The sequence below is a fragment of the Bacillus xiamenensis genome, assembly GCF_000300535.1.
In the GTDB taxonomy this organism is placed as follows: domain Bacteria; phylum Bacillota; class Bacilli; order Bacillales; family Bacillaceae; genus Bacillus; species Bacillus xiamenensis.
Genome location: NZ_AMSH01000014.1, coordinates 1 through 57,671 on the forward strand (window position 1 = coordinate 1; position 57,671 = coordinate 57,671).

A 57,671-nucleotide genomic window follows, 5' to 3' on the forward strand; every position below is an offset into this window, starting at 1 on the left:
GGACTGACAAAGAATGCGAGGGTTTGTCTACACGCTGAGCATCCTCCAATGATGGAGGATGCTTTCTTTCATCTGTTTAAGCAGGCAGACTTGCCATGACACTGTTATAAAGCTTAATAAATAAGTACAGAATACCGATCAAAAATGTGGCCCAAAACAGCAGAATAAACATCATAAATCCAATTAAATTCAGCATGGATAGCGATTGATAAATGCGTACCACAACCCAGATAAAATAAATAAGACTTGCTAAAACAAAGAGTCCCACCAGCAAAATGAGCTGCTGCGTCAATAGAAATGCAAGTAAGCTGGCAAACAAATAAACAACCGATGCGATTCTAATTTTCTTTAAGTTTTCCCCTTCAGGGTCCTTTGCAAAAAAGAGCAGCGCCAACTCTAACACTGTATCCGCAATGAGTTTTAAAGCAGATAAAACCATAAAATAAACAAGTGCAAATGCGGCAAATAAAGCAAGACGGATGCCCTGTTCTGAAAAGAATTCCAGCATTCCTTTTAAGACCCCTGCTTGCGTCAAGAAATCAGTCGTGATGCCTACTGTGAAAATCGAAAAAGCAGAGCTGAATAGTAAAATCGAAATTAGCGGAAAATATCCAGTCAAATATGTATTTTTCATAAATAAATCCTTTCTCATAAGCTCCTATTTATTATGGCTCACTTAAAACGGATTGACAAGATGCTTTCCAAGTAAACTGGAATTAACATCAAATTTGTGATTTTTGCACGTACATTCCTTCACAAACTTACATTTTCCCGTTAAAGTATTACTATTACGAAAAAATTGCGCGTTAGGGGTATACTCGTGAAAAAAACTTTAAGACTGCAAACACGGCTGACGATCTTTGTCTGTATTGTTGTCCTCATCTCCCTCTGTATCACATTCTTTACGATATGGTCGGAAACAGCCAAAAATATCCACCAGCAGGAGCGTGACATTGCCCTCTCCACCGCCAAGATGGTCGCAGAGGCGCCGATCACAGCGAAATCACTAGAAGACGATCATTCATATTCAGCACTGCGTAAATATACAACCAATGTTCAGCGTATCACCAAAACCGAATTCGTTGTCGTTATGGATATGAACGGTATCCGCAAAACACATCCGAATCCGCAAAAGATTGGGAAGCGCTTTGCTGGTGGTGATGAAAAGCCAGCATTACATGGGAAAGAACATATTAGTACGGCATCTGGAACACTTGGCAGGTCCATGCGTGCTTTTGTTCCTGTTTATAACAAAGACGGCAAACAGCTCGGGGCTGTGGCAGTAGGGATTACGTTAAAGGAAATTGATTTGATTATTCATCAAAACTTGATCCCGCTCTACTTCGTCACATCACTTAGCCTTCTATCTGGCATTATCGGTGCACTCATTGTTGCACGAAAAGTGAAGAAGATTATGTTTGGACTTGAGCCAGACGAAATTGCGACATTATTAAAAGAACGAAGCGCCATGCTAGAATCAACAAAAGAAGGAATTCTTGCCGTCGATCAGCATGGTAAAATCAAGCTGGCCAATGCAGAAGCCAAACGGCTCTTTCATAATATGGGCATTATGGTTGATCCTAGAGAACAGGATGTTCAGGCTCTTCTTCCTTCAAGCGGCTTAAAACAAGTGATTGAAACACGTAAACCGCTGCTTGATCGTGATGTCAGAATGAACGGACTGGAGCTCGTCTTTAACGAGGTACCAATCACGGTAAAAGGAGAAATTGTTGGGGCAATTGCAACCTTCCGTGACAAAACAGAAGTCAAACACCTAGCTGAGCAGCTGAGCGGGGTGAAAATGTACGCCAATGCCCTTCGTGCCCAGTCCCATGAATTCATGAACAAGCTGCATGTCATTTTAGGATTGGTACAGCTGAAGAATTATGATGACCTTGGCACCTATATCAAAGATATTGCGATTTATCAACAGACAGAAACAAATGAAATCATCAACCATGTGAAAAACTCGGTCTTAGCAGGCTTTTTACTAGGGAAACAAAGCTACATTCGCGAACAAGGTGCTACTTTAGAAGTCATTTGCAGCACCCAGGTCCCTAACTCAGAGGACCCATCTGTGACGCACGATCTTATTACCGTCATTGGGAACTTGTTAAACAACGCACTCGATGCCGTTTCTCATACAAAGAACAAAAACATCTCGATCTCATTCAGATATGTCCAGGAGCAGCTTCATATTGAAATCACAGATACAGGCGTTGGTCTGACAAAGGAAGAACAGGAAATGATGTTTGAGCAAGGCTTCTCAACAAAAGGAGAAGACAGAGGATTCGGCCTCTACTTTGTTGACCAAAGTATCAAAAAATTGAACGGACATTTGATTGTTACGAGTGAAAAAGGAGAAGGAACGACTTTTAGTCTCCGCATTCCGTATAAACAAAAGGAGGATTCACATGATTAATGTGTTGATCGTAGAAGATGATCCAATGGTTGGGGAGCTGAATAAACGCTACCTGACCCAAATAGATGGTTTTGAATTAAAGGGGATTGCCACCTCGTTTCAGCAGGCACTAGAATGTTTGAAGACAGACATCATTCACCTTGTCCTTCTTGATATTTATATGCCTGGACAAAATGGGCTCGCCCTATTATCAGAAATTCGTCAGCAAAATCATTCCGTTGATGTCATCGTCATATCTGCTGCCAATGAAGTCGATGTGGTGCAGCAAACCATGCGTAACGGCGCTGTTGATTATTTAATCAAACCTTTTGAATTCGAACGGTTCCAGTCAGCACTGGCAGAGTATAAACGAAAACATGCCCTGTATCAAACGATGAACAGCATCTCGCAAAATGATTTAGATGCGAAGATCTTTCATAAAAAAGCAGAAGCCGAAAAGGTTCTTCTGCCAAAAGGCCTGACCAAGAGCACACTCAAACTCATCTGGACAAGCATTCAATCATTCGGCCAGCAGGCTTTCACGACCGAAGACCTAGCCAACCATACAGAAATCTCCCAGGTTTCTATTAGAAAATATTTGAAATTCCTTGAGGATATCGAGGTGGTTGATGTGGAGATGGCATACGGGACAATTGGCCGCCCTGTTTTCCAATATAAATTGAATACGAGCAATATGAATTTGATTCAACAATATCTATAATTTGACACATCTGACCTTGACCAAAGGCCAGATGTTTTTTTATGGCATAAGATGTAACAAACCCCTTGATATCAGTGCTTTCACTGTAGTAGAGCACATCACAAAAGCGGCATTATATCATATTTCAGCAGATAAAAAGACATTGAATTAAGCCTTTTAACATTTTTTTAAAAATAAAACAAATTTCTATTTATTTATTCGATCGGAAATGATAAATTATGATTGATTAGTTCAACGAGATATAAGTCTGATGTCTTACATCTTCTCTTCTGTCTCTATCAATTTTAAGAGAAAACAGGATAAATTACCCTTTCCAAAAGGATAAGAGAAGACAAGAGTCGGTCTTTTTTCGCGAGACTTTTCTGAAACTTTTAAATTTTATAGGGGGTTATGTTTTGAAGAAGCGCAAAATTGGACTAGCATTGTCCTTAGTCGTAGCAACAGGAACCATCCTTGGAGCATGCGGCAACTCTGGCTCAAACAGCGGTGAAAGCAAAAAAGATAAAGATCAATTCACTGTTGCAATGGTAACTGATGTCGGTGGTGTCGATGACAAATCGTTTAACCAATCAGCTTGGGAAGGTCTACAAGCATTTGGGAAAGATAACAATTTAACAAAAGGCAAAAACGGCTTTGATTACTTACAATCTAAATCAGACGCTGACTATACAACAAACTTAAACACACTTGCTCGTGAAAAATTCGACTTGATTTACGGCATTGGTTTCTTAATGCAAGATGCGATTACTGAAATTGCAGATCAACGCAAGAAAAACCACTTTGCTATCGTTGATGCAGTCGTGAAAAAAGACAACGTAGCAAGTATTACATTTAACGAAAACGAAGGATCATTCCTTGTAGGTGTTGCAGCGGCTCTTACGACAAAATCGAACAAAATCGGTTTTGTTGGCGGTGTTGACTCTGAATTAATCAGAAAATTCGAAGTTGGTTTCCGTGCAGGCGTTGAAGCAGCTAACCCGAAAGCAAAAGTTGAAGTGAAATATGCTGGTGCATTCGATAAAGCAGACATCGGTAAAGCAACAGCTGAAAGTATGTACAAATCTGGCGTAGATATCATTTATCACGCAGCAGGCGGCACTGGAACAGGTGTCTTCACTGAAGCGAAAAACCTGAAAAAAGCTGATCCTGACCGTAAAGTATGGGTTATCGGTGTTGATAAAGATCAGTATGACGAAGGAAAAGTACCTGGAACAGATCAAAGTGTCACCCTTACTTCTATGATTAAGAAAGTTGACACTGCGGTTCAAGACTTAACAACAAAAGCAAAAGAAGGCAATTTCCCTGGCGGTGAAGTGATCACATACGGTCTGAAAGAAGGCGGCGTTGACATCTCTCCATCTCAGGACAACCTTGACAAAGATGTATTGAAGAAAGTTGAAGAATGGAAACAAAAAATCATCAAGGGAGAAGTCAAAATCCCTGCAACACGTGATGAACTAAAAGATTTTAAAGCTTAATTTGAGCATCGGGATAAGCACGTCTTATCCCCTTGCCTCTCCTTTACCTCCTCTTTATTCGTAAAAGGTGGTAAAAGAAAAGCTGCAGCCTTGTTTTGCAGCTTTTCTTTTGCTAGTTTTTATCTTCATCAGCACCCTAAAAAAGGAGCGGTTAAACCTGTGGATTATGTCATTGAAATGTTGAATATACGCAAAGAATTCCCTGGTATTGTAGCAAACGATAACATCACGCTGCAGCTAAAGAAGGGCGAAATTCATGCGCTGCTTGGTGAAAACGGCGCTGGAAAATCAACGCTCATGAACGTGCTTTTCGGCCTTTATCAGCCTGAAAAAGGTGAAATCAAGGTACACGGAAAACCTGTTACGATCTCAAGCCCAAATGATGCCAGTGATTTAGGCATCGGAATGGTTCATCAGCACTTTATGCTAGTCGATACATTCACTGTTGCTGAAAACATCATTTTAGGAAAAGAGCCAAAGAAGCTTGGAAAGATTGACAAAGAACAAGCCATTCAGCAAGTTCAGGAGCTTTCTGACCGCTATGGGCTGAAAATAGACCCTTCCGCAAAAGTATCTGACATCTCGGTCGGTATGCAGCAGCGAGCAGAAATCTTAAAAACACTTTACCGCGGCGCTGACATCTTAATCTTCGATGAACCAACAGCCGTCTTAACACCTCAAGAAATAAAAGAACTCATACAGATTATGAAAAACTTAATTCATGAAGGCAAATCCATTATTTTAATTACCCACAAGTTGAAAGAAATTATGGATTCCTGTCATCGCGTCACCATTATCCGAAAAGGACAAGGCATTCGTACACTTGATGTGGAAAGCACAAACAAAGACGAGCTTGCCAGCTTAATGGTCGGCCGGGAAGTCTCATTTAAGACAGACAAAAAAGCAGCCTCCCCTGCTGAAGAAGTACTGCAAATTCAAGACCTCACTGTCAAAGACGCCCGAGGAATTGAAGCAGTTAAACAGCTGAACCTATCCGTGAGGGCTGGCGAGATTGTCGGAATTGCTGGTGTCGACGGAAATGGTCAATCTGAATTGATTGAAGCCATTACAGGTCTGAAAAAAACGGAATCTGGCACGATCTTGCTAAACGGGAAACCCATTCAAAATCTCCCGCCACGCAAGGTGACCGAATCTGGAATTGGACATATTCCACAGGATCGTCATAAGCATGGACTTGTGCTTGATTTTTCAATTGGAGAAAATATTTCCTTACAAACGTATTATCAGCGCCCTTATTCAAAGTTTGGTTTGCTGAATATGAAAAACATTTATCAAAAAGCAAAACGAATCATGACTGAATATGACGTGCGGACACCTAGTGAATATACAGAAGCACGTGCGCTATCAGGCGGTAACCAGCAAAAAGCCATTATTGGCCGTGAAGTTGACCGCAATCCGGATTTATTAATTGCCGCTCAGCCGACACGCGGTCTCGATGTTGGGGCAATTGAATTTGTTCATAAGCGTCTCATTGAACAAAGAGATGCGGGCAAAGCCGTTCTGCTCATCTCCTTTGAGCTTGATGAAATTATCAATGTCAGTGATAAGATCGCTGTCATTTTTGAAGGCAGCATTATTGCCATTGTTGATCCAAAAGATACAACAGAGCAAGAACTTGGTCTATTGATGGCTGGAAGTACGCAACAGGAAGTGGGGAAAGAAGCAAATGTCTAATCGCTTAACAAATCTGCTGATTCCGCTTATAGCCATTGTACTTGGTCTTTTCGTTGGGGCCATTATCATGCTGGCAAGCGGTTATAGTGTCATCGAAGGCTATAGCGCCCTTTGGAATGGCGTCTTCGGTGAAACATATTATATGGGAGAAACCATCAGACAAGTCACACCTTATATTTTATCGGGACTTGCTGTTGCCTTTGCATTTCGGACAGGTCTCTTTAATATCGGAGTAGAAGGTCAATTGCTCATTGGCTGGATTGCATCTGTATGGATCGGAACAACCGTCCATGCACCTATGTATATCCATCTTCCTCTTGCACTGATCACAGCCGCTGCTGCTGGTGCATTATGGGGCTTTATTCCTGGATTTTTAAAAGCTCGTTTTTATGTTCATGAAGTGATTGTCACCATTATGATGAACTATATTGCCCTTCATGTGACAAACTATTTGATCTCAAATGTCTTAACAAGCAATAAAGATAAAACGGAAAAAATTGATGCAACAGCTTCGCTTCGCTCTGGATTTTTTGAGCAGATCACCGATTTCTCTAGAATGCATAATGGAATTTTTATTGCCATTATTGCGGCCGTTGTGATGTGGGTCATTATTCAGAAAACCTCTAAAGGGTTTGAATTGCGAGCTGTTGGTATGAACCAGCACGCCTCCCATTATGCCGGGATGAACGTTCGCCGCAATATCATTTACGCAATGCTGATTTCTGGTGCCTTTGCAGGTCTTGCAGGCGCTATGGAGGGGCTTGGAACCTTTGAATATGCCTCTATTAAAGGCTCGTTCACTGGCGTCGGCTTTGATGGAATCGCCGTTGCCTTATTAGGCGGAAACACGGCCATTGGTGTCGTTCTTGCTGCCTTATTGCTTGGTGGATTGAAGGTCGGTGCTTTAAATATGCCGCTTGAATCTGGCGTACCGACTGAGGTCGTTGATATTGTCATTGCGATCATTATTCTTTTCGTCGCCTCAAGCTATGTTATCCGTCTTGTGATTCAACAAATGAAGAAAAAGGGGGGAAAATAAGTGGGATTTCTGCAAATTCTTGAAATCATCGTCCCAGCTACACTTGTTTATGCTGCACCACTTATTTTAACCGCTCTTGGAGGCGTCTTTTCAGAAAGATCAGGTGTAGTCAATATCGGTCTTGAAGGGTTGATGGTCGTCGGAGCATTTTCTAGTATTATCTTTAACTTATTTTTTGCTGATACGTTTGGTGCCTTGACCCCGTGGCTTGGTCTTCTTGTCGGAATGGCCATTGGCGGGTTGTTCTCACTCATTCACGCTGTTGCCACCATTACGTTTCGAGCAGATCAAACGGTCAGTGGTGTAGCGATTAACATGCTTGCCCTCGGCGCTACACTGTTTGTTGTGAAGCTGATTTATGGTAAAGCACAGACAGATAAAATTACAGAGCCTTTCTATAAAGGAGATATTCCCCTTTTAAGTGATATTCCAATCATTGGTGATATTTTCTTTAAAGATGTGTATTATACGTCGATACTCGCATTAGCTCTTGCAGTTGTCGCTTGGTTTGTCTTATTTAAAATGCCATTTGGCTTGCGCCTTCGTGCAGTTGGGGAGCACCCAATGGCTGCTGATACAATGGGAATCAACGTGTACCGGATGCGCTATATCGGCGTCTTCATTAGTGGACTGTTTGGCGGTCTTGGCGGAGCTGTATATGCGTCAACCATCGCTCTTGATTTCTCTCACGCCACCATTACTGGTCAAGGCTTCATTGCTTTAGCTGCGCTTGTATTCGGTAAATGGCATCCATTTGGCGCAATGGGCGCTGCATTATTCTTTGGATTTGCACAAAGTTTAAGCATCATCGGCTCTCTCTTGCCGCTGTTTCAAGATATACCGAATGTGTATATGCTCATTGCACCATATGTGCTTACAATTTTGGCCCTCACTGGGTTCATCGGACGTGCAGATGCACCAAAAGCACTTGGTACGCCTTATTTAAAAGGAAAACGATAAATACAATGTATGTTCAATCCCCTGAAGGACAAACTATCCTCAGGGGATTTTTGTATGATAAAAACGAAAAATCCCTCCATTTATTTTACTTTTATTACACTTAATTTAGTTTAATAAATAGAAGAGTGACATTGAATCTTCTACAATTGAGTCAAATAGCATTTGGGGGTGTTTATGTGGCTAATGCACAACAATTGAAATCGATTACAAATGATTCTGACAATAATAAAAGCGTTTTCCAAAAGATTCTGTCTTGGAAAATTGGTGTTATTGATCTTCCTGTGTATTTAGTACTTGCAGCGATTATTTTAACTGCCGCTTATTTCAATAAAATTCCAGCAAATATGCTTGGTGGTTTCGCTGTTATTATGATTTTGGGGATTTTCCTTGGGGATATAGGACAACGTATTCCAATCTTAAAAGATATTGGTGGACCGGCGATTCTTTCTTTATTCGTACCATCGTTCCTGGTCTTTTTTCATGTTCTGAATCCGAATTCGTTGGAAGCGGTTACGTCTCTGATGAAAACGTCGAACTTCCTTTACTTCTATATTTCTGCTCTTGTAGTAGGTAGTATTCTTGGGATGCAAAGAACTGTTTTAGTACAAGGCCTTATTCGTATGTTTGTTCCTCTTGTTGCAGGTACAATTACAGCTGTAGCTGCCGGAATTCTTGTTGGTCTTTTAGTTGGTTACACACCGCATCATTCTTTCTTCTATATTATTGTACCGATTATTGCCGGTGGTGTTGGTGAAGGGATATTGCCATTATCTATTGCTTATTCACAAATTCTTGGTGTATCAGCAGAGTCATTAATTTCTCAATTAATTCCTGCTGCTGTCATTGGGAACGTGATTGCCATCATCTGTGCTGGTGCAATGAAAAAGCTTGGTGAAAAACGTCCTGAACTAAACGGAAATGGACGACTTGTTAAATCGAAAGAAGCAAACGACATTTTCGAACAGCCTGAAATGGATACGAAAGTTGATTTCGGTTTAATGGGTGCAGGTGTACTCGTTGCTTGTACAACCTTCATCTTTGGTGGTTTGTTAGAAAGCTTTATTCATATTCCTGGGCCAATCTTAATGATTGTTCTTGCAGCATTAATCAAATACTTAAACGTGATGCCTCAGCATCTGCAAAATGGTTCACAGCAGTTCTACAAGTTTGTATCGAAAAGCTTTACTTGGCCGCTTATGGTTGGTTTAGGGATTCTCTACATTCCACTTGATGATGTAGCAACTGTTATCTCAATTCCTTTCATTTGTGTATGTATCGCAGTTGTTCTAGGAATGGTTGGTTCTGGTTACTTTGTTGGTAAATTAATGAACATGTATCCAGTAGAATCTGCGATTGTGACTGGCTGCCACAGTGGACTCGGCGGTACTGGTGACGTTGCGATTCTTTCAGCTTCTGGAAGAATGGGTCTTATGCCGTTCGCTCAAGTATCTACACGTCTTGGCGGCGCAGCAACTGTTATTTGCGCAACGATCTTACTCAGAATGTTTACTTAATCCATACAACCACTAAAAAGCATGAGCCCTCATAAAGGGGCCATGCTTTTTTTATATTTCTTTTCTCCTATAAGACCTTATTCATCAGCTAATACAATTCGTAAATATTCACGGGGCTGAAAAGGATATTGTTTGGTCTCTTGGTAGGTCATATGAATGAGGTGCTCAGAAAATAGCGGCCATTCACTCCCAGCCTGCCACCTTTTTTGATCATTTCGTTCTATGAAGAATGCTCCTCCTAAAATCGTGCAGAATATACTTAAGCTGATGCCCGCTTTTAGTTTCATGTAATCAGCTCCTTTAAGAAAAGCATGTACGAAATACAAAACAATATACAATGAGTTTTATTTTTGATAAAATTATTTTATGGTCAAAAGAACTTAAAATGAATTCAATTTGCCGTAAATCAGTTCAAACCAATGCGCTATAGCTGTGTTTACGCTATAATTTTAATTACCAGTTCTTTAGAACGTGAATTTACATTGATCAAAGGAGGTTTATTTTCTTGCAGCTTATTCACTTCGCCATCCTATCGCCTTTTTTGCTTGCGTTTGTTGTGCCTTTTCTTTTTAAATATGTAAAGCGTATACATACGGGATGGTTTGTTCTTATCCTGCCAATTCTATTATTTATCTATTTTGTCCAGATGATCACGATGACATCAAATGAACGAACGTTGTTCTCACAGGCCGAATGGATTCCTTCCCTTGGAATGAATTTCACTGTATATGTAGACGGCCTTAGTTTGTTATTTACGTTATTGATTACAGGAATTGGCGCACTTGTCGTCTTATACAGTATTTTCTACTTATCAAAGGAAAAAGAACAACTTGGCTCTTTTTATACGTATTTATTGATGTTTATGACCGCTATGCTTGGTGTGGTTCTTTCAGACAACATGGTCGTTCTTTACTTGTTTTGGGAGCTAACGAGCATCTCTTCCTTTCTCTTAATTGGGTATTGGTATCAGCGGGACCGCTCTCGTTACGGAGCAACCAAATCACTGCTTATTACTGTTTTTGGCGGATTAGCTATGCTCGGCGGCTTCATTCTCATTTATCTCATCACTGATTCATTCAGTATTCGAGAAGCAGTCAATCAGCTTCAGCTCCTGATGGCATCGCCTTATTTTATTCCTGCCATGATCCTGATCTTATTAGGTGCCTTTACGAAATCAGCACAATTCCCATTTTACATTTGGCTGCCTGATGCGATGGAAGCACCAACCCCTGTGAGCAGTTATTTGCATTCTGCCACTATGGTGAAAGCCGGCATTTATCTCGTTGCCCGCTTTAGCCCAATCTTTGCTATATCAGAAGTTTGGTTTTGGACGATTTCAATCGTTGGACTTGTCACATTATTCTGGGGATCATTCCATGCTGTCCGGCAAAACGATTTAAAAGCCATTTTGGCCTTTTCTACCGTTAGTCAGCTCGGCATGATCATGCTCATGCTTGGAGTAGGTGCAGCTGCGATTCATGAAAACAATCCTGCCTTTTTTGGCGCAGCCGTACTTGCTGCTATTTTTCATCTCATTAACCATGCTACCTTTAAAGGCAGTCTCTTTATGGCAGCTGGAATAGTTGATCACGAAACAGGTACACGTGATATTCGTAAATTAGGCGGATTAATGACCATCATGCCTATTACCTTTACGATTATGTTAATTGGTACATTCTCGATGGCCGGACTTCCGCCATTTAATGGTTTCTTAAGTAAAGAACTATTTTTCACAAGTATGATCCGTATCTCTGACATCAGCTTTACCGATGTTTCCACATGGGGTGCTATCTTCCCTGCCATCGCTTGGCTTGCTAGTGTGTTTACGTTCATTTACAGTATGATGCTCCTCTTTAAAACATTCAGAGGTCGTCTAAAGGTCGATCAATTGGAGAAAAAACCGCATGAAGCACCGATTGGTATGCTTATTCCGCCAATGATTCTCGCTGCACTTGTGGTCACTTTCTTCTTTTTCCCTAATATCCTTGCCTATTCTGTCATTGAACCTGCTATTCAAGCAATTATTCCTGAAGCCATTGATACAGGAAGTCGTTTTGCTGTGAAAATTGAAGCTTGGCATGGATTCCAGCCAGAGCTTTATATGACAATAGGTGTTATTGCGCTCGGCACAATCGGTTATTTGACGATGTCAAAGTGGCGTCCGATATACAATATCTTTAAGGAAAAATGGTCATTGAACGCTTTATATGATCGTTCGCTGATAGGAATAGAAAAAGGCTCATATCGCCTGACAAGCGGTTACATGACAGGTTTCCTACGTGACTACCTTGTCTATGTGTTTGGTTTCATGGTGATTCTGCTTGGAAGCGTCATGTTTTACCAGCAAGCCTTCTCATTTCAACCGGATCAAGCTGCACCGATCGGTACGTACGAAGCCATCCTTTCACTTGTGATGGTGGCGGCAACTGTCACTACGGTATTCGCTCGTTCACGCTTAACAGCTATTATTGCTCTAGGTGTCATGGGATACACCCTGTCATTATTCTTCGTGATTTTCAGAGCACCTGATCTTGCGCTGACACAGCTCATTATTGAAACGATTTCTGTTGCACTGTTTTTACTTTGCTTCTATCATTTGCCGAAGCTGAGTCTGAAACAAAAAACACGAAGATTTAAATTAACAAATTTGATCATCTCATTAGGTGTTGGAGTCGTTGTCACCTGTCTTGCTTTCGCTTCAACAAGCCAGCAGTCTCTTGACACAATTTCAACGTACTTCATTGAAAACAGCTACAAACTGGCTGGCGGAGACAATATTGTCAATGTCATTCTTGTCGATTTCAGGGGCTTTGATACACTCTTTGAGATTACAGTGCTGGCCATTGCGGCACTCGGTATTTATGGATTATTGAAGGTAAAAGCACAAGGAAAACGGAAGAGAGGCGTACGGCGATGAGAAAGATTGATACGAATGATATGCTCTTACAAGTCACAACAAAAATCACAGCATTCATCATCTTGCTTTTCTCACTTCACCTCTTTCTTGCAGGACATAACAATCCTGGCGGAGGATTCATTGGCGGTTTGATGAGTGCTGGTGCTGTCGTCCTTCTGCTTTTAGCCTATGATCTTAAAACAGTCAGACGCATTTTACCATTTGACTTTATTTATGTGGCTGGTGCCGGTTTGCTCGTTGCCATCCTAACAGGTATGGGATCTTTTCTGTTCGGAGCACCTTTTCTATCCCATGCATTTGATTATTTCCAACTGCCGTTTCTAGGGAAAACAGAGCTGGCGACAGCTGTACTGTTTGATATCGGTGTGTATTTGGTTGTTGTTGGTGTTACCATGACCATTATTCAAACGATTGGAGAGAAGGAATAATGGAATTTCTAATGTCTATTATCGTCGGAATTATCTTTATGGCGGCGACCTATTTAATGCTTTCAAAAAGCCTTCTGCGGGTCATCGTCGGTACGGCCGTTTTAAGTCACGGCGTCCATTTGCTTTTATTAACAATGGGCGGCTTGAAAAAGGGAGCACCTCCTATTTTGAAAGAGGGGCTCACATCCTATGTAGATCCATTGCCACAAGCATTAATTTTAACAGCCATTGTCATTGCTTTTGGTGTAACATCCTTTTTGCTCGTGATGGCCTTCCGTGCCTTCCAAGAGCTGAGAACAGATGACATGGATCAAATGAGAGGAAATGATCAGCATGAATAATCTCGTGATCCTGCCTATATTAATTCCATTACTAGCCGCTACATTATTAATCTTTATGAATAAAAACATCATGCTGTCGAGAGGCTTTAGTGTCTTTGCATCACTTTCAGCTGTGATGTGTAATATCTATTTGGTGCAAACGATTTTCACAAACGGCATACAAACCCTTTATTTGGGCGGCTGGAAAGCGCCATTTGGCATTGCCCTTGTGGCAGATCAGTTTGCCGCACTTCTCGTGCTGACCGCTTCGCTCGTGGGTCTTGTCACAGTTCTTTTTTCCTTTCAAACGATTGGGAAAGAAAGAGAGCGGCTGTTCTATTATTCTGGCGTACAGTTCTTGTTAGCTGGCGTCAGTGGTGCCTTTTTAACAGGGGATATTTTCAACCTATTTGTCTTCTTTGAATTACTGCTGATGGCGTCTTATATGCTCATTGTGCTGGGGGGATCAAAGCCTCAGCTCCGTGAATCACTGAAATACATCGTGTTTAATATCATTTCATCGGCATTATTTATTGTTGGTGTCGCTTGTTTATATGCAGTCACAGGCACACTGAATATGGCTGATTTAAGTGTAAAAATAGCTGAATCAGGGCAAACGGGGTTAATCACCGTTATTTCTATTCTGTTCCTGATTGTATTTGGCTTAAAAGCTGGGGTCTTCCCGCTTTATTTCTGGCTGCCAGGATCCTATCATGCACCGCCAGCAGCGATTTCGGCTTTGTTTGGCGCACTGCTGACAAAGGTCGGTTTATATGCAATTGCCAGAGTCTTTACGCTCATTTTTATACATGATACAGGTTTTACACATACAATCATGGCTTGGCTTGCCGCACTAACGGTTATATTCGGTGTCATTGGGTCTATCGCCTATGCTGATGTGCAAAAAATCGTAATTTATAACATTGTCACAGCTGTTGGCGTCATTTTGTTTGGAATTGCAGCCAATACACCGGCATCACTCCAAGGTGCCATTTATTATCTCATTCACGATATGGTGATCAAAGGCGCTTTATTTATGCTGGCAGGGGCACTGTTTGTGTATGCTGGTACCAATCACTTAAAAAAAATGGGCGGACTGATTCAATCCCAGCCTCTGCTCGGCTGGATGTTCTTCCTATCAGCTTTATCTCTTGCAGGTATCCCGCCGCTTAGTGGATTTGTTGGCAAGCTAAAAATTGTGGAAGGTGGATTCTCTGCTGGATACATGACGTTTTCTATTCTTGTTTTACTGTCCAGTCTTCTTGTCCTTTATTCTATTATGAGGATTTTCATGCTCGCATTTTGGGGCAAGGAACAGGATATGCCAAGAAGAAAGCCATCCATTAGAGGAATGGTGTACCCTGGAGTACTGCTTGTAGTCTTATCGCTTGCGATTGGATTAGGGACAGAATTCATTGCACCTTATATCAATCAAGCTGCAGAAATGCTTTCAACACCAGAAAAATATATTCAAGCTGTGCTGAAGGAGTAGATGAACATGGCCTTTCAAATATTATTAAATGCTCTCCTCGCCTTTACATGGATGTTTATGAATGATACATACAGAGCTGCTGACTTTGTATCAGGATTTGCATTAGGGATGATCGCCATTTTTATGCTGCGGCGCTTCTTCCCGCAACGTTTTTATGGCTATGCCCTTTATGCGATTTTCAAGCTTGTGATCATTTTTGTCCGGGAGCTGCTTCTTGCCAATTTGAGTGTACTAAAGACGGTGTTATCTCCAAAGCTGCAGATCAAGCCTGGTATCTTCGCCTTTCGTACAGACTTAAAAACAGATTGGGAAATCACCATACTAGCCAATATGATTACATTAACACCCGGTACACTGGTCATTGATATTTCGGATGATCGGTCGATTTTATACATTCATGCCATGGATATTGAAGATGCTGAAAAAGCCATTCACGATATTCGGGTTTCATTTGAAAAAGCGATTCAGGAGGTGAGCGGTAAGTAATGGACCTTCTATTGCAAATTTCACTTGGCATTCTTGCGTTGTCTACTTTGCTTTTTGTTATACGGGTTATCAAAGGACCTTCTATTCCTGATCGCGTTAGTGCGCTTGATGCGATAGGTATCAATTTAATTGGAATGACAGCCATCGTGTCCATTTTACTGAGAACCACTACGTTCTTTGAAATTATTTTACTGCTCGGTATCCTTGCCTTTATCGGCACTGTCGCTTTTTCCAAATTCCTTGAGAAAGGGGAAGTGATTGAAAATGATCGTCATCGCTAAAGCCATCGTCATTTTCTTTATCCTGCTTGGGGCAATCCTTTGTCTGATCGCAGCCATTGGTGTCCTTCGCCTGCCTGATGTTTACACACGTATGCATGCTGCATCAAAAGCTTCGACACTTGGCGTTGTCCTCATTTTAGTTGGTGTGTTCTTTCACGAGTGGTTTCTGACAGGGGTCATCTCCGCAAAAATTTTGCTTGGGATTGTTTTTATCTTCCTTACTGCACCAGTTGGCGCTCATTTAATCGGAAGAGCTGCTTACAATACTGGTGTGAAAATGGATAAACGAAGTGTCCAAGATGATTATGGCGGTTTCCGTAACTTTGTCATTAAGCGAAAAGAAGACTCTTATTTATAAATGAAGAACCAGACATTCAGGTCCTGTTCACTTCATGTTCATGATTAGATGTTCCTAAAAGAATATAAAAAAAGCTTCCGCATCGGGAGCTTTTTTATATGCGATCAATGACAGCAAGTGTACATCTTGACGTACAGATATGACGGTCTCGATCATCTTTTATATCGACTTGGAATACCATTGTACGCCGTCCTACATGTACAGGAACAGCTGTAGCTGTCACCACTCCATCACGTACAGATTTTAAATGATTGGCATTGATCTCAATACCTGAGCAAACCTGCTGAGTTACATCTAAATGAGCAGCAGCCCCCATGCTCGCCACTGTTTCTGCTAGAGCAGCTGACGCGCCTCCGTGCAGTAATCCAAATGGCTGTTTTGTTCGGTGATCGACTGGCATTGTCGCCACGCAGCGTGACTGATTGCATTCCACAATTTCAATACCCAGTGCCTCAAGCAGTGTATTTGATCCACTTACATCCATCAAGGCCCTCTCCCTTCACACGTTTACAGCACACTTTCAGATTTTGCAATTAACACCGCTTCTGTTCGAGATCCTACATTCAGCTTATTAAAGATGGATGTCAAACTGTATTCAATCGAGCGTTTGCTCAAATGAAGCACATCGGCGATCTCTTGGTTTGTGTAGCCTTTTTCCACTTCTCTTAAGATTAAACATTCACGCTCTGTTAACAGCTCATGATCCGTCTGCTGCGCCTGTTCTGGCTTCTCTTGCTGCTGTGAAATTAATTTCTTTAAATAGGATAGCTGAATGACCACTTCTCCTTGCAATGTGCGGTGTATGTATTCAATAATTTTGTCTTTTGTCTCTGTTTTACTTATTGCACCATGCAATCCAGCTCGAATGGCCTCTTCGAAATAATCATCTACTTCATATCCTGTATAAATAATAATTTTCACTTGTTGATTCGTTTCTAGAATTTTTTTCGCAATGTCCATTCCATTGATATCCCCGAGATTTAAATCCATCAAGATCACATCATAGATGGAGAAGTCATGCGTCTTTAAAAAGGCGGCTTCTGCATCAGGACTTAAACAATCGACTGATAGCTGCTGATCTGATTCTAATATGCTTTTTGTCCCTTCCATGACAGCCGGATGATCATCAATGACCAATATCTTCTTCATGTCTTCCTCCCTTTAAATCACTCACTTCCATTTTATATAAAAGACTTGGCAGATGCCAAGTCTTATTCCTTAAGAAATCGTTACAATTCCATTTCAATTTTCACCTTGAGCCCTTTTTCAGGTGCTGTGTGAATTTGAAGCTTCCCATTTAACGCTTTGACTCGCTCCCTTATACCTGAGAGTCCCATGCTCATCGTGTGCTGATCAAGCTGGCTTGCATCAAATCCGACTCCATCGTCCTCATAATGGAGAACAACTTGATCTTTAATACAAATGAGCATCACTAAGACTTGGCTGGCCTTAGAATGCTTCAACGCATTGGATAACAGCTCCTGCACAATCCGGTAAATATTCAGCTGTGAGTCAATATCAATGTCCAGTTCTTTATCAAAGCGGGTCGTATTCAGCCTAATATGAAATGGTGCTTCCTCTTGGATTTGAGAAACCAGCTTCGAAATCGCCTTCACTAACCCTAAATCATAAAGGAGTTGTGGCCGAAGTTCATGGCATGTTTCTCTTGTGGTTTGAATCACCTTAGACATTTGTTCATTCCATGAGATAAGCGAATTTTCAATAGACGTTGTGCATTGTTCATTATGAAAATTGGTTAAAAACATTTCAGACTGTCTTTTCAGCGAAATCAAATCCTGCAGCACAGAATCATGGAGATCCCTCGCTAAATCTGAGCGCTGCTTCTCTTCCATCGCAAACATGATCTTTTTCAGCCAAGCAGGATTGGATTCACGCTGTTTCAAATCTTCAAGATGCTCCATCAATTCTTCAATCTTGACGACATTTTCTAAACTGACACTTGTGTAAAATGCCAATGTTTTCAGCCATGAAATTTCATCGCGGGTCAGCTTCGGTGTCTTTAAATTGGATAAACAGCAAATCACAAACGAGTGACCGCCCCGCTCGCCAATTTTCATCATGAATCCTTTATCCAGTCCGATGATTTTACCAACTTCACCTAAAATATCTTGAAATTGATCCACATAATCTTTCCATAGCTGGCTTTCTTCTATTGATTCATCAATTTCATCAATTTCAACAATTTCTCCATCAGCCTTCACCTCTAGCACAAAGGCTTTATTCACAACGAGCACTTCTAAAATGGTGTATTTCAAATGATACAGTACTTGATGAAGTGATGACGCCTCACGAATAAGCTGTGTAAATTTAAATACACTATCCTGATAATTATGCTTCTCTGAAAAACGTTTCAAACGAAAACGGAAATCTAAAATTTCTTTAAAATAGAAAACAGCCAACATGAGTGTATATGTGATGAATGTGAGCTTCAGTGTGTACTTTAAATCTTCTGGTTTTTGCAGAATATAAAACGTGACAACAACTAAAATGGTCGGTGTAATGGCAATAAATCCATAGTATTTAAGTCTACTAATCAAGAAATCCATATTGTAAAGTTTGTTCGTCATGAATTGATACACGAGTGAAAAAGGAATGAGCAATACAAAAGAAGTTAAGAAAAAGGGATCTACAACATAAATACGAAACAAAACATATGGAATTGCAAATAAAAATATAAACGGACAAAATGCTATGATATTAATCATGACAAAAAACTTTAAAACAGACCCCTGCTCTGTCTCTTTATATTTCTGCATTCCATTAATAATGACTTTGAATGACATGATAATAGAAGCAAAAAAGAATAAAAGATTTAAACTCGGCATGTATCTGGCTATCACCGAATCAATCGGAACAAACAGCTCTATTACTAGATTAGTTATAGGAAGACTATATAAAATATAAATTGTTTTTCGAGTCGTTATATGCAGGTCAAACTCTTTAAAATATTGATAAATGAAATGAATATAAAAGATAAATACACTTGATAAACAAAATGTGATGACATAATGGCTAAATCTATCACCAATACCTGAAGTACCTGCACTAAGATATCCGATACAAATCGTTAATAAAAATAAAACTAAAAGAAATGCTGATTTTCGTTGGACCTCTTTGTTAATACGAATGATAAAGAAGATACAAAATAAACATATTGAATACAGGATGAGAGGAATTATATAGACAAATAAACTTTCTTGACCAATCAATGTCTTATTTTTTAGGGTGATCATTTGGTTGCCTCTTTGAATATCAATTCTTTGCACATTCCTAAGCTCACCATTGATCAAATGATCTTTATTGTTAGCAGGTTCTCCATTGATTTTAAGTATAATATCTCCTTCTTCTAATCCTGATGTGTAGGCTAAAGAAAGATATTCGACTTTGACAACTTCTGCTTGACCATTCTTGTTCTCCGCAACACGTGCTCCATTAAAAATATCAAATACATAAATATATGAAACATAAATCACAAATAAAAAAGACAGAAAAACCAAAAAAGCAGATAGTTTCGTATAAGTTATCTTCATGTATAAAACATCCTTAACTGGAGAACTTTTAGATCATTTTTAAATGAATAGTATCATTTATAGTACCATATATAATCTGCAGACATTTGCCCTTTTTTTATGCCTTGAATGATTGCTTTCATCGTTTCCTCATCTGTGTGAATTAAACTTGCATTCCCTAAGTCCAATTCATTCACAACATTAGGATTTTCCACTAAATATGCAATAACATTTTGAATGTTCAATCATTGCCCTCCTTTGTCATATATGCATATAATTGTTCCTTTTTCGTTTTAGGCAAATCAAGTTGTGCAATTCCTTGCTTCATTTTTAACATCATAATCTCTCTCATCGATACCATGTACTGAGTCAAACCAGCTTCAAGTAACTTTTGCTTCAGTTGAAACGGCTTTTGCTCTGACTCATCCAGCCGGTTAGAAAAGAAGGAAAGAAGCTCTAGACTGACATCGTTAAAATGTCTTTGTAAATAACTAAATGCCAGCGTTTGTTTTTTTTGAAAATCTCCGTTTGTTTTTGAAAATAACGCAAAAAAATCGTTACTGATTTGTTCAGCAACACCATAATAAATCGAATAAGATTCTACAGTGGCATTCATTTTTCTTGTCGCTAAATAAACACCCAGTACGCTAGAAAGAGCTGTTAAAGATCCAGATTTTTTCCTTAAAACCTCTACACACTCTTCTTCTGTTCCATACAAATGACTCAAATCCTCATGCTGCCCTTCCATAGACATTTTGATGAAGTGGAACAGTTTCTCTATTAGTTGAGAATTATTTTCACAAATTGATGTGATGAATTGGATACTCACCGTATACAAATACGTAGAAGCATTGATGGCCACTCCTTGGTTTATGTTCATCCAAGGATACGAATCATTATCCTGATCTTCAACATCATCTAATATATCGGCAGATAAGATGAGAAGTTCAATCCCTGCTGCCAATTCTGTAATCGCTTGCTTGTCTTGTCCGCCAAATGCCTCATAATGCTGGTAAGCCAATTGACCAAAATGACATTCTTTCTTTATATCTGTAAATTCAAGAAGCAGCTTTTGTAAATCATTCTGCCTGACTGCATGTTGAATCAAATCAGACATTTTCTGCTTGATTTTTTTATTCTCTAGATAGTTTAGCATACTCGGTCTTGATCCTCACCCTCTCGCCTCTTATTTTACTAAAAAGAAATAAACAAATGTCCACTGACATCACTATTTAACAATTATATAATAATATATCCTTTTTTTGTATGTATTTGGATAAAAAAAAAGACTTGATGGCCATCAAGTCTTTAAGAAATTTTCACATATTCATATTTGTCGTATTGATCAATGCTTTTGTTAATGTTATGAAGAGAAGCCGTTGTTTCTCTAATTTCGTTTTCGAGTTTCCATAATAGTTGTTTCAGTTCTTCGATTTCATACTTTTCCATCGATTCCACTCTCCTTTTTTGGAAGATCAATGTATTTGTGTATGGTGATTGGGTCATAAGTATTTGATCTGTTACTAACAGTGTAAATGCTATTGAGTATTTTTTCACCGAAAAGTATGCACAAAATGTGTGCGTGATACCGCAAAATTCAATAGGTCTTTCTTCATCATTTTCAGACTTTTCAAATGATACTTTTATCTCAATTTCAAAGGAACTGCGTCATTTTTCCGACAAGAACAGGCACGATTCGGCACGATTCTCACACAACAGAACATACGATCCCTTCTGTTCTCACGGTTTTTCATGTCATAGGTCAGACGACAGGCTCTACTGTAGACACCGCAATTTTTTGGCGACATTCACCGAAATTGACCGCAAAAGTACCTATTTTTATGATGAATGTGCAAAGGTAGAAAGATCATTTTGATTCTTTATTCTGATTTTCTTCATACATTTAGAACAGATATCCGTCCAAATTCACTTCAATGAGAGAAGAGGTGACCATGTGTTTTACTATGTTCCTTATCCCCCTTTGCAGGTTCCCGCAATGAGGAGCGCATACCCACGAACGCCTATGACCTTCCCCCCGGTGGATGCCCACGCGTTTCAAAGAGCTGCAAAAGAATCAACCCGGCTCGTTGCTGATGCATCACTCATTACACAGCAAATTTCCGGATCGCTTTCGTTTGGACAGCGAATCATGGAGGCTGGTGAGCGCGCTGACACCGCAAGTGTGATTCGAATGCTAAGACAAATCGGGGTAAAAAGCAATATCGATATCCGCTTTAGTCCAGAAGGCATTCGCATCTACTTATCCCTAACTTCAAGCAGGCTTTTTCTGCTTTTACAGTGGGGATGACAAAGAAAAGCCGCTCACGTCAGAGCGGCTTTTGTTAAGATTCAAACATTTTATGACACCATTCAATGGCTTCTATATAACAGCCGTAGGCTTCTTGCTTCGGAAGACGTCCTTCTAACATCTCATCATCCCATTCATTTCGTTCAATACGTTTGGCGACGTCTAAAACAAAGGAATAGTCATTTTCATAACCAAGCAGCGCCTCACCCACTTCATCAGAAAGCGGCAGCTCCTTCACAAGTTCAGTAATGTCTGCCCTAACAAGCGTATCAATGAGTGAAAACATGCCTGTCAGCATATAAGAAGCGGGATGCTCTCGTTCGGTTCGATGGGCAATGAGTTCACACGTTTTGGCCCGAATGAACGACATTTTGATGATTTCTTTTTGACTTGAGTTGGCTTGCACATTGAGTTCTTTAAATGAAAGAATAAAGATCCATCGCCGAATCTCGTTAAATCCAAGCAGGATAATTGCCTGCCGAATACTCTTGATTTGATAAAGGCGTCTCATGCCGCCCGAATTCAGCATTTTTAATAATTGATATGAAAGCGAAAGATCACTCTCTATAAAATGCGTCACGGTCTGGATATTCGGTTGTTCCTTGCTCAGCTCATTCAATAGCTGATGGTATGCATGAAAGCTAGTCGACAAGGCTCGTCCCGAAATGACGTGCGGTTCACTAAAGAAATATCCTTGAAACAAATGGAAGCCAGCTTCTAACGCTTCTTCATATTCTTTTCGCGTTTCTACCTTTTCAGCAAGGAAACGAAGTCGATACTTTTTATATGTATGTAAAATGGCTCTTCGTTCTTCACATGTTGTTTTTAGAAAGTCAATTTTTAAAATATCAATGCAATCGAGGAGTTCGTCAAGTAATTTGTCATGAAAATGGGTTCCGTTCAGAAAGAAATCATCGAGTGCAATCGTGTAACCCCATTTTTTTAATTGCTTACATCTCATGATAAGTGCCGGGGTAATCGGCACATTTTCTAATATCTCAATCACAAGCTGATGTGGATCAAAATAAGTGAGCAGATCAGACGAAAGCAAGCTTTCCGTAAAATTAATGTAGCATCGTTTTCCTTCTGTCAGTGTTTCGATGCCAATGTTTAAAAAACTATTAATAATGAGGTCCGTTGTCGCTTGATCACCATCTTCAGCATGATATGTATTGGTTTCACTATCTCTATAAAGAAGCTCATATGATACGACTTGTTCTTTTCTATTAAAAATAGGCTGTCTCGCAACAAACACCCTCAACTGCTCCAGTCCTCCTTTATGCAATGACAAACAAGATGTGCTTTCAGTATACCAAATGATTGCCCCTATGGTTCATTTTGAATCGGTCAAAACAAAAAAAGAGACCACCTGACTGGATGATCTCCTTTTCCGCTGGCATCAGCTTTCATAAAGCTCTTTTTTGATTTTGTTTTTCACATCATGGATAAATTGCATCTTATTATCCCAGCATTTTTGACTCAAATCGACTGGATATTCTTCTGGTTTGCTGATTCGTTTGTATTCCTCCCAGAAGAGTCCGAGACTATCCTGAACATACGCTTGAATCGTTTGAATATCAGGATTATTATATACAAGCTTTCCTTGTTCGAAAATGGGGACGTGAAGGTCCTTCGCCACAAAGTTTGTCACAAATTTGCTGATAAATGTATGGACTGGATGGAACATTTTTAGTTTCTCTGCACTTTGTACATCTTCGTCTTCAAGGGCAATGTAGTCTCCCTCAGAGTGATGATTCAATTGATTAATAATGCGATACACTCGTTTACGGCCTGGTGTTGTGACTTTCTCTGGGTTGGATGAGATTTTGATGGTGTCATTCATTTTGCCGTTTTCTTCAATTGATACGAGCTTATATACGGCACCGAGGGCTGGCTGATCAAATGCAGTAATCAGTTTCGTTCCAACACCCCACACATCAATTTTTGCGCCTTGTGCTTTTAAGTTCATAATGGTATGTTCATCAAGATCGCTTGATGCAATGACTTTTGCGTCATGGAATCCTGCTTCATCCAGCATCGCTCTAGCCTTTTTAGACAAGTATGCAAGATCTCCGCTATCCAGTCTGATCCCAATAAAGTTGATTTTGTCTCCGAATTCCTTCGCTACCTTAATCGCATTTGGAATGCCTGATCTGACAGTATCATATGTATCCACTAAAAAGACACAGTCTGTATGTGTTTCAGCATATTTTCTAAATGCTGTATATTCGTCGCGATATGCTTGTACTAGCGCATGGGCATGTGTTCCAGATACAGGGATATTGAAGCGTTTCCCTGCACGGACATTACTTGTTGCTTGGAATCCGCCGATCAGTGCCGCTCTTGCTCCCCACATGGCAGCATCCATTTCATGCGCACGTCTTGTTCCGAATTCTAATGCTGTCTCATCTTCAATGATGCCTTTAATCCGAGCCGCTTTTGTTGCGATCAGCGTCTGGAAGTTCACAATATTAAGCAGTGCCGTTTCGATTAACTGCGCTTCAACAAGCGTTGCCTCGATGCGCATAATTGGTTCATTCGCAAAGACAATTTCCCCTTCTCGCATTGAATGAAGTGTACCTGTAAAGGTCAACCCGCTTAAGTATTCAATGAAATCGCTTTTATAACCGAGTTCATCTTTTAAATAAGCAAGATCGCTTTCGGTGAAGGAGAAGTCCGATAAATATTCAATCGCTTTTTCTAAACCAGCAAATACAGCAAAGCCATTGTCAAATGGAAGCTTTCTAAAGAAGAGTTCAAACACTGCCTTCTTCTCATGAATGCCGTCTCTCCAATATGTTTCTGCCATGTTAATTTGATAAAGATCTGTATGTAGTGATAAACTGTCGTCAGTAAACCGATGCTCCAACTTCCATTCTCCTTCCCTTACTTAACCACTTTCGCTCCGAGCGTATGCTCAAAGTGAGAAAGTGCCCACTTGTGCCCCGCTTCATTAAAACTTGCCACCGCATTCTCATGAATCACAAGTTCAAAGCCTTTATTGTACGCATCAACAGCTGTATGAAGTACACAAATATCGGTACACACTCCGGCTAAATGAAGTTCAGTGATGCCACGCTCGCGCAGTTTCATTTCTAATTGAGTGCCAGCAAAAGCAGAGTATCTTGTTTTTTCCATATAATAGACATGCTTTACATGTTTTGACGTGTGAAATAGTGAACTTAGTTTTCCGTAAAGTTCAATTCCTTCTGTTCCGCGAATATTATGGGGCGGAAATAACTTAGTCTCAGGATGATAAGGGTCTTGTTCTTCATGATGATCGACGGCAAAGACAACAAAGTGTCCTTCATCAATAAATGTAGAAGTGATCTCTGTGATCTTTGATTCAATTGCCTGTCCAGGCTTTCCGCACGTCAGCTTGCCATCGTCTGCAACAAAATCAACTGTATAATCAATACAAATCAGTGCTTTGCCCATCCGCATCTCTCCCATATACTCTTTTGAATCATTATAGCCTATTCATTTCACTAGGGAAACCTATTCAACAGATTCACGAGAAAAAGCTTTTTGAAACAGCTCATCTTCTATATAGATGCGCTCTTGATTGATCGCGTGCGGCATCTCTATGACAAGACCGAAAGGAGAATGTGACTCGTGATGGTTGACCACTTTAAAAGAACAACCAGCAGCATTTGCCATTTTGACATATGGAGAATAAGAAGCATAAGACAATTCACCATTTAAAAGAACAGTGGCTTCGCGGTTTGCCTTCAATACTTGCTCGACCTCTTGATACGGTTTATTTCTTGATACTTGCCCCTTTGTCAGAGCGAGAAGAGCGCGTTCCCTTAATGACCCGAGAAACATTCTTCGTTCATCGGGTTTTGTTTCAGCATGTCCAAATATTCCTTGCTGCAAATAAAAGTCTACGGATTCTTCTTTCATTGCGGTTTTCACTCCTGACTTCAACATTTACATTTCTGTGACCCAGTGCACAATTTTTTGTGCGATTTCTCGTGCTTCGTTTATTTCTACCCTTTGGTTTAAGGATTGTTCAAGTGTTTGCTCAAGCTGCGCTTTTTCGTCCTCATACGCAATGGACATACTCCATTCAATATCAGGTACAGCGACAAGTGTTTTATATTCTTTTTTATTTTCATGTAAATATACATTGTAGGTCTTTGGTTGTCCGCTTGTGATATGTGCTTTTCTTATTTTCATTTGACTCTTTTTACACCTCTTTTTCTTCTTCCTTTCATATCCATTGTACCATAAAAAAAGACAGCTTCTGAAAAGGAATCCCTTTCAAAGCTGGCTATGCGTTAAAGCTTTTTGGCTGGCTGATCAGGTTTGAATCCCAAACAAATGTGACATTTGGACTGTTGAAGAACTGGACAAAGTCTCCTGCATTATAGGTGCCTGAACCGCCGGCAGAGTGATCAACACTTTTGGGCGAAATGGCAAACACATCACCGAAATGTGCAGAACCATTTCCAATAACACGGTCAATATGAATAGGCCCAACAATTGCTGGCATCTTCCCACCACCTTTACTACCCTCATCATATGCCTAGCGGAACAATACGTGTCTATCCAACATAGAAAGACAGCTGATCTGTCTTATGATCAGCTGTCTTTCTATGCATTAAATGATTGAGGCTGGCCAAACAGTGTAAAGTCCCAAAGCATGGTGGCATTCGGATCACTTGTCAGGGACATATAATCACCTGAATTAAAAGCTCCCGCTCCGCCGGTCGAGTGATCTACAGCCAAAGGGGCAATGGCTAGAACATCACCAAAAGTAGCCGAACCGTTCCCGCCTAAAGCTTCAATATGAATGGGTCCAACAATTGCTGGCATCTTCCTTCTCCTCCCTATCTGCTTATGTGAGTCATCTTATGCACATAGGGGAAAGTTGTGCATCTGTCCTAGACGTTTAAATGCTGCTCTTTTCGAGAACGCTGACGCAGCTGAACCAATCTGACAATATTCAGTGTAATGGCTTTAAGTAGAGCATAAACAGGGACAGCAAAGATCATGCCAAGTATTCCACCAAAGCTGCCTGCACCAATTAATAGCAGGATAATCGTCAATGGATGTGTGTTCAGACGTTTCCCAATCACCAATGGAGAAATCACGTTTCCATCAATTTGCTGAACGACAAGTATCACAATCACTGTTACAACCGCTTTTCCCGGGGAATCCAGAAAGGCAATGAGCACAGCTGGTGCCGCGCCAAGATATGGCCCAAGATACGGAATCACGTTTGTGACCGCAATGATGATGCCGAGAATAAGCGCATACTTTACACCAATCAATAAGTATCCGATAAAACAAGCAACTCCGACAAATAAACATACAACAATCTGCCCCTGTATGTAAGCTGCAAGCGTGTCGTTTAATTCTTTGAAGATTTTCAGTCCTTCCTTGCGGTAAGGCACTGGCAAGAATTGAACGAGCTTGTCCGGAAACTTATGTCCGTCTTTTAGCATATAAAACAAAATGAACGGAACTGTAATCACGGCAAGGGCAATATTTGCAATCACGCCAAACACCGCAGACATACTTGAAGCAATATTTTCCGGTAAATCTTTTAATGTCGAAACGATCGTCTGTTCAAACTTTGAAACTGACACATAATCTTGGTTCATCATCCAAGTAAATGTTTTGGAGTGCGAAAAGTCATTAATAAATTTCTGCAAATCCGTCACATAACCAGGGAAGCTTTTAACAAGTCCACCCACCTGGGTGACAATGACAGGGCCGGCAGCATTGACAATGAATGTGATGAGCCCGATGAACAGGAGATAAATGATCAGAATGGCGAGCGTCCTAGGAATCTTCTTCGATAAGAACCGAACAATTGGATTGAAAATGAAAAAGAGAATGCCTGCCAGTAAGATAGGGACAAACAAGGTTGATGCAAATAAAATGATCGGCTGAAATAAAAACGAAACCTTTGTTGATACATACACAATAAGTAAAACCAGTAGTATTTGGAATGTCCAAAAATGAACTTTAGATTTTAACAAAGATGCTCCTCCTGTTACGTATTGATCTTATTAAAAAACTACTATTCAACCCACCTTCTGTCAACTGCTTCTTGTTTTAGAACCACATTTTTTGAAAAAAAAAGAACAATTGGTATATCATGCACTTTTTCTAGATATACATTCTATAAGCATGAAAAAAGCAGACACCTATGCGTCTGCTTGTTACACTCTTTCACTGTGATCAGGCATCACCGACACGATTTGCTGGATCCGCACATAAAAAACTGATTTTGCCCCCGCCTCAATTACAATATGATCCGGCATGACTTCCTTCAACTTTCCACGTACTGTATCTTTCACTGTTTGAACAATCAATCTCATACCGACTACTTTCTGCAATGTTTGATAAACATATGGATCAACTAATGAAACGAGCTGTGGACTTCCTTGTTGTGCCATCCTACCTGCCCCTTTACTTGTGTATTTACCCACAGCGTATGCAATGACCCATGTGAGTGTCACTCGGCAAACCCACAACATTAATACCATATTTTTACAAATTATATTCTTTTACATTTTTTAGAAGTATAATAGACTGGTGCTGCCAACATCTTAAATCATTTGAAGAGGTGAATGATCTTGAAAAAATTAATCTGTATCGTTGCTGTCATGCTCTTACTATCCTCTGCAAGTTATGCGCACGCAGGCACAATTGGAGATGCACCTGGTACACCAGGGAAGTGGTTTAAAGGAGAAGAGCCGGCTCAAACAGACACGTCAAAACCCCCGCTTGTTTTTGTTCATGGCATCAACAGCTCTTCCTCCACATGGTCTGATAAAAATGATATGGCAAAACAAGCTGTTCTGAATGGATACGAAAGCGCATTCATAGATTTGTATCCAGATCAGGACATGAAAACGAATGGCAAACTATTAGCAGAAAAACTAAAAGAAATCTATGATTTTTTTGGTAGAAAGCTTATTGTGATCGGTCATAGTAAAGGCGGAGTGGATACGCAGGCCGCACTTGTGTATTACAATGCCCATCCATATGTAGATAAGGTCATCACACTCGGCTCCCCTCATTATGGAACGCCGCTTGCGGATTTAGCCTATAGCAAGGGCGGGAGCTGGCTTGCGCAAATCCTTGGACAAAAAAGCGAGGCGCTCTATTCTCTGCAAACCGGTCTTATGGCGGCTTTTCGAAGTGAAACCGACCGGCTGGAGACGTTCCCCAATAAATATGTGACCTATTCTGGTTCAGAATGGGGAACTTTTGGAGGCGTGCTTTATTTAGGCGGCATGTATTTAAAGAGCTTTGGTGCAAACGATGGCGCTGTTACGGTCAGCAGCACAAGGCTCTCGTATGCAAACAATATTCTAACAGGAAAATGGGATCACTTTTCGATCAAAAACGGCACAAGCATGTTCCCCGTATTCGAGCATCAGCTGCTGGCAAGTACCACAAGTGATGATCTTGAAGAGGAAGTGAATCAAGAGCCTGTCTCTGATGAGCTGAATACAGACATTTATGTAAAAGGCGGGGAAAGCGAAAAGGAGAAAACAGAAGCGTTCTATGTAGAGGAAGGAACGAATGGCTTATCGATCCAGTGGTTAAATGAACAGAAAGAATCAAGTCTTGAAATTGTCGCCCCAAATGGAGATGTCTTAACGAACCTTACGACATCAGATGCATCATTTCCATATGAAGGCGCATATTCACACCATGTACAAATCAATAAACCCGTTCCTGGAAAATGGACGATTCGATCGAATTCAGGGAAAAAGGCACCTTATTTGCTGCTTGTGTCCTTTGACTCACCGTTAAATGAAGAGATCAAAATAGCTGCAGCGAAATCAGGAGATGCATCGACACATTCGAGCAGCCTGATTAAACGGATCAGTAAGACAGTAGAGACCGTTTATGTTCAGGATGCACAAGAGGATCATCCACTGAAAACGAGCTCTTCATCAGCCGTTCAATTGAAAAAACAAGGTGCTTATTCCGTCACGGTTCATTACACAGGTCTCACTGCGTCAGGGAATTCTGCGTTTAACCGTACTGTTATTCGCACATTGTATGTCGATCAGCATGGAACGATTCATGGAGACATTCCATATTAAACAGATCGTTTCATGGGCTGAAGCGCCTGCTGCACCTTCTCATCCAATTCAGCAATTTTTTGTAGTGCGAGTGATTCATCTATTTGTCTGTAATGATGGTGTCCGCCAGGCTCTTCATCCATTTCATCTGCTTTTTTCACTATTTGCTGGAGTGTGTCCTTATGCAGGTCGCCCTCTGGCAAATAGGAATCCGTATGAAGCAGAATGGCCAGCGCAATATCTTTGGCTGCTTTTGGTTCCTCACCGAGCCGTATCAGCAGTTTATGTGCCCGCTCTGCGCCTTTAATGGCATGAATATCATTCCGTCTATATGTCTCGTAATCCCATTCTCCGCCCGCTGTATACCATTCATAGTGGCCGATGTCATGCAAGAGTGCTGCTTTCACAGCAAGATCTGGGTTAATTCCAGCCTTCATCGCCAATTTGAATGCGTGATAAGCACAAGCTATCGCATGGGCTTTCCCTGAACGATTTAAATATTTTTGAGCGACTGGATGGGTATAAACATCCATTAACGTAACCTTTCTCATGGAAACCCCTCCTTATCTATATTTTTAGCATCCTAACATATTCCGAAAAGAAACTCAAATGTTCTGTCATATTTCCTATGAGCTTCAAGATTAGCTTATGCGATACAAGCTGTCTTTGCTTGTACAATACGAAAAAAGCAGTCGTTATGACTGCTTTTTTCCATACTCACGCGCATCGTATACACAACCGCCAGCAGGCTCATCCGCTAGAAGGTCGAGCAAAATACCGGCGACTTCATCTGGGCTCTTTAGCGTACCTGTTTCATATAATTGCTGAAACCGTTCAATTTGTTCGAAGTCCTGCTTGGAGGCTTTCCGAATCTCTCCTTGCATATCCGTATCAATCGTCCCAGGTGAAAAGGAAAATGTGGTGATAGGATGCGCTTCGTCTTGCTGTTCCTCATGTAAAGTTCTCATAAACATATCAAGCCCTGCTTTTGAGCTGCAATAGGCGCTCCAGCCTTTGTACGGATTTTTAGCCGCTCCAGAGGAAAGATGAACGATTGTTTTCTTCCCTTTAAAGGATTGTGTCTCTCTAACAAACATATGACTCAGTAAGACAGGCATCATAAGATTCAGCGTATAATGCCGATGAAGCGTATCCTGTCCTCCTTGCCCTACCCGTTTTATAGGGGTCACCATTCCTGCATTATTGACAAACAAGATGTCATCAGCTTTTTCAAGTGTTTGTGATGACAATATATCCTGAAGCCACTTGGCAGCCGCTTCCTCATCTGTGAGGTCGACCTGTGTATGTGTGAGGTGCGGATGGGATATCGGAGCCGCACTTCTTGCAGATGTGAACACGTGGTCCCCTCGTGAAAGAAGCCTTTTCACAAGTGCTAGTCCAAATCCTTTTGATCCTCCTGTAACGATTGAAATTCGAATGGTCATCTCCTCCCTTAATACTCCTATTTTACGTAGTGATTCGGCATGACATCAAGCAATCTGCATAAAGAAAAGCCTGCCCCTTTTAAAGAGGCAGGCTATTTCTTTTCCGTCTTCACATTCACCTTTGGAATGAGGATGACCATCACTATGATGCCGCATGCTATCAAGATCCCAAAAATGGTCGGAAGAAGCGCCGATCTCTGCTTTTCATGATCATCGGCAATAGGTGCTGATACAGCCGAATCACTAAAAGAGATGTTGATCTCTTTCATCATACGAGCTGGCGTTTTAGGCGGATTTTCTTTCAGATCACTGAACAGCTGCGGCGAAAGCTGGCCGCCAGAGGTTTTAGGCGGTTCAGCAAAATGAATGTCCGTTTTGATTTTTGATGTTGTTTTGCTTTGTTCGTATTTCGTTTGATCTCTCAATATACTTGAGTTAATATTGAGATCCTTTTCTTGATATTCATTCGGCTTGACATTCGTATCCGTATCTTCACCTGTAGCAGCAAAAGCAGCAGGGATGAGGAGAAAAAGGGATATGACACCAAGTGCCATCCCTTTGACGTATAGATTAAGCCTCATGAGTCACATCACGTTCCTCTGTTTGATCTTTCCATAGCCTTTTCACAAGTGGTATGACCATTAGCAAGACAGTTAAAATCAACAGCCCTGTGATGCCTATACCGAAGTTATCTCCATTTCCATATTGGATGGACAAATACACGTCGGTCACGGGATTTGTAAAGTAGAAATTCGGCATGACCAAATCAATTAACGGTGCGACAAAGAAGAAAATAAGCGCCGTTGCTGCCATCCATCCGGCAATGGAACCGAAAAGGAAGGCCGTGCGAATAAAGGCAGAGCACGCCACTAGCAGCAGAATCGTGAAGATCGACCATTGAATGGCTTGATCATCTGCAAGTTTGTAAATGTTGAGTCCAAACAGGCTGATCATGAGCCCGACTAAAAGATTCAAAATGCCAAACAGAGCACCTTTCACCAGCATTGGAGCCGCGGCATAATACGAGCTAAAAAAGCCAATCAACAAACTGCTAATCATCACAATGACCAAAATCACCACTGGCGGTACAGTCTGCGCTTTTTCTTCAGGGACGTCTCCGCTAATCTTCAGCGGGTTCGCTAAGTGGTTATACACATAGTTGCTGTCGCCTTGGTCGCTTAAAGTATTACCTAAAATACCATTTAAATCTTGCTGAACAAGTTTCGTAGAATGGACATTCTTGCTCCAGTTTTCGTTCAGTGTGTCCGCTTTTTCTTGAACCGTTGTGACACTCTCTTCAATGTTATTCGTATAATCTGCCACCCCTTTTTGGCGGTCGGTTAACGAGCTCATATTTTCAGAAAGACGAAGCACTTCCTGACCAATTGAATCCTGAGCACTCACAACAATCGAACTGCCTGCAAGGTCTGCCGTATACACCGCATCTCCTTGATCAGCCATTTGCTCAGCTACATGGTCCGCACTTTTAGAAATTGCATTTAATTCCTGTTCCATGCTTGCCTGCTGAGTCGAAATGTATGCCGCATAGCCGTCCGAAAATTTTTGCATCTCATCAATAAAAGTTGACACATCATCGTTTGACGTGAGCATTTGATTTTTGAGTGTATCCCAGTTTTCCGTTTCTTCTTTTTTGATGGAAAGGATGGACTGGATTTCATCTCCTTTTGTGTCTAGTAGAGATGAGTTGTTTGTTGATTGATATAGATTCCCAAGCATCATCTCTAGTTGAGAGAGTTGATTGGAGTATTCCATTAACTTTTTGGCGCTTGTTGTATTTGTTTTAAACTCTTGATCAAATATTTTAGTTTTAAAAGTGTTTCCAATCGGCGAGTTTACTCGTTTCAGCTCTTTCACTTTGTTTAAAATAGAGGATTCCTGATTTTTGATTTCGTTCGGAATGACACTATATCCATCTATGAGCTTTTCAAGTTTACCAATTTTATCAGAAAGATTCTTAAGCTCCTGACTCATCTGACTTACTTTGTCTTTCAGTTGGTCATTATGAGCAGCCGCTTTTTCTTGAATCTTCTTTTTCACTTCTTCTAAACGATTAGACAGTGCTTTTAAATCCTCTTTCGATTGATTCGTGCTGCCGGTATCTGACTGAGCAGGGTTTCCATCGTTGCCAGAAGCCGGCGTCTCCTGATCTGCTAATTGATCGGCGAGATCATTTATTTCTGTTGAAATTTGCGAGAGTTCATTTGTTTCTTCGTCTAAGTTAATCCCCATCTCTCCTGGGTTTTCATTATCTTGATCTGATTGCCCGTCATCCTGATCATCATCTGGCGGCTGAGGTGCGTCGATTAGCTCTTGCCTTTTTGCCTCTAGCTTATTCTGCAAGGCGATGATCTTACTTTTATAGACATCTAAGTATTGACCTTCATAATCCTTCAACAGTTCTTCCTGAGACGTCTTCACAAGGTCCTTTAATCCCGTCGATTGCTTAGGAATTGCGTCTTCCCTCGACTTCTGAACAGATTGAATTGCACTGTCAGTTGTTTTCAGCTGACTTTGCACCCCGTTGATATCTGTTTTTAGTCCGCCCATTTGATCGCTAAAGCTGCGGGCATTTTGATTTTGAATCTCCGCAAGCTGTTTGAGTCCTTGCTGGATTTGTTTTTTGCTTGTAGATTGCGCTTTGATCAGGAGATCCTTTTGTTTCTCCTGATACTGCTTATATTGGTCCACTACTTTCACAAAATCCTTTAGCTGACTCTTCGCTTCTTCTGTTGTACTTAAGCCGTCTTTATACTGTTTTTGTGAATCGGCCATCGCCTTTTTTAAGTCTTCTATTTGTTTCTTCTGCTGCTGGACGGCATCAGATAGTTTGTTTGAATTGGGCTTATAGAAGTTATACATCGTGTTTTGGAATTCGACTTCTTTGCCGACAATATTCTCAAATTCTTCTCTGACATTGCCGATTTCCTGTGATACAAAACTCCAGTATAAGGTCGACATCTGTTCGTTCATTTTCTTTTGAGCATTTTCCAGCTCTCTTTGCACTTTTTCTTTATTCACTGCATTGAGCTGATCTTGAATCGAAAATTGAATGGATGCCTTTTCAGGATGTTCTTTATCATAGCTCAGCACATTTTTAGAGAAGTCAGACGGAATATAGAGGACAGCATCGTACTTTCTATTTTTCAGTCCATTTTCCGCCGCACTGCGATTGACGACCGTCCATGTGTAATCTGGACGCTCTGATAATGCTGCCACCACATCCTGTCCGAAACGAGCAGTGTTTTCACTTTCGCTCGCTCCCATATCCTCATTGACCACTGCAATATTACGCGTAGCATTCTTCTTTTGTTTTGCCGGATCATCTCCAATGAGATGGAAAAATAAAACCGGCAAAACGAGAATCAGTATCATGGTGGACACGATTTTGATGGAGCTTTTTTGCTGCTCTGTCATTGAACACTCTTCCTTTCTACCGCACATAAAGGAACCTGGATTTTCTTCTCTTTTCCGTTTTCAACCAAATAGCCGAAGCCTGGCTGAATCTCTGGTTCTTGTCTTGCATACGGAAGCGGTATGATGTTTTGCTCTGATTTTTTCATGAGTAACATGGCATGACGAACTTGTTTGATTTCGTTTGTGAGTGCATCATAGCCCTTACTGAATTCGGTATGATTTCCTGATGCGATCAGGCTAAAGCCTAGGTGTGCATAAGACTTCATGAAATCAGCCAATTGATCTTGAAGGCGCGGATCGATTGTTTGCTGAAAACGTGTGATGCCGTCGATCACCAGCACAACTTGAGCAAATGACAGCTGATCAGTTTCTCCCCGGCGCACAGCTTCGACATACATCTCTTCTCGAACCTTGAATAAACGGTCCATTTCCTCTGCCCATTTGGAGATATCATCCTTGGTCTCAAGATAATCAATGTTCTCTTCTTTTGCATAGTAAGAAAGTCCACGATCAATTGAGTCAAAGACGGCAAGCTTTTCAGGCTTTGCCGCTAACAGCTGATCAAGCAGCAGTTTTGTTACATTTGTTTTCCCACGCTGCGTTTGCCCAATAATGAGGCAGTGTTTATTCTTTTTCAAATCAAAGTATACTGGTGCCACAGATTCCTCATCTAATCCTACTGGAATGTCATAAGGCTGTTTTTGATCATCTAAACGACTCTCAAGCTCCCAAACGGTCAGCTTATCAGGCAGCATTGGCACAGGCTTTGGTTTTTCAGCGTCTTGGAAGCGGTCATGAAGAAGCTGGATCTCTTGCTTCAGATGTTCAAACAATTCGAGATCGTTCTCTCCTTCAACTGGCAGGAACATTTGCGCAAAGTAAAGCTCTTCCTTGTTGATAATGACTCTACCTGGAATCGGCTCTAAGCTGAATTTCGGTCTGCCAATAATGGAATATGCCTCTCCTTGATCCATTAAGTAATGAACAATCTTTGTTTTCAAGTTGTTCATGAGCGATTGGCGCACTGCGTTTACACGAGTTGCTGTGATCAAGAAGTAAATGCCTAATGACTGTCCATCCCGGCTCAGCTGGATAAATTCAGATTCGAGTTCATGCATTTCGTCTTTGACAATGTCAAAGTTGTCAATCACGATAAAGATGAACGGAAGCTTTTTCTCATTCAAAGCGTTGTACATTTTGATATGACTCATTTCCTGCTGTCTGAATAAACGCTTGCGATATTCAACCTCTTCACGCAGACGCTTCATCGACTTTTGAATCTTTCTCATTTGATCCATTAAGAAATAATCCGCTGTGTGCGGCAGTTTGGCGAGCGGAAGCAACGTACCGTTACCGAAGTCATAAATATACGCATGCCATTCTTCAGGGGAATATCTCTCAGCAAAGCTCATGAGCAGTGTTGTGGCCGCAAGTGATTTGCCGTAGCCGGATGACCCGAAGATGCCAATATTCCCATCCTCCATCATTTGATACGAAAGTGGATGCTGGCTTTGCTGATCTGGCTCATCGACAAGTGCGAAATGGAAGACATGCTCTTCACTCGACGCATAACGCGTTTTCGGAATACGCTCTTCAAGCGGTGGAAGCCATGGACTTGGGAGTTTCTCAATTCCAAGCTCCTGCTGCATTCTTTCAATTTCATCCACAACAGCGGAAATTTCCGTCACTGTCTCTTTTTTCACTGCTGGCTCTGTGCTGACCCCTGATAACGGAATCAGTCCAGTGTCGGTCACAATCGCAATGTCATCTTCTGACCCGTAGCCATCCTCCATATACGGTGCACCGCTCCAAGCCGATTGGAATAATTCATAGATCTCATTGTTTCCAACTTGTAAATATCCCCGACCTGTGACGGTAATCGACGCCGCATCACTATTTTTCAAAATTTCCTTACTGTCTGACGCATCTTGTACCTTTAATGCCACCTTAAAGCGGGAGTTACTCCAAATTTGATCATCAATGACCCCGCCAGGCTTCTGTGTGGCCAAAATGAGATGGACACCGAGGCTTCGCCCGATACGTGCGGCACTGACAAGCTCTCTAATAAAGTCAGGCTCTTCACTTTTTAGTTCAGCAAACTCATCAGAGATTAAGAACAAATGAGGCATCGCCTGTTCAGCCTTTTTCTCTTTATAGAGCTTCGTATAATCATTGATGTGATTCACATGATACTGATCAAACAATCGCTGACGTTTTTTCAGTTCACTTTTAATAGAGGCAAGCGCTCTTTCACTAAAGTTCTTGCTGCCTTCAATGTTTGTGATGGTACCAAGTAAATGCGGAATATTTCGGAACGGCTGCGCCATTCCGCCTCCTTTGTAATCAATGAGCAGGAAAGCAACCTCATGTGGGTGAAAGTGTACAGCCAAAGATAAAATATACGTCTGTAAAAATTCACTTTTCCCTGATCCGGTTGTCCCAGCTAACAGACCGTGCGGACCATGTGCTTTTTCATGCAGGTTCAAATCGACAATATCGTTTTTTCCTTTATAACCGATTGGCACAGATAATGATTTTGCTGTTTCAGATGTCAGCCACTTTTCACGAATGCCAATGTCCTCTACCTGTTTGGCATGAAATAAATCAAGGAATGAGACTGTTTCTGGAATCGAGTTGGTCATTCCGACTTGATGATCTAATGTTCTTAGTGTTCTGGCAAACAGCTCATTATCCTCACGCTGATGTGTATCAAGCTGAAATGGAATCCGGACAGCCTTCTTATGCTGGATGAGGATATCTCCTTCTTCTTCGTTAATGTAACGGACAAGCGTTGAGATATTTTCAGCTAAGCTTTCCTTTGTTTCTGCCGCAAAGATAATCGAGATGCCTAAATCTGTTCGGCTGCCTTCTAAGTATTCTAAAATGACATGTTCCGCAATAAGTTCATGGTTTGTCACGATGAACACAAAGTGAGGCGTAAAGATTTTCTTCTCTTTCTCTTCCTCTAAATCACGCTCACGTAAAATTTCATAAATAGAAGATAAAAGCTGATCGCGTGTTTGTTCGTTGTAAATAAATCCTTTACCGTATGTATGAGGCAGTTGGAAGTGCGGCAGCCATTTCATCCATTCCCAATGCTCATACTCCTGTTCATTAAAGATAAAAACAAACCTCAAATCATGATAACTGTGCGAGAAAGCCAGCTGGCCAACAAGCTGATGAAGCTCATTTTTGACAATTGCCGGTTTTCCTATTAATCCGGTTGGGCCGTCCGCAAGACCGAATGTAATCGGTACATCCTTTACCTCTCGATAGACATTTTGCATGTGCTGCGTTTGCTCCATTAAGTCATCAATGTCACGATTGGCCATATCGCCGCCGCTTGTCGATAATTCATAGCTTGAGGGAACTGCACCTGTCCCAAGACGCAGCTGTAAAAAATCATCACTGACAAGGGTCTTTTCCCAAATCCGCCCACTGATTTCTGACGTCAAGTACTTCATTTGTTCGAATGATGGATAATGATACGTGAGAATAAATTGTTGACGGTCATATAACTCCTGCAGTTCTTTTCGCTTATTTTCTAAGTAAAGCGAGTAAACCCGCTGTCGTTTCTCTTCCCGTCTTTTACGCTGTGACTTCTCTTTAAAGTATTGAACAGACGATGTAATTAACGTCATAATAAACATCGCCATCGACACGACAATAAAGATTCCACGCGGCTGTATAAGGGCAACGATCCCCATGACAAGCAGCATGACAAGCGGCGGGAGGACCACAAGCCAAAGCCCTCTGCCGTTATGTTCAGTTTCCTGTGAAGGAAAGCTAAATGAAACCCGGTCATCTGGCAGATCGTAAATCAAACGCGGTGTTCGTCTGTATAAAGGGTATCTTTGTTTCGTTTCGGTACTCGGTGGTCTTGTTTTTTCTAAACGTGTTTGAAATGGTTCGAATGCTGTCACTTGCAATAAATCATCATCTTGAAATCTAACCGTCAAAAAGTTCCAGAACAGCTCGTCTCCGGCATGAACCTTCTCTGGACCGTGAATTTGTTTCCCATTCACATAAATCGTCTCATCCTCGGGCATGACATACCAAGTTCCTTCAACTTGTTCTAAAGTGAACTGTTTGGCATCTTGAAACATCGCATGAGCTTGTTCTTTCCACACATCAATCTCATCTTTCTCCTCACGTGAAAAAGACACCTCAACTCTATTTCCTAGGTAATAAATGTGCTGATCATGATGTGCCTCCATTAACACGAGAGTGAGTGTTCCAATCTGACACGGCTCATTTGGACGTAATGTTCCTTTCTTCGTTTCTCCTTGGTATATTGAAAAACCGTCATTTGATTCTTCTGGAGATAAACGAATCGTCCCTTCATCAAATGAAAGGGAAGGGATCGTTACGGTATGCTCTATTTCAGGTCCAATCACGGCTTCACGATTGAACTGCTCATCTAAACGGACGGTTTGATAATTCTCCTCATAAAAAACCCAAAGAAGACTCAAACGCTCCACCTCCTCATCGGACAGCACCAACTGTCAGTTGTATCGAAAGAATTATTTTTTCTCATCTTTTTTCGTCTGAGAGGTTTTCTTATTTGAATCAGATTCTTTCTCTTTTTTCTCCTGATCGGCTTTTGACTGCTCTTGTTCAGCTGAATCATCTGTTTGGCTCGCTTCTGAGGAGTCATTGGTGCTTGTCTCCGTTGTTTCTTCTTCATATTTCGCCATTTCTTTAATGATTGGATCTAGCTGTTTTTGTTTTTCTTCAGCAGAAAGGCTGTCATCGTTTTGAATGTCATTACGGTAGGCGACAAGTGCTGTGAATATGTATCGGTCGTCCCCGAGTACCCTTGCTATATCAAGAGCTTCCTTGCTATTGCCTTGTCCAATGTGAATCCAGAAAAGGAAGTATTGCGGATCTGTCTGCAATGTATATGTTTCCGTGATTTCTTTTTTGTGCTGATCGAGTAATAGATTGCCTTGGTTCGTCTGCACATACGAAATGGCCAGTTCATATTGAAGAGAGACTGGCATTTGATCGGCTGGGTATTTTTCGAGCGTATCCACCACTTGGCTGTACTGTTTGTTGAGATAATATTTGTTCGCTTCGACATATGCTTCTTGTTTCGGCATGGCGAAAAAGAACGTGTAAATGGTATACACCAAGGCAGGAACCAACAGGACCAGAAGACCAAGTCCAATATATCGTTCGAGCTTCCATTTCTTTTTTGGAATGGTTACCAGCGTCTTTTCTTTTGCTTCGATCGCTTTGATTTTTTGTTGAATCAAGGCGGACACTTCTTCAAGAGACTTTGTATCACTGATTTCCTTTGCCAGCTCGGATAATTTCAACGTATCATGATAAGCCAAATATTCTTGAAACTGATATTGATGGTCCACCACTCGAAGAATGACGGCTTTGACCTCTTTTAAGAGGCGATGCTCATCGGTTTCATATGGCGGGATGCTTTCTTTGACCCCGTAATGCAAAAATGCTGGCGCTAACCCTTGATGAAAAACAATGTTTTCAGGAGAAACAATAGGATGCAGCCGCTTCACATCGTGTTTGCACACTGCATCGACAAGCTGGTATGAAAAAATCCATTTGCTTTTTTCATCCTTTGCATGGATGAAACGAAATTCCTGATAGGCAGGAGGCGGTTGAATCGAAATGATGACCTCACCTTCGGTTAATTGAATGTCTTTTTTAAACGAAGGATTGATGTCTTTAATTGGCGCCGCTTCTAAACCGTCTAAGAGTTTAATTGTCTCTCTTTGAAAAATGAAGGTGTAAGTGCCTTCCTCTTTTTTCATGACTGCTTCTAATTGTTCTTCTAAATAGGAACTCTTTTTATCTGCCATTTACAAAAGTCCTTTCATAGTATTTCCAGCCTGTCTCCTGTGGTGATCCCACAGTCTGACAGCTTATATTCGCCTGAAAACACAGCTTTCTTATTAACTACACGCACCCATCCGCCTTCTCGCTTTGGCAGTGAGATTTGTTTGGCCTGCCAGGCGATATGAATGACTTGCTTAATATGTAAATAATTTGATAGTCTCAAATCAAACACACTGCCATCATAATTTTTTAAGTCGATGGTAATATCGATATACACAAATTTCCACCTCACAAAATAGAAAGAGCGCCGGCATCAACTGACAGACTCGGCGCTTTTTCTGCTTTTCACACTTAGAAAGGAAATCACTTTGATTAGCCGCGGATTTGGCTTGCGATGTCTTGGTCAGTGCTTTCAAGTGTATTTGCAGTTTGATCAAGCTGATTGCTGACATCTGTTAATAGATCAGACATTTTGATGAATGAAGGCTTTAGCTGTTCGTATTGATCAGCGAATGCTTCACTAGAAGCACCTTCCCACATTCCTTTAAGATCAGAGATCATTCTATTTAGACGATCAACTTGGTTTAACACTTCTTGACTTTCAACACCATATTGCTTAGCGGTCGCTCTTAGTTCTTCTGGGGTTACGCGAATAATTCCTGACATATTCCTCATTACCTCCCGTGCATAGCCGCCATATAATGGGCTAATCCACTTATTTTTTGACGTTATTATTATAAAAACAGAAATGATACACAGTCAAACAAATCTGTTTTTATTTTACAAAATGAGTCTATAGAATTACTGTTTTTTCGCTCTTTATCTAGTATTTAACATTTTCTTGGTCATATATCCTTAATAAACGTTGGGCAGATTCGATGAATCTTTTCGTCTATTGATTTTTTACTACGTTATTATTGTACTATTCTTTTTCATCCCCACTGACGTCCAGTGTACTCTCTTCTAGAGCTTTCTGTTTTTTAAGTTTATGGCATTTTTTTTATTGATTTACGCACCTGTTTTTCTTCATAATGTAAGTACGTGAAATATTCGAAAAAAGCAGGGGTTTTTATGACAAAAAAGACAGATCCGTTTAAGTATAGCCTTGATCGTTTAGAGGATGTGGCAGACCAAATTAGTGATGTGCTCAATTGCCCTATTACTATAGAAGATACTCATCATCGATTACTAGCCTATAGCACACACAATGATTTCACTGATCCCGCCAGAACTTCAACCATTATCTCCCGCCGTGTACCGGAAAAAGTCATTAATCGGCTTTGGAAGGACGGCATTATTCCTACACTCCTGAAAACAGATGAACCGCTTCGTGTCCCTCAAATTGCAGAGGTGGGTTTATCTAGCAGGGTCGCCATTTCGATATGGAAGGACCAAGAAGTGCTCGGATTTATTTGGGCAATTGAATCCGAGCAGCCTTTCTCAGATGAGGACATGGACCTACTCAAAATGGCAGCACATGCCGTGAAAAACAAATTACTTAATTTACAAATTCGAAAAACGAAAACAGAGGAACGCAATCAGGAGCTTTTTTGGAAGATGCTCACAGGTCATATTCATGAAAAGGATGAGATACTTGATCTCTTTTTGAGGCTCGGCATAAGATGTCCGGATACGTATGCCATTATCATCTTTCGCCTACGTGACGAGCTCACAGAGGAAACGGAAAAGAAACTCTCCTATCTGCTTGAAACAACGCAGCAAGTGCAGGTGCTCTTAACGACTGTTGATTTTCACGAATTCATTATTCTTGTCTCACCAAAAACGGAACACCCGCTTCAGGATATCAAACAATTCACAAACAGCATGCTACAACAGCTGTCTGATCGGTATCACATCCATCACGTTCAAGCGGCCATTGGTGGAATTTACGACCATATCACGCATATACAGCCATCCTATAAAGAAGCACTTGCTGTATTAAAAACAAAAGAACGCTTTCCTGTTGAAACGGAGCGTTTAAACAGTTTTTCTGAACTTGGGATTTATCAATATTTAGATGTACTTGCTGAAAAGCGAAAGGGCTCGTCTTATTCCAGTTACTCTTTATCAAAGCTGGAGGATTACGACATAAGGCACCATTCCAACCTAGTTGAGACCCTGGAACGGTTTATTGATTGTGACAGCAACGCCAATATCGCCGCAAAGCAATTAAATATTCATATCAACACACTGAATTACAGGCTGAAGCGGATTACAGACATTGCAGAAATTGATTTAAAAAACATGAATGAGAAAATGACCATTTATCTTGATATGAAGCTAAAAAACGTCCATTTGTGAAATTTCACAAAGAGGCGTTTTTTAATTTTTTCATTCAACCGAAGAATTTTCTAAACTTTCAGGATACACTAGACATACAATATCAATAGATAAGCATAGGAGGAATAAACATGATCATCGGCATTCCGAAAGAGATTAAGAACAATGAAAACCGAGTGGCATTAACACCAGGAGCAGCTTCTCAATTGCTTTCTGCTGGACACCAGATTTTGATTGAAACAAAAGCTGGTTCTGGAAGCGGATTCACTGATGACGATTATGTATCTGTTGGTGCAAAGATCCTTGATCAAGCGAAAGATGTGTGGGCATCTTCTGATATGATTATGAAGGTAAAAGAACCATTACCAGAAGAATATCCGTATTTTAGAGAAGGCCTTATCTTATTTACGTACCTGCATCTTGCGGCAGAGCCCTCCTTGGCTGAAGCATTAAAACAAAAAGGCGTGACAGCCATTGCTTATGAAACGGTAACAGATGGAAAATCACTTCCTCTATTAATGCCAATGTCTGAAGTGGCGGGCAGAATGGCCGCTCAGATTGGTGCCCAATTTTTAGAAAAGCCAAAAGGCGGGAAAGGCATTTTGCTCGCAGGCGTGCCAGGGGTATCAAGAGGTAAAGTCACCATTATAGGTGGCGGTGTTGTTGGAACAAATGCAGCGAAAATGGCCATCGGACTTGGTGCAGATGTAACACTCATTGATTTAAACGCGGAGCGATTACGTCAGCTGGACGATCAGTTTGGTCATCAAATGAAAACGTTGATGTCTAATCCTGTCAACATTGCAGATTCAGTGCGGGAGGCAGACCTTCTCATTTGTGCGGTTCTCATTCCAGGTGCCAAAGCACCGACCCTTGTAACAGAAGAAATGGTGAAACAAATGAAGCCTGGTTCTGTTATTGTCGATGTAGCCATTGACCAAGGCGGGATTGTAGAAACAGTCGATCATATCACAACACATGATCAGCCTACTTATGAAAAACACGGTATTTTACATTATGCTGTCGCCAATATGCCAGGCGCAGTTCCGAGAACATCGACTGTTGCTTTAACAAATGTCACCGTTCCTTATGCACTGCAAATTGCAAATAAAGGTGCTATAAAAGCCATTAAAGAAAACAATGCGATCGCAGCAGGCGTCAATGTGATGAACGGACATATCACCTATGAAGCCGTCGCTCGTGATCTCGGCTATGAATATGTGCCTGTCAGTAAAGTCCTTGATACATCTTCTATGACTGAAGCTTAATATCCTAGCCCGCCCTTTTCAGGAGCGGGCTTTATTGTTAACCTGAAATAAAAACAAGTTGACAAAAGACCTTCTTCCCCTTAATCTATTTGTACAGATAAGACAGGGGGAAACATCATGCAAAAGAAGACAAGAACGGCTGACTTTGTGCTAGTCGGAATGTTTGCTGCACTGATGGCTATAGGAGCCAATATTACATCAATCGTACCGTTTTTACAGGTCGGCGGTATCCCGCTCACCATGCAGCCGTTTTTTTGTGTGCTTGCTGGTCTTTTGCTAGGCAGACGTCTTGGTGCATTAGCCATGATTGTCTATGCCTTAGTTGGAATGGCTGGCGCACCTGTATTCGCACAATTCTCTGCGGGCCTTGGTGTCATTTTAGGTAAAAGCGGCGGCTTTGTGTTATCGTACATTCCTGCTGCCTGGCTTGCCGGATTCATTCTTGAAAAGAGACAACACCCTGGCTTTGGCCGCTTTTTGCTTGCAGCCATTGCTGGCACGACTGTGATGTATGTGGTCGGAACAACCTATATGTACATCGCGTTAAATGTTTGGTTACATGCACCAATCTCTTATCAAACAACGTGGTTCTTCATGATCTGGTTTATGGTCAAAGACTACGCTTTGACGATTGTCCTTGCCATGCTGGCACCTAAAATTTATCGTTCTGTTTCAAAAGCCACATCCTTTCGAAAAGAACAAACAGTCTCTTAAAGATCAAAAAAGGTTCCTTCAATAGAGGAACCTTTTCATATTATAGGATAATTGCCGCAAGCCAGCCGAACACAACAAGCGGGATATTATAGTAGATAAATGTTGGGACACATGTACCCCAAATGTGGTGATGCTGTCCATCCATATTCAGCCCAGATGTCGGTCCAAGGGTACTGTCACTTGCAGGTGACCCTGCATCTCCTACAGCCGCAGCTGAACCAATAATTGCAATGGTTGCCATTGGGCTAAACCCTAAGTGTAAACAAAGCGGAACAAAGATGGTCGTAATAATCGGAATCGTTGCAAATGATGACCCGATGCCCATTGTGACTAACAGGCCAACTAGCAGCATTAAAATGGCTGCTAAGCTTTGGTTGTTTCCGATAAATTGAGAAGATGCCTTGACGAGAGATTCAATATCTCCCGTTTTCGTTAACACGTTGGCAAATCCAGCTGCGACAAGCATGACAAAGCCGATAAATGCCATCATGTTCATTCCAGATGTAATCAGCTCGTCTGCTTCATCACGTTTCATCATACCGGTTACAAACAAGACAAGCAATCCTGCAAGTGCACCGAAAATCATTCCTTCTACTCCCAGGCTTTGAGAGAGATATAGCTGGACAATTAATGAAACAAGGATAGCAAGTACAGCATAGAGCAGACTTTTCTTCGTATACGCTGATTTTTCTACATCCGTAATGTCACGATCTTCATATACTTTTGGCTTACGATACACCAAAAGTGAAACGATCAATCCGAGAACCATGCCACCTACAGGAATCAGCATCGCATATGGAATATCTGCTAAGTTCACTGTCAAACCAGCTTCCTTCATATTGTCACGAAGCATCCCGTGGAAAATCTGACCAAAACCGACCGGAAGTAATATATATGGTGCAGTGAGTCCGAAGGTAATAACACACGCCAGCAGTCTGCGGTCGATTTGAAGCTCATTAAACACCTTTAATAATGGCGGGATTAAGACCGGAATAAAAGCAATATGAACAGGAACGACGTTTTGAGAAAAACAAGATACGATCAAAATGACCAGAATAATGAGCACTTTTGATAATGTTTTTCTTCTTGAATCGCCTTCTTTTCCTAGAAGCTTTACTGCTCCTTCGACCATGGCATCAGGAAGACCCGTTTTCGTCAGCGCCGCTGCAAATGCCCCTAAAAGAGCGTAACTAATTGCCACTGTCGCATTTCCGCCAAGTCCGTCAGTAAAGGCTTCAACTGTTCCTCCTAGACCTAATCCACCTGCAAGTCCACCCGCTAAAGCGCCAAGTGCCAGCGCAATCACGACATTGACTCGAAGCAAGCTCAATACCAACATTAAAACAACCGCTAAAACAACTGCATTCATGGTGAAACCCCCGAAATCCTTTAGTTTACTAATGTAGTAGATAATTAAAGTACCAACGTATGTTACCATACAAAATTTACTTCGTCAAATGGCGTATGTCCTATATAAAAAGCTCTGCCGTCTGGCAGAGCTTCAGTCTTTATTTCTTTGCTTCAAATCGTTCTACAAATGTCGCTATTGATCTCACCATCACGCCTGTTGCTCCTGTTGGCCCAAAGCATGAAGGTTTTTCTGTCGTGGCTGTTCCTGCAATATCTAAGTGAACCCAAGGGGTGTCTTCAGCGAATTCCCCAATGAATGCACCTGCCATGATCGCATGACCATCACGGCCTGGTGAGTTATTGAGGTCAGCCATTTTGCTGTTTCGCACTCGCTTTTTATCTTTTTCAGTGATTGGCAGCTGCCAAATCATTTCACCACATTCTTCTGATGCTTCTTTAAACTGTCCATACAGTTCATCATTATTGGTCATCACGCCTGTTATCTCATTCCCAAGTGCTACAATGACACCGCCTGTTAATGTCGCCACGTCCACAAGTACAGAGGCACCATGCTGTTTCGCATATGTCACACCATCTGCTAAAACAAGACGTCCTTCTGCATCCGTGTTGAGCACTTCGATTGTTTTACCGCTCAATGACACAATCACATCATCTGGCTTCATGGCGTCTGCTGAAATCATATTATCTGTTGACGCAATAACAGCAATCACATTTTGCTCTGGACGAAGTTCACCGATAATTTCCATTGCGCCTAAAACAGAAGCTGATCCGCCCATATCTGTTTTCATGCCGACCATACTTGCTCTTGGCTTTAATGAATATCCGCCTGTATCATACGTAATGCCTTTCCCAACAAGCCCAATGACGTCTGTCCATTCTTCCTTGCCTTGATATTTCAATACAATCAGCTTTGGTGGTTCCGTTGAGCCTCTATTGACGGCTAAAATACCACCCATCCCGAGCTCTTCCATTTGTTCTTTATCTAAAATTTCAATCTCGAATTCATATTTATAAGCAAGCTCTGCCGCATAGGAAGCAAGGTCAGAGGACGTGAGCATGTTCGGCGGCATATTCACAAGGGTACGAGCCGAATTGACGGATTGTCCGTAGACTTCGCCTACTTTCAGACTAGCCTGAATTTCAGCCGTATCATGATCTGTCGTAGCATAGACAAACTCGATAAAGCGATCGGGTTCATTCGTTTTATGTTTAAAATCTTGTAATTCATATGTAGCTAAGAGACAGCTTTCAGAAAGGGCATGGGCTGCATCTTGAACAGGCAGATCCTTTCCTATGAACGTATCAAGCAAGACCGAAACCGCTTGCTTTTTATCTTGATGAAGCTTTTTAAATAAATGTGCAAAGACTTCTTTTGCCTCTTCAAACGTGTAATCTGATTCCTTCCCAAGACCGACAAAATAAATGCGTTTAATGCCTGTTTCAGGGGATGGGAAAAATTTCGAAAGCTGATTTCGTTTGGAAGAAATATCGCCTTCTTTTAATAATTCAGTGATTCTTCCTCCATGTAATTCATCCATTTCTTTTGCTTTTCCTGATAATTGGCTCTTTTGAAAAAGTCCGATGGCCAGTGTATCTTTATGTTGCAACTCATTTGTTGAGAAAAACATTATCACACGCTCCTTCAATGAACTCCATATTTCACATTGGAACTTCCATTATATCAAAATTTGCGTACCTATACGATCATTGCCAGCCTGTCTTCTCTTCATGAACATTTATATTTTGACTCACGGAAGGGCATGATGAAAACGTGACGGCCTTCGATAGCCGCCTGTTCATGTTCTCCTCGTTCTCCACTTCTACTTTCTTTAATGTTATAATAAACATGGACTTGGCAACAGTTCTTACTGCCATCATTTTTTATCTTACTAGGGTTAACACTTCATTTTTTCACACGATTTTTCTTAAAGAGAGGATGTTTCTTGTTCATGAGCGTACTGACGAATTTTCCGCTGCTTGCCAGTCTTGCAGCCATCTTTTTTGCACAATTTGTAAAAGTACCTATTCAATTTATCATTTCTAGACGCCTAGATTGGTCGCTCATCACAAGCACAGGCGGAATGCCAAGTTCACACTCCGCAGCAGTAACAGCACTCTCAACAGCAGTTGCTTTAGAGCACGGGCTAGGAACATCTATTTTTGCCATTTCCGCCATCTTTGCCATTATTACAATGTTTGATGCGACAGGTGTTCGCAGACAGGCAGGAGAACAGGCAACTGTCCTAAACAAACTGGTCACGGATTTTAACCGGTTTGTTGCCGAGGCAAAGAACTTCCCAAATGCGGAAGAAAAAGAGAAGCAAAAGAAATTGAAAGAGCTTCTTGGGCATAAGCCGATTGAGGTTTTCTTCGGTGGCTTAACTGGAATCTTGCTCACACTCATCTTAGACTATTACTTCATGTAGAAGCGAAAAAGCTTTGGACCTTTTGAGATCCAAAGCTTTTTTATTCTTTATTGGCTTGAAACTGCTGCCGGAACACTTGCATCGATTCTGCTTCATTCAGCTGATTTAAGTCTTTTTCCGTTAGCCTTCCTTCTCCCTTTTTAATCACATACACGTCCAGCACTTTTTTACCCCATTCTCTATACACATCATCAACCGTTTCATAATATAAATCCAGTTTATGACCTTTAATCGCTTTACCGGTATCTGCGACCACTCCATAGCCATAGTTTGGGATAAACAGGACAGTTCCAATCGGAAAGACAGATGGGTCCGCTGCCACGGTTGAATATAAATCACGTTTTACTTTGACGCCTGAATATGTAATGCCATATGCATGGTGTTCCTTCGTCTTACCTGTTGATTCTACACCCGCTGTATAGCCTGTGGCGACAACCTTTTGCTTCGGATAATCATTCCAATTAAATGCTTCTTCGAGAGACACCGCTCGCAAGTCGTCACTTTTAACCGCCATCGTTTGCCTTTTTGGATGTTGAAAAAAAGAAGATACTTGCTTGCCCGCATTGGTCTTTTTCACCCATGCTGCTAAGTCGCTTGCTTCTACGCCAGATATGCCCGTAAAGCTCGTCATCAAAGCAAGCATAAATAGGGCTGTCATGAACAATCGTTTCATCCATGTTTTCATTTCTATTTGTCACTCCTCTACCCATCTATTTGTTTCCTAACAAAATGGAATCTATGCAAAGGAGAAACAAAAAAACCCACTTGCGTGTAAACAAGTGAGTTAAAACATTTGATAGCCTCTTTTTCGAAGTGCCTTGATGACAAAGCCTGAGGCAATGGCACCAATTAAACCGCTTAATAAAATGATGATATCTGCCGCAGCGAGTGAGACAATGCGGTCTCCTATCCCTGAAAAAGCGATACCTGGTTCTCTTATATAAGCGATCATCTTTTGATTATTGATAATGAAAAGGCATACAATTGGATATAAAATCGCCATAATCCATGACATTCTCAGTAGCATATTCAGCAAAAATCCAATGCCGAAGAATAACACGAAAAATAAAATAACTGAAATGATAACGACTGGTAAACTGATCACTTCATCTCCACCCCCAAATATCCCATCATTAGTTTAACTTGGAAAGAGAGATGAAGTCAATCAATGGAAAAAGCAGTGAGATTAATGCTGCTTTCCTGTCCCCTTACATTCCTCACATGTTTCTGATCCACCGAGCAATAACTGAAAATATCCTTTACCTGAACAATATTGACAGGTTGCTTTTTTTTCTTTTGCTTGTGCATTCATATTGCCCACTCCTTAATCTAAATTTTCTGATAATTCATCATAACATATTTTCTGTCCAGTACCAAGTGAGAAAATATTCCGTATAACATAAAAAACGTGTATCACGAAGATACACGTTTTCGTCTATTGGTGTTTAGAAGAACTTGAACTTTCCTTTTTTCAGAACAAGTCCAGGTCCGCCAACCATGAATAAAGAACGGTTGTCGATGATTTTCTTCATTGCAGAAGCTTTTGTTCCTTGAAGTTTTTTACCAAACGCAACACCTACAGCGTCGTGTTCACCAAGAGAAGCAACTGTTCCTTTGATGTCTGGCTTAAAGCTTTCAAGCGTACCGCCTTTTATTAGTGCTGCAAGGTTTTTCGCTACTGTCTCACCTTGCTGCATTGCAATTTGTGCAGTTGGTGGGTATGGACGGTTAATTTCTTCATTGATGATTAATGAACAGTCACCAATGATGAACACATCCTCATTTTCTGGTACACGAAGATCTGGAGATACTTTTACGCGGCCGCGCATGTTTTCAAAACCAGCTTCTTCAACGATTGGGTTACCACGTACACCTGCAGCCCAAACAACTGTTGCTGCTTTGATTTCTTCTGTATCATCGTCTTTTCCAACAATGATGCCTTCAGGCGTACATTCTTTGATTGCTGTACCGATTTTGAACTCAACACCTTTACCTTGAAGGTAGTTCATTGCATAATCAATTAATTCCGGATCAAACCCTGGAAGAGCTGTTGGTGCAGCTTCTACACAGATAATACGCACTTCTTTTTGATCAATATCATACTCTTTGCAAAGCTCAGGCACACGGTTACCAAGCTCACCAAGGAACTCAATACCTGTAAAGCCCGCACCGCCAACAACGATGGTTAGACGCTCTGGACGCTTTTCAGCTTCATTATTGTACGTCGCAAATTGAAGCTCAATGTGCTCACGAAGCTGCCGAGCAGAGTTGATGTTAGAGATTGAGAATGCATGTTCTTTCAGTCCTGCAATACCAAATGTTTCAGGAACAGCACCAAGCGCTACAACAAGATAGTCATAAGAAAGTTCCCCATCTGATGTCACAACTTTCTTTGCTTCCTTATCAATGCTCTCAACTGTCGCTTGAACAAAATTGACACGGGAACTGTTAATCACATCTTTGATTTGATAACGACAACGGTCATGATGAAGTGTACCTGCACTTGCTTCATGTAGCCATGTTGTTTCGTAATGATAATTATGCTTGTTCACAAGAGTAATGTCCGCATCATTTGTGCCAAGCTGCTTTGTTAATCTTGTTACAGTCATTAATCCGCCATAACCTGCACCTAATACAACGATTTTCGGTTTATTCACTGGAATCACATCCACCTTTTTTAAATTTGCTGTAAAACGGATGAAGAATTACATATCGTTATTCTCAACCGCTTTGCGGCATTTTATGAAATTTAAACAAAAAAATAAGTATGTGAAAATCTGAACTTTCACCTACAAAAAACGAAAGCATTTGACCGTATCCGACAAAAATTCATAAAAAATTAATAATTAGTTCCCTAAACAATAATAGCGAGTTCTGCTCCTTTTTTCAAGGCTTTAAACTGAAAATCCTTATGATAAACGGTCTTTCTCACTTTTTTCTCTTTTTCATAGCACCGACATCAAAAAACGACAAGTTTTTCAAAACAAGTCAAACGACGATATGTGGTATGATATGATATAGTGATAACAATTTTCATTTGGGAGGATTAAGGAATGCAAGAAGATTCTAAGGTATATGACATTACCGTTATCGGGGGCGGCCCAGTTGGATTGTTTACTGCGTTTTACGGAGGCATGAGACAGGCAAGTGTGAAAATCATTGAAAGCCTTCCTCAGCTTGGCGGTCAACTATCTGCTCTTTACCCTGAAAAATACATTTATGATGTGGCTGGTTTCCCAAAAATCCGCGCACAAGAATTAGTTGATAATTTAAAGGAACAAATGGATAAATTTGATCAAACCATTTGCTTAGAGCAAGCAGTGGAAACGGTTGAAAAACAAGCAGACGGTATCTTCAAACTCGTCACAAATCAAGAGGTTCATTATTCTAAAACGATCATCATTACAGCTGGTAACGGTGCATTCCAACCGAGAAAGCTTGAACTTGACGCAGCAGAATCATTTGAAGGAAGCAACCTGCATTACTTCATCAATGATTTGAACCAATTTGCTGGCAGACGTGTCGCTGTTCTTGGCGGCGGAGACTCTGCGGTGGACTGGGCACTGATGCTTGAGCCAATCGCAAAAGAAGTATCCATCATTCACCGCCGTGACAAATTCCGTGCACATGAGCACAGTGTAGAAAACTTGCACAACTCGAAAGTCAATGTGCTGACACCATTTGTCCCAACTGAGCTCATCGGTGAAGACCGCATTGAACAAATTGTGCTTGAAGAAGTCAAAGGTGATAAAAAACAAGTGCTTGATGTGGACGATGTGATCGTTAACTTTGGTTTTGTTTCCTCCCTTGGACCAATCAAACAATGGGGTCTTGAAATCGAAAAGAACTCTATCGTGGTCAAATCCACAATGGAAACAAACATCGAAGGCTTCTATGCGGCAGGAGACATTTGTACGTATGAAGGAAAAGTCAAATTGATCGCAAGCGGATTTGGTGAAGCACCAACTGCTGTGAACAACGCAAAAGCGTACATGGACCCGAAAGCCCGTGTACAGCCACTTCATTCCACAAGCTTATTTGAAAACAAATAAGAACGGATCAAAAAAAGGAGTTCCATCTGCGGAACTCCTTTTTTGTTTATTTAAAAATCCCAATATAAGCATTCGCCATTCCAAGTACCATTGCAGCAAGCAACACCACAACAATCCCCGCCACAACCAAAATCACCCGATCCTTCACACGTTCCTTTTTCGGAAGCGGCTTGTCTATCCCACAAGATGGACACGTTTTTGAACGATACGGAATCAGTTCATGACAGTTCCTGCAATTGATTTGTTCACTCAAACCTCAGCAACCTCTTTTCTGATGACAGTTTATGTTTGGTTCTCATGATACTCTTTTCGAGTGGAAATAGCCAGATGTGAGGACAAGCTGTAACAAAATTGAGCGATTTATCAATTGTTTAAGAAGGAATTTAATCAATGAAGGTTTGATCTGTTCAACCGATATAGAAAGTAGAAGATCATAATGAAGGATAGGTGGAAAGATGATAAAGCGTTTCATGATTAGTTTGAGCTTGTTACTGATGATTGGCGGCTCAATTGAACTGTTTGCAAAAGGCTTTAACAAACGTGATGCTGAATTCGCTGCAGGATTGAATATTGATTATGATCAATTAGAACCTTTTTTAAAACATGTGTCCACTTCGATTTTGGATTCTGGTTTGGGTGATCAAGAAATGAAACAGATACATACTGTAGTGAAAAACATGCAAAAAGACAATCAAACGAAGGAAATTGGTACGTTTGAAGTGGTATATCGCGGAGAACCAGCAAAGATTCGAGTTGAGGCGGAAGTCCATGTGGAAGATGTCAATAAAGAGGTCGAGATTTATTTATCTAGTACAAATGAATTGGTTTATATCCTCGATAAAGAGCTTCTAAAAATAGAAGAAGAAATATGAGAAGAAGACGCTGGATGAGCGTCTCTTTTTTATTTTTTCCATCTTCAACATCACATGCTATCATATTGCAAAAACGAATTTCTATTCATTGATCCCTTTCTATTGACCCTCACGTAACGTCATACTTTATCGTGAATATCACAAGGAGATGTGTTGAATATGAAAGTAAAAGAAGTCGCTGAATTGTTTGATATTAGTATTCGTACGCTTCATCATTACGATCAAATTGGTTTGTTGACCCCAAAAGAAGTCACGGATGCTGGTTACCGGCTCTATTCAGAAGAAAACCTTGAAACACTACAGCAAATATTATTTTTCAGAGAACTGGGATTTAACTTAAAGGAAATAAAAAAAATCATAAACAATCCGTCATTTGATAAACATGAAGCATTTATCTTACAACGAAAAATGTTGATGGAGAAACGAAATAAGCTTGATAAAATGATTGAAAATATTGATAAGACATTAAAACATATAACGGGAGAAATTCACCTGACAAATAAAGAGAGGTTTGAGGGAATGAACATGAAATTCAATGAATATGAAGAAGAAGCTCGCTATCGCTGGGGGAATGATTCCATTGATAACGTGAACTTCAAATTAAGTCGATTGTCCACAGAGGAACAACATGATTTATCTGGGAGATGGGATAGGATTTTTCATAACCTAGCGTCCCTGCGCAATCGCACTCCTCAATCCAAAGAGGTACAAGCCGCCATCAAAGAATGGTATGACTTTTTAAATGATAACTTCAGTCAATACTCCCTGAAGTCATTTTATGGATTAGGTCAACTCTATATTCAAGATGAACGTTTCACAAAAAATATAGATCAATATGGCGAGGGCTTGGCTTCATTCATGAGTGAAGCGATGAAAGTCTTTGCTGTTCAACAGAAAAGAGGTCACATCAATGAACATTATGATTGAGGATACAATCGACCAATACGAAAAGTTGTTTTCGTTGAAAGAAAATAAAGAACATTTTTTTCGATACAACATGATGAAACCTTTTGAAAAGATGTGGAATATGATAAATGTTCCGTTAAAAGCTAAACAGCCCAATGGCTATGATGTCATCTTAGCAACCAATATGCTTGGCTACCTTGATGTATCAGATTCACAAACTGGGAGAAAGGCATTACAAAAACTACAAGAAATCCAAGCTCTCCAAACGGCAAATACCGCCTTGAATCAATGTAGGAATTTTATTAAAAAACATAACCTCCATATAAATGCTGATGAATTGAGATTGGGTCTATATATAGCTGATCCGAAAAAACTTGAACAACAAAAAGGGTATTGTGGCTTTGGAGGAATTCCAGGATTTATCCAAGTATCAATTTATCCAAACTCTTATAACATCCCACGTATCCCTGCTCTCATAGCACATGAATTCCATCATAATATTCGCTTTTCATATTTTGAATGGGATTACGGAAACGTGACAGTTGGAGATTATTTAATTATAGAAGGATTAGCTGAATCATTTGCAAAAGAACTTTATGGTGAACGCATGTTAGGACCTTGGGTCACTTCATTTGATAAACAGGACTTAGAATATTCAAAAGAAGTGATGAAAGACGCTTTATACACCAAAGGGTTTGCCGAGGTCAGTAGTTATATGTTTGGTGATACCATAGCAAAAGAACAAGGCTATAAGCCTGTCGGATTATCCCCTTTTGCAGGATATGCAGTAGGCTATCAAGCTGTACAATCTTTCATGAAATTGAATAATCTAGGGATTGCAGAAGCGACATTATTGAACACAGATGACATCATTAGAAATTGTGGACTCTTTTCTAAATAACTGTTTAATGATGAGAAGGAATTACAATGCGGATGCGGCTCTTCTTTCCGAATATCGAGAAATACAGGTACGCCGGAAGATTGTTAAAAGAGAACACCTAATTATTATAAAACCAGTTAAGCTCCGCGAATTTGATTCGTGGAGCTTTTTGTTGTTCAAAAAAGACGCCAAATATATTTGGCGTCTTAACAGATTTTTTCATAATCATAAATTTTACGTATTCCTTGTTTTAAAGCTATTAATAAACGTCTCCCCATCCTGTTCTGTCTTAACTATTAGTTTGGCACTTTCACTAATGCGCTGCGCAAGTGCTTTTTGGGCTTTTCCTTTAAAGCTATATAAAAGAGCTGAATATACTTCATTTAGTTCTGTCTGTAGTGTACTCATTTCCATTTTTGTTTTAAGATTCTTTTGCACAACTTGTAGTTTAGAGTTTGTTGTTTGTGTCATATCAACCTTTAACATTTGAAGTTGCATTTTCTTACGAATTGGGTCATCTTTATGCTCTAACAGGTCATTTAATGTTTGCATGATTTGTACCTCCTATAATCTTAACCATTTAGCCAGCATTTGATCTTTTTTCTCGAAATCATTTGCAATTTTATCTAAGAACCCGCCTATTTCTTCAAGATCTGAGATTGCTAATTTTATTGAATCTATGAATGATTGTTCGGCATATATATCGTAAAAAATAGGACCCTTATCAAAAGATTGGTACAGATCTTCTATTGTATTAGAAACATCTTGAGCGTTAAGTTGATCATATAATCCACTCCCGACTTGACCCAAAAATTCAGTCTGAAGTTCAGACACTTTTTCATCGTGTTCTTGATAGGCGTTTTGGGCTTCTTTTTTTATTTTTCTCAGTTCTTGAATCATTGTTTCAATCTTTTCTGCCAGTTTTTTTGCGCTTTTAGGGTTTACTTTTATTTCCTCTCCTCCACCAATTACACCAGCGGGCAACATGGCGTCCAGATTTTTATCATATACTAGTTTTTTGCCATCTATATTTTTAACTTGACCATTATCATCGAAAATAAAATTAGCTTCATTTAGTCCATGTGTATCTGGATTTTGTAAAATAACAGTACTTATAAAATAGGCAAGATTTTTCTCAATTTGGTCTCCTAATGAACCATTCAACCTTTGATTTCGATTGAATCTCGACAAGGAAGGCTCTTTTGTGTATATTGTAGTCCCATTATGACGTTCATACTCATTCCAATAACCAGCACCGACCATATCATCAGGATTGATGATAGACCTTACGTATGGATCGTACAATCCATCGTTTATTTCTTTTTGTTTTTCACTTGTGTGTAGTTTAACGATTGAAGGGCTGTTAAATGCGACAGCATAAATATCATTATTTACCGCACTGTACTCAGCTTCTGCACCACCTAAAGAATGACCAGTTGTCGAAACAATGGTCGATGTTCCATTATATTTCCTTTTAATCTCCTTCACGAGCTGATCTGCTTGATCGATTTGAGATGTTTTAGTAATCAGTTTATAATTTCCTGAAGTGAGTATTGCATCTTGTGAAGGAGTTCCATTATACTTTCCTAGTGTTTTAGATGTATCTTTTGTATCTTTTTTAACGATGTAGTGAGACTCCTTTTTTGGATCACTTCCCAGAACAATGTTACTACCATCAGCTTTTACACCATCGGTGATTGGGTCTTTTCCAAGATCTGTTCCAGCAAAAGATACGACAACATTTTCTGGATTCTTCGACTTAATCCACTTACCATTTTCCGACTTTTTCGCTTGTGATAATACAACTGCATCCAAACCAGTATCTACGTCAGTCTTTATTTTCTCAACGTACCAATAAGTTGAATTTGTTTTGGAAGAATTAATTCGAAAATATTCGTTATTCTGTAATTTTCGCTTAAGATAATTATAATTATAGGCTCTTTGACTCAATCTAAAATATGTTTCATCTGTAAGGCTAGAAGTACTAATTTGTTTACTCAATATTTGCAGCACCTTTCATGTCATGTAAATATAGAAGGGAAAGGGATGATCTTTTGAAAAAAAACCTTATTATTCTATTATTGTTAATTATAACTTTTGGAGGACTGATTATGAAGCATCAATATGATGTCAATAAAGAAGAAAATGAAATTTTTGAAAAAGCAAAAAGTAAAATGACGGAATACCTTAAAAGTGAATACAAAGGTATTCAGGAAATTTCTTATTACG

At 40.5% G+C, this 57,671-nt stretch carries 59 protein-coding genes (1 of these 59 running past the window's edge); 25 read left to right on the top strand and 34 right to left on the bottom strand.

What is annotated here, in order from left to right:
* Positions 1–76 precede the first annotated feature (76 nt).
* Positions 77–634: a YufK family protein gene (locus BA1_RS06970; protein WP_008357146.1), complete on the bottom strand. Its 558-nt coding sequence runs from the start codon at positions 632–634 to the stop codon at positions 77–79.
* A 186-nt stretch (positions 635–820) separates the two neighbouring features.
* Between BA1_RS06970 and malK the strand changes: the two genes are divergently transcribed.
* The 7 genes from malK to BA1_RS07005 all read left to right on the top strand — a co-directional run bounded on the left by malK (position 821) and on the right by BA1_RS07005 (position 9,808).
* Positions 821–2,422 (top strand): malate sensor histidine kinase MalK, encoded by a 1,602-nt coding sequence (gene malK, locus BA1_RS06975; protein WP_008357148.1) that lies wholly within the window; start codon positions 821–823, stop codon positions 2,420–2,422.
* Positions 2,415–3,122 carry a response regulator gene (locus BA1_RS06980; RefSeq protein WP_008357151.1) on the top strand — a complete coding sequence of 236 codons (708 nt, stop codon included), beginning with the start codon at positions 2,415–2,417 and terminating at the stop codon, positions 3,120–3,122. Before malK ends, BA1_RS06980 begins: the two co-directional genes overlap by 8 nt.
* A gap of 395 nt (positions 3,123–3,517) precedes the next feature.
* Positions 3,518–4,600 carry a BMP family lipoprotein gene (locus BA1_RS06985; protein WP_008357152.1) on the top strand — a complete coding sequence of 361 codons (1,083 nt, stop codon included), beginning with the start codon at positions 3,518–3,520 and terminating at the stop codon, positions 4,598–4,600.
* A gap of 159 nt (positions 4,601–4,759) precedes the next feature.
* Positions 4,760–6,295, top strand: coding sequence for an ABC transporter ATP-binding protein (locus tag BA1_RS06990; RefSeq protein ID WP_008357154.1), 1,536 nt, complete (start codon positions 4,760–4,762; stop codon positions 6,293–6,295).
* Positions 6,288–7,334, top strand: coding sequence for an ABC transporter permease (locus tag BA1_RS06995; protein ID WP_008357156.1), 1,047 nt, complete (start codon positions 6,288–6,290; stop codon positions 7,332–7,334). The genes BA1_RS06990 and BA1_RS06995 overlap by 8 nt, the downstream gene beginning before the upstream one ends.
* Positions 7,335–8,294, top strand: a complete 960-nt coding sequence (locus BA1_RS07000; protein WP_008357158.1) for an ABC transporter permease — start codon at positions 7,335–7,337, stop codon at positions 8,292–8,294.
* 176 nt (positions 8,295–8,470) lie between these two features.
* Positions 8,471–9,808: a 2-hydroxycarboxylate transporter family protein gene (locus BA1_RS07005; RefSeq protein WP_008357160.1), complete on the top strand. Its 1,338-nt coding sequence runs from the start codon at positions 8,471–8,473 to the stop codon at positions 9,806–9,808.
* Between the two features lie 77 nt (positions 9,809–9,885).
* Here the strand turns inward: BA1_RS07005 and BA1_RS07010 are convergent, their stop codons facing one another.
* Entirely contained in the window at positions 9,886–10,095 is a 210-nt protein-coding gene (locus BA1_RS07010; protein ID WP_008357162.1) for a hypothetical protein, read from the bottom strand.
* A gap of 218 nt (positions 10,096–10,313) precedes the next feature.
* Here BA1_RS07010 and BA1_RS07015 point away from each other — a divergent pair, with 218 nt between their 5' ends.
* Genes BA1_RS07015 through mnhG form a run of 7 tightly spaced genes read left to right on the top strand, consistent with a single transcriptional unit; the run spans position 10,314 to position 16,090 of the window.
* Entirely contained in the window at positions 10,314–12,725 is a 2,412-nt protein-coding gene (locus BA1_RS07015; protein ID WP_008357164.1) for a Na+/H+ antiporter subunit A, read from the top strand.
* A complete protein-coding gene (locus tag BA1_RS07020) occupies positions 12,722–13,153 on the top strand; it encodes a Na(+)/H(+) antiporter subunit B (protein WP_008357166.1) in 432 nt (143 codons plus the stop codon). Before BA1_RS07015 ends, BA1_RS07020 begins: the two co-directional genes overlap by 4 nt.
* Positions 13,153–13,494: a Na(+)/H(+) antiporter subunit C gene (locus tag BA1_RS07025; RefSeq protein WP_003213576.1), complete on the top strand. Its 342-nt coding sequence runs from the start codon at positions 13,153–13,155 to the stop codon at positions 13,492–13,494. Before BA1_RS07020 ends, BA1_RS07025 begins: the two co-directional genes overlap by 1 nt.
* Positions 13,487–14,965, top strand: a complete 1,479-nt coding sequence (locus tag BA1_RS07030; RefSeq protein ID WP_008357168.1) for a Na+/H+ antiporter subunit D — start codon at positions 13,487–13,489, stop codon at positions 14,963–14,965. The genes BA1_RS07025 and BA1_RS07030 overlap by 8 nt, the downstream gene beginning before the upstream one ends.
* Positions 14,966–14,971: 6 nt before the next feature.
* Positions 14,972–15,451 carry a Na+/H+ antiporter subunit E gene (locus tag BA1_RS07035; RefSeq protein ID WP_008357170.1) on the top strand — a complete coding sequence of 160 codons (480 nt, stop codon included), beginning with the start codon at positions 14,972–14,974 and terminating at the stop codon, positions 15,449–15,451.
* Positions 15,451–15,732, top strand: a complete 282-nt coding sequence (locus BA1_RS07040) for a Na(+)/H(+) antiporter subunit F1 (RefSeq protein WP_008357172.1) — start codon at positions 15,451–15,453, stop codon at positions 15,730–15,732. The genes BA1_RS07035 and BA1_RS07040 overlap by 1 nt, the downstream gene beginning before the upstream one ends.
* Positions 15,716–16,090 (top strand): monovalent cation/H(+) antiporter subunit G, encoded by a 375-nt coding sequence (gene mnhG / locus BA1_RS07045; protein ID WP_008357174.1) that lies wholly within the window; start codon positions 15,716–15,718, stop codon positions 16,088–16,090. Before BA1_RS07040 ends, mnhG begins: the two co-directional genes overlap by 17 nt.
* Positions 16,091–16,184: 94 nt before the next feature.
* On the opposite strand, the gene BA1_RS07050 is transcribed toward mnhG, so the two are convergent.
* From BA1_RS07050 to degQ, 6 genes are all read right to left on the bottom strand, one after another.
* Positions 16,185–16,574, bottom strand: a complete 390-nt coding sequence (locus tag BA1_RS07050) for a hotdog fold thioesterase (protein WP_008357176.1) — start codon at positions 16,572–16,574, stop codon at positions 16,185–16,187.
* A 23-nt stretch (positions 16,575–16,597) separates the two neighbouring features.
* Complete coding sequence (comA, locus tag BA1_RS07055; RefSeq protein ID WP_008357178.1) at positions 16,598–17,239, bottom strand: two-component system response regulator ComA; 642 nt, start codon at positions 17,237–17,239, stop codon at positions 16,598–16,600.
* An 80-nt stretch (positions 17,240–17,319) separates the two neighbouring features.
* Positions 17,320–19,641, bottom strand: coding sequence for an ATP-binding protein (locus BA1_RS07060; RefSeq protein WP_008357179.1), 2,322 nt, complete (start codon positions 19,639–19,641; stop codon positions 17,320–17,322).
* A gap of 53 nt (positions 19,642–19,694) precedes the next feature.
* Positions 19,695–19,865 carry a competence pheromone ComX gene (comX, locus tag BA1_RS18610; protein WP_008357181.1) on the bottom strand — a complete coding sequence of 57 codons (171 nt, stop codon included), beginning with the start codon at positions 19,863–19,865 and terminating at the stop codon, positions 19,695–19,697.
* Complete coding sequence (locus BA1_RS07070; RefSeq protein WP_008357184.1) at positions 19,862–20,776, bottom strand: polyprenyl synthetase family protein; 915 nt, start codon at positions 20,774–20,776, stop codon at positions 19,862–19,864. Before BA1_RS07070 ends, comX begins: the two co-directional genes overlap by 4 nt.
* Before the next feature lie 152 nt (positions 20,777–20,928).
* Complete coding sequence (gene degQ / locus BA1_RS07075; RefSeq protein ID WP_003213123.1) at positions 20,929–21,069, bottom strand: degradation enzyme regulation protein DegQ; 141 nt, start codon at positions 21,067–21,069, stop codon at positions 20,929–20,931.
* A gap of 505 nt (positions 21,070–21,574) precedes the next feature.
* Between degQ and BA1_RS07080 the strand changes: the two genes are divergently transcribed.
* On the top strand, positions 21,575–21,928 hold the full coding sequence (locus BA1_RS07080; protein ID WP_034738645.1) for a YuzC family spore coat inner layer protein: 354 nt from the start codon (positions 21,575–21,577) through the stop codon (positions 21,926–21,928).
* Between the two features lie 34 nt (positions 21,929–21,962).
* On the opposite strand, the gene BA1_RS07085 is transcribed toward BA1_RS07080, so the two are convergent.
* The 9 genes from BA1_RS07085 to BA1_RS07125 all read right to left on the bottom strand — a co-directional run bounded on the left by BA1_RS07085 (position 21,963) and on the right by BA1_RS07125 (position 28,341).
* Positions 21,963–23,189 (bottom strand): EAL and HDOD domain-containing protein, encoded by a 1,227-nt coding sequence (locus tag BA1_RS07085; RefSeq protein ID WP_008357188.1) that lies wholly within the window; start codon positions 23,187–23,189, stop codon positions 21,963–21,965.
* Positions 23,190–23,327: 138 nt separating this feature from the next.
* The gene (locus BA1_RS07090; RefSeq protein ID WP_008357190.1) at positions 23,328–24,797 is read right to left on the bottom strand and encodes a nicotinate phosphoribosyltransferase; all 1,470 of its coding nucleotides are present in this window, start codon (positions 24,795–24,797) and stop codon (positions 23,328–23,330) included.
* 17 nt (positions 24,798–24,814) lie between these two features.
* Entirely contained in the window at positions 24,815–25,366 is a 552-nt protein-coding gene (locus BA1_RS07095; protein WP_008357192.1) for a cysteine hydrolase family protein, read from the bottom strand.
* A 60-nt stretch (positions 25,367–25,426) separates the two neighbouring features.
* Positions 25,427–25,834: a YueI family protein gene (locus tag BA1_RS07100; protein WP_008357193.1), complete on the bottom strand. Its 408-nt coding sequence runs from the start codon at positions 25,832–25,834 to the stop codon at positions 25,427–25,429.
* A gap of 27 nt (positions 25,835–25,861) precedes the next feature.
* Positions 25,862–26,110, bottom strand: a complete 249-nt coding sequence (locus BA1_RS07105; protein WP_008357195.1) for a YueH family protein — start codon at positions 26,108–26,110, stop codon at positions 25,862–25,864.
* Between the two features lie 94 nt (positions 26,111–26,204).
* Positions 26,205–26,426: a spore germination protein gene (locus BA1_RS07110; protein ID WP_008357197.1), complete on the bottom strand. Its 222-nt coding sequence runs from the start codon at positions 26,424–26,426 to the stop codon at positions 26,205–26,207.
* A 101-nt stretch (positions 26,427–26,527) separates the two neighbouring features.
* Positions 26,528–26,749: a spore germination protein gene (locus BA1_RS07115; protein ID WP_008357200.1), complete on the bottom strand. Its 222-nt coding sequence runs from the start codon at positions 26,747–26,749 to the stop codon at positions 26,528–26,530.
* 68 nt (positions 26,750–26,817) lie between these two features.
* Entirely contained in the window at positions 26,818–27,921 is a 1,104-nt protein-coding gene (locus BA1_RS07120; protein WP_008357202.1) for an AI-2E family transporter, read from the bottom strand.
* 183 nt (positions 27,922–28,104) lie between these two features.
* Positions 28,105–28,341 carry a YuzF family protein gene (locus tag BA1_RS07125; protein ID WP_003213721.1) on the bottom strand — a complete coding sequence of 79 codons (237 nt, stop codon included), beginning with the start codon at positions 28,339–28,341 and terminating at the stop codon, positions 28,105–28,107.
* Positions 28,342–28,515: 174 nt separating this feature from the next.
* On the opposite strand from BA1_RS07125, the gene BA1_RS07130 reads away from it, so the two are divergent.
* Positions 28,516–30,006: an esterase/lipase family protein gene (locus BA1_RS07130; RefSeq protein ID WP_232532112.1), complete on the top strand. Its 1,491-nt coding sequence runs from the start codon at positions 28,516–28,518 to the stop codon at positions 30,004–30,006.
* On the opposite strand, the gene BA1_RS07135 is transcribed toward BA1_RS07130, so the two are convergent.
* The 8 genes from BA1_RS07135 to BA1_RS07170 all read right to left on the bottom strand — a co-directional run bounded on the left by BA1_RS07135 (position 30,003) and on the right by BA1_RS07170 (position 41,339).
* A complete protein-coding gene (locus tag BA1_RS07135; RefSeq protein WP_008357207.1) occupies positions 30,003–30,536 on the bottom strand; it encodes an HD domain-containing protein in 534 nt (177 codons plus the stop codon). The two genes, BA1_RS07130 and BA1_RS07135, sit on opposite strands and share 4 nt — an antisense overlap.
* Before the next feature lie 144 nt (positions 30,537–30,680).
* Positions 30,681–31,430 carry a (S)-benzoin forming benzil reductase gene (locus tag BA1_RS07140; RefSeq protein WP_008357209.1) on the bottom strand — a complete coding sequence of 250 codons (750 nt, stop codon included), beginning with the start codon at positions 31,428–31,430 and terminating at the stop codon, positions 30,681–30,683.
* A 92-nt stretch (positions 31,431–31,522) separates the two neighbouring features.
* The gene (gene essA, locus BA1_RS07145; RefSeq protein WP_034738650.1) at positions 31,523–32,011 is read right to left on the bottom strand and encodes a type VII secretion protein EssA; all 489 of its coding nucleotides are present in this window, start codon (positions 32,009–32,011) and stop codon (positions 31,523–31,525) included.
* Entirely contained in the window at positions 32,001–34,865 is a 2,865-nt protein-coding gene (gene esaA, locus BA1_RS07150; RefSeq protein ID WP_008357213.1) for a type VII secretion protein EsaA, read from the bottom strand. Before esaA ends, essA begins: the two co-directional genes overlap by 11 nt.
* Positions 34,862–39,337, bottom strand: a complete 4,476-nt coding sequence (essC, locus tag BA1_RS07155) for a type VII secretion protein EssC (protein WP_008357215.1) — start codon at positions 39,335–39,337, stop codon at positions 34,862–34,864. The genes esaA and essC overlap by 4 nt, the downstream gene beginning before the upstream one ends.
* A 51-nt stretch (positions 39,338–39,388) precedes the next feature.
* Positions 39,389–40,696: a type VII secretion protein EssB gene (essB, locus tag BA1_RS07160; RefSeq protein WP_008357217.1), complete on the bottom strand. Its 1,308-nt coding sequence runs from the start codon at positions 40,694–40,696 to the stop codon at positions 39,389–39,391.
* Positions 40,697–40,710: 14 nt separating this feature from the next.
* Positions 40,711–40,950, bottom strand: a complete 240-nt coding sequence (gene yukD, locus BA1_RS07165) for an ESX secretion system protein YukD (protein ID WP_003213579.1) — start codon at positions 40,948–40,950, stop codon at positions 40,711–40,713.
* A gap of 95 nt (positions 40,951–41,045) precedes the next feature.
* Entirely contained in the window at positions 41,046–41,339 is a 294-nt protein-coding gene (locus BA1_RS07170; protein ID WP_003213769.1) for a WXG100 family type VII secretion target, read from the bottom strand.
* A 405-nt stretch (positions 41,340–41,744) separates the two neighbouring features.
* Between BA1_RS07170 and BA1_RS07175 the strand changes: the two genes are divergently transcribed.
* The 3 genes from BA1_RS07175 (at position 41,745) to BA1_RS07185 (ending at position 44,935) form a co-directional block, all read left to right on the top strand.
* Entirely contained in the window at positions 41,745–42,974 is a 1,230-nt protein-coding gene (locus BA1_RS07175; RefSeq protein WP_008357220.1) for a PucR family transcriptional regulator, read from the top strand.
* 110 nt (positions 42,975–43,084) lie between these two features.
* Positions 43,085–44,221, top strand: a complete 1,137-nt coding sequence (ald, locus tag BA1_RS07180; RefSeq protein ID WP_008357222.1) for an alanine dehydrogenase — start codon at positions 43,085–43,087, stop codon at positions 44,219–44,221.
* Between the two features lie 117 nt (positions 44,222–44,338).
* Positions 44,339–44,935, top strand: coding sequence for a biotin transporter BioY (locus tag BA1_RS07185; RefSeq protein ID WP_008357225.1), 597 nt, complete (start codon positions 44,339–44,341; stop codon positions 44,933–44,935).
* Between the two features lie 40 nt (positions 44,936–44,975).
* Here the strand turns inward: BA1_RS07185 and BA1_RS07190 are convergent, their stop codons facing one another.
* The gene (locus tag BA1_RS07190; RefSeq protein WP_008357227.1) at positions 44,976–46,304 is read right to left on the bottom strand and encodes a Na+/H+ antiporter family protein; all 1,329 of its coding nucleotides are present in this window, start codon (positions 46,302–46,304) and stop codon (positions 44,976–44,978) included.
* A gap of 139 nt (positions 46,305–46,443) precedes the next feature.
* Positions 46,444–47,934 carry a leucyl aminopeptidase gene (locus BA1_RS07195; protein WP_008357229.1) on the bottom strand — a complete coding sequence of 497 codons (1,491 nt, stop codon included), beginning with the start codon at positions 47,932–47,934 and terminating at the stop codon, positions 46,444–46,446.
* Between the two features lie 321 nt (positions 47,935–48,255).
* Between BA1_RS07195 and BA1_RS07200 the strand changes: the two genes are divergently transcribed.
* A complete protein-coding gene (locus BA1_RS07200) occupies positions 48,256–48,732 on the top strand; it encodes a divergent PAP2 family protein (RefSeq protein ID WP_008346791.1) in 477 nt (158 codons plus the stop codon).
* Positions 48,733–48,772: 40 nt separating this feature from the next.
* Here the strand turns inward: BA1_RS07200 and BA1_RS07205 are convergent, their stop codons facing one another.
* The 4 genes from BA1_RS07205 to BA1_RS07215 all read right to left on the bottom strand — a co-directional run bounded on the left by BA1_RS07205 (position 48,773) and on the right by BA1_RS07215 (position 51,395).
* Entirely contained in the window at positions 48,773–49,417 is a 645-nt protein-coding gene (locus tag BA1_RS07205; RefSeq protein WP_008357232.1) for a 3D domain-containing protein, read from the bottom strand.
* Between the two features lie 99 nt (positions 49,418–49,516).
* Positions 49,517–49,837: a YuiB family protein gene (locus tag BA1_RS07210; RefSeq protein ID WP_008357234.1), complete on the bottom strand. Its 321-nt coding sequence runs from the start codon at positions 49,835–49,837 to the stop codon at positions 49,517–49,519.
* An 81-nt stretch (positions 49,838–49,918) separates the two neighbouring features.
* Positions 49,919–50,044 (bottom strand): YuiA family protein, encoded by a 126-nt coding sequence (locus BA1_RS19170; protein WP_008357236.1) that lies wholly within the window; start codon positions 50,042–50,044, stop codon positions 49,919–49,921.
* A gap of 133 nt (positions 50,045–50,177) precedes the next feature.
* The gene (locus BA1_RS07215; protein WP_162130799.1) at positions 50,178–51,395 is read right to left on the bottom strand and encodes an NAD(P)/FAD-dependent oxidoreductase; all 1,218 of its coding nucleotides are present in this window, start codon (positions 51,393–51,395) and stop codon (positions 50,178–50,180) included.
* A 390-nt stretch (positions 51,396–51,785) separates the two neighbouring features.
* Here BA1_RS07215 and yumC point away from each other — a divergent pair, with 390 nt between their 5' ends.
* Positions 51,786–52,784 carry a ferredoxin--NADP reductase 2 gene (yumC, locus tag BA1_RS07220; RefSeq protein WP_008357239.1) on the top strand — a complete coding sequence of 333 codons (999 nt, stop codon included), beginning with the start codon at positions 51,786–51,788 and terminating at the stop codon, positions 52,782–52,784.
* A gap of 46 nt (positions 52,785–52,830) precedes the next feature.
* On the opposite strand, the gene BA1_RS07225 is transcribed toward yumC, so the two are convergent.
* A complete protein-coding gene (locus tag BA1_RS07225) occupies positions 52,831–53,037 on the bottom strand; it encodes a hypothetical protein (RefSeq protein ID WP_008346803.1) in 207 nt (68 codons plus the stop codon).
* 202 nt (positions 53,038–53,239) lie between these two features.
* On the opposite strand from BA1_RS07225, the gene BA1_RS07230 reads away from it, so the two are divergent.
* The 3 genes from BA1_RS07230 (at position 53,240) to BA1_RS07240 (ending at position 55,463) form a co-directional block, all read left to right on the top strand.
* Entirely contained in the window at positions 53,240–53,656 is a 417-nt protein-coding gene (locus tag BA1_RS07230; protein WP_008357241.1) for a hypothetical protein, read from the top strand.
* 159 nt (positions 53,657–53,815) lie between these two features.
* Entirely contained in the window at positions 53,816–54,583 is a 768-nt protein-coding gene (locus tag BA1_RS07235) for a MerR family transcriptional regulator (protein WP_008357244.1), read from the top strand.
* Positions 54,567–55,463, top strand: coding sequence for a DUF2268 domain-containing putative Zn-dependent protease (locus BA1_RS07240; protein ID WP_008357246.1), 897 nt, complete (start codon positions 54,567–54,569; stop codon positions 55,461–55,463). The genes BA1_RS07235 and BA1_RS07240 overlap by 17 nt, the downstream gene beginning before the upstream one ends.
* A gap of 213 nt (positions 55,464–55,676) precedes the next feature.
* On the opposite strand, the gene BA1_RS07245 is transcribed toward BA1_RS07240, so the two are convergent.
* Both BA1_RS07245 and BA1_RS07250 read right to left on the bottom strand, forming a co-directional pair.
* Complete coding sequence (locus BA1_RS07245; protein WP_008357248.1) at positions 55,677–55,994, bottom strand: hypothetical protein; 318 nt, start codon at positions 55,992–55,994, stop codon at positions 55,677–55,679.
* Positions 55,995–56,006: 12 nt separating this feature from the next.
* Complete coding sequence (locus tag BA1_RS07250; RefSeq protein WP_008357250.1) at positions 56,007–57,443, bottom strand: lipase; 1,437 nt, start codon at positions 57,441–57,443, stop codon at positions 56,007–56,009.
* A 53-nt stretch (positions 57,444–57,496) separates the two neighbouring features.
* On the opposite strand from BA1_RS07250, the gene BA1_RS07255 reads away from it, so the two are divergent.
* Positions 57,497–57,671, top strand: partial view of a DUF1433 domain-containing protein gene (locus tag BA1_RS07255; RefSeq protein ID WP_034738671.1) — the 5' portion only. 143 nt of this gene lie beyond the right edge of the window; the window shows 175 of its 318 coding nt (coding positions 1–175); the start codon lies at positions 57,497–57,499; its stop codon lies off the right edge, out of view.

Coding starts and splice junctions, on each gene's coding strand:
- BA1_RS06970 (WP_008357146.1), bottom strand. CDS start 634: ATGAAAAATACATATTTGACTGGATATTTTCCGCTAATTTCGATTTTA.
- BA1_RS06980 (WP_008357151.1), top strand. CDS start 2,415: ATGATTAATGTGTTGATCGTAGAAGATGATCCAATGGTTGGGGAGCTG.
- BA1_RS06995 (WP_008357156.1), top strand. CDS start 6,288: ATGTCTAATCGCTTAACAAATCTGCTGATTCCGCTTATAGCCATTGTA.
- BA1_RS07010 (WP_008357162.1), bottom strand. CDS start 10,095: ATGAAACTAAAAGCGGGCATCAGCTTAAGTATATTCTGCACGATTTTA.
- BA1_RS07020 (WP_008357166.1), top strand. CDS start 12,722: ATGAGAAAGATTGATACGAATGATATGCTCTTACAAGTCACAACAAAA.
- BA1_RS07025 (WP_003213576.1), top strand. CDS start 13,153: ATGGAATTTCTAATGTCTATTATCGTCGGAATTATCTTTATGGCGGCG.
- BA1_RS07030 (WP_008357168.1), top strand. CDS start 13,487: ATGAATAATCTCGTGATCCTGCCTATATTAATTCCATTACTAGCCGCT.
- BA1_RS07035 (WP_008357170.1), top strand. CDS start 14,972: ATGGCCTTTCAAATATTATTAAATGCTCTCCTCGCCTTTACATGGATG.
- BA1_RS07040 (WP_008357172.1), top strand. CDS start 15,451: ATGGACCTTCTATTGCAAATTTCACTTGGCATTCTTGCGTTGTCTACT.
- mnhG (WP_008357174.1), top strand. CDS start 15,716: ATGATCGTCATCGCTAAAGCCATCGTCATTTTCTTTATCCTGCTTGGG.
- BA1_RS07050 (WP_008357176.1), bottom strand. CDS start 16,574: ATGGATGTAAGTGGATCAAATACACTGCTTGAGGCACTGGGTATTGAA.
- comA (WP_008357178.1), bottom strand. CDS start 17,239: ATGAAGAAGATATTGGTCATTGATGATCATCCGGCTGTCATGGAAGGG.
- BA1_RS07060 (WP_008357179.1), bottom strand. CDS start 19,641: ATGAAGATAACTTATACGAAACTATCTGCTTTTTTGGTTTTTCTGTCT.
- BA1_RS07070 (WP_008357184.1), bottom strand. CDS start 20,776: ATGCTAAACTATCTAGAGAATAAAAAAATCAAGCAGAAAATGTCTGAT.
- degQ (WP_003213123.1), bottom strand. CDS start 21,069: ATGGAAAAGTATGAAATCGAAGAACTGAAACAACTATTATGGAAACTC.
- BA1_RS07095 (WP_008357192.1), bottom strand. CDS start 25,366: ATGGGCAAAGCACTGATTTGTATTGATTATACAGTTGATTTTGTTGCA.
- BA1_RS07100 (WP_008357193.1), bottom strand. CDS start 25,834: ATGAAAGAAGAATCCGTAGACTTTTATTTGCAGCAAGGAATATTTGGA.
- BA1_RS07105 (WP_008357195.1), bottom strand. CDS start 26,110: ATGAAAATAAGAAAAGCACATATCACAAGCGGACAACCAAAGACCTAC.
- BA1_RS07110 (WP_008357197.1), bottom strand. CDS start 26,426: ATGCCAGCAATTGTTGGGCCTATTCATATTGACCGTGTTATTGGAAAT.
- BA1_RS07115 (WP_008357200.1), bottom strand. CDS start 26,749: ATGCCAGCAATTGTTGGACCCATTCATATTGAAGCTTTAGGCGGGAAC.
- BA1_RS07125 (WP_003213721.1), bottom strand. CDS start 28,341: ATGGCACAACAAGGAAGTCCACAGCTCGTTTCATTAGTTGATCCATAT.
- BA1_RS07130 (WP_232532112.1), top strand. CDS start 28,516: ATGATCTTGAAAAAATTAATCTGTATCGTTGCTGTCATGCTCTTACTA.
- BA1_RS07135 (WP_008357207.1), bottom strand. CDS start 30,536: ATGAGAAAGGTTACGTTAATGGATGTTTATACCCATCCAGTCGCTCAA.
- BA1_RS07140 (WP_008357209.1), bottom strand. CDS start 31,430: ATGACCATTCGAATTTCAATCGTTACAGGAGGATCAAAAGGATTTGGA.
- essA (WP_034738650.1), bottom strand. CDS start 32,011: ATGAGGCTTAATCTATACGTCAAAGGGATGGCACTTGGTGTCATATCC.
- esaA (WP_008357213.1), bottom strand. CDS start 34,865: ATGACAGAGCAGCAAAAAAGCTCCATCAAAATCGTGTCCACCATGATA.
- essB (WP_008357217.1), bottom strand. CDS start 40,696: ATGGCAGATAAAAAGAGTTCCTATTTAGAAGAACAATTAGAAGCAGTC.
- BA1_RS07170 (WP_003213769.1), bottom strand. CDS start 41,339: ATGTCAGGAATTATTCGCGTAACCCCAGAAGAACTAAGAGCGACCGCT.
- BA1_RS07175 (WP_008357220.1), top strand. CDS start 41,745: ATGACAAAAAAGACAGATCCGTTTAAGTATAGCCTTGATCGTTTAGAG.
- ald (WP_008357222.1), top strand. CDS start 43,085: ATGATCATCGGCATTCCGAAAGAGATTAAGAACAATGAAAACCGAGTG.
- BA1_RS07185 (WP_008357225.1), top strand. CDS start 44,339: ATGCAAAAGAAGACAAGAACGGCTGACTTTGTGCTAGTCGGAATGTTT.
- BA1_RS07190 (WP_008357227.1), bottom strand. CDS start 46,304: ATGAATGCAGTTGTTTTAGCGGTTGTTTTAATGTTGGTATTGAGCTTG.
- BA1_RS07195 (WP_008357229.1), bottom strand. CDS start 47,934: ATGTTTTTCTCAACAAATGAGTTGCAACATAAAGATACACTGGCCATC.
- BA1_RS07200 (WP_008346791.1), top strand. CDS start 48,256: ATGAGCGTACTGACGAATTTTCCGCTGCTTGCCAGTCTTGCAGCCATC.
- BA1_RS07205 (WP_008357232.1), bottom strand. CDS start 49,417: ATGAAAACATGGATGAAACGATTGTTCATGACAGCCCTATTTATGCTT.
- BA1_RS19170 (WP_008357236.1), bottom strand. CDS start 50,044: ATGAATGCACAAGCAAAAGAAAAAAAAGCAACCTGTCAATATTGTTCA.
- yumC (WP_008357239.1), top strand. CDS start 51,786: ATGCAAGAAGATTCTAAGGTATATGACATTACCGTTATCGGGGGCGGC.
- BA1_RS07230 (WP_008357241.1), top strand. CDS start 53,240: ATGATAAAGCGTTTCATGATTAGTTTGAGCTTGTTACTGATGATTGGC.
- BA1_RS07235 (WP_008357244.1), top strand. CDS start 53,816: ATGAAAGTAAAAGAAGTCGCTGAATTGTTTGATATTAGTATTCGTACG.
- BA1_RS07240 (WP_008357246.1), top strand. CDS start 54,567: ATGAACATTATGATTGAGGATACAATCGACCAATACGAAAAGTTGTTT.
- BA1_RS07245 (WP_008357248.1), bottom strand. CDS start 55,994: ATGCAAACATTAAATGACCTGTTAGAGCATAAAGATGACCCAATTCGT.